Origin of the sequence: Rhodococcus sp. NPDC077669, assembly GCF_040686915.1 — a bacterium.
Classification (GTDB): domain Bacteria; phylum Actinomycetota; class Actinomycetes; order Mycobacteriales; family Mycobacteriaceae; genus Rhodococcoides; species Rhodococcoides fascians.
In genome coordinates, this window is the sequence record NZ_JBFBMD010000014.1 from 57,079 (window position 1) to 112,856 (window position 55,778).

At 65.7% G+C, this 55,778-nt stretch carries 64 protein-coding genes; 23 read left to right on the forward strand and 41 right to left on the reverse strand.

The window, feature by feature from the left end:
- Positions 1-57 precede the first annotated feature (57 nt).
- On the reverse strand, positions 58-1,386 hold the full coding sequence (locus AB0P23_RS16700; RefSeq protein WP_230592925.1) for a hypothetical protein: 1,329 nt from the start codon (positions 1,384-1,386) through the stop codon (positions 58-60).
- Positions 1,387-1,563: 177 nt separating this feature from the next.
- Here AB0P23_RS16700 and AB0P23_RS16705 point away from each other — a divergent pair, with 177 nt between their 5' ends.
- From AB0P23_RS16705 to menE, 5 genes are read left to right on the forward strand one after another with little or no spacing between them, the layout of a single operon-like run.
- On the forward strand, positions 1,564-2,736 hold the full coding sequence (locus tag AB0P23_RS16705) for an inorganic phosphate transporter (protein WP_027498304.1): 1,173 nt from the start codon (positions 1,564-1,566) through the stop codon (positions 2,734-2,736).
- Between the two features lie 5 nt (positions 2,737-2,741).
- Positions 2,742-3,029, forward strand: a complete 288-nt coding sequence (locus AB0P23_RS16710) for a hypothetical protein (RefSeq protein ID WP_027498305.1) — start codon at positions 2,742-2,744, stop codon at positions 3,027-3,029.
- A 26-nt stretch (positions 3,030-3,055) separates the two neighbouring features.
- On the forward strand, positions 3,056-3,385 hold the full coding sequence (locus AB0P23_RS16715) for a DUF3349 domain-containing protein (protein WP_027498306.1): 330 nt from the start codon (positions 3,056-3,058) through the stop codon (positions 3,383-3,385).
- A 4-nt stretch (positions 3,386-3,389) separates the two neighbouring features.
- Positions 3,390-3,704 carry a DUF3349 domain-containing protein gene (locus AB0P23_RS16720; RefSeq protein ID WP_027498307.1) on the forward strand — a complete coding sequence of 105 codons (315 nt, stop codon included), beginning with the start codon at positions 3,390-3,392 and terminating at the stop codon, positions 3,702-3,704.
- A gap of 10 nt (positions 3,705-3,714) precedes the next feature.
- On the forward strand, positions 3,715-4,851 hold the full coding sequence (gene menE, locus AB0P23_RS16725) for an o-succinylbenzoate--CoA ligase (protein WP_032399439.1): 1,137 nt from the start codon (positions 3,715-3,717) through the stop codon (positions 4,849-4,851).
- A gap of 22 nt (positions 4,852-4,873) precedes the next feature.
- On the opposite strand, the gene aztA is transcribed toward menE, so the two are convergent.
- Positions 4,874-5,524, reverse strand: coding sequence for a zinc ABC transporter ATP-binding protein AztA (aztA, locus tag AB0P23_RS16730; RefSeq protein WP_032399440.1), 651 nt, complete (start codon positions 5,522-5,524; stop codon positions 4,874-4,876).
- A gap of 53 nt (positions 5,525-5,577) precedes the next feature.
- On the opposite strand from aztA, the gene aztB reads away from it, so the two are divergent.
- From aztB to aztD, 4 genes are read left to right on the forward strand one after another with little or no spacing between them, the layout of a single operon-like run.
- Positions 5,578-6,459 (forward strand): zinc ABC transporter permease AztB, encoded by an 882-nt coding sequence (aztB, locus tag AB0P23_RS16735; protein ID WP_206498030.1) that lies wholly within the window; start codon positions 5,578-5,580, stop codon positions 6,457-6,459.
- Positions 6,441-7,664, forward strand: a complete 1,224-nt coding sequence (locus AB0P23_RS16740) for an ABC transporter (RefSeq protein ID WP_206498031.1) — start codon at positions 6,441-6,443, stop codon at positions 7,662-7,664. The genes aztB and AB0P23_RS16740 overlap by 19 nt, the downstream gene beginning before the upstream one ends.
- Positions 7,661-8,587, forward strand: a complete 927-nt coding sequence (gene aztC / locus AB0P23_RS16745; RefSeq protein ID WP_032386212.1) for a zinc ABC transporter substrate-binding protein AztC — start codon at positions 7,661-7,663, stop codon at positions 8,585-8,587. The genes AB0P23_RS16740 and aztC overlap by 4 nt, the downstream gene beginning before the upstream one ends.
- Before the next feature lie 29 nt (positions 8,588-8,616).
- On the forward strand, positions 8,617-9,810 hold the full coding sequence (gene aztD / locus AB0P23_RS16750) for a zinc metallochaperone AztD (RefSeq protein WP_179274505.1): 1,194 nt from the start codon (positions 8,617-8,619) through the stop codon (positions 9,808-9,810).
- A 47-nt stretch (positions 9,811-9,857) separates the two neighbouring features.
- Here aztD and AB0P23_RS16755 read toward each other — a convergent pair whose 3' ends face one another.
- Positions 9,858-10,238, reverse strand: a complete 381-nt coding sequence (locus tag AB0P23_RS16755; RefSeq protein ID WP_032365236.1) for a DUF4440 domain-containing protein — start codon at positions 10,236-10,238, stop codon at positions 9,858-9,860.
- 5 nt (positions 10,239-10,243) lie between these two features.
- Positions 10,244-11,800 carry an alpha/beta hydrolase gene (locus AB0P23_RS16760; RefSeq protein ID WP_206498064.1) on the reverse strand — a complete coding sequence of 519 codons (1,557 nt, stop codon included), beginning with the start codon at positions 11,798-11,800 and terminating at the stop codon, positions 10,244-10,246.
- 182 nt (positions 11,801-11,982) lie between these two features.
- On the opposite strand from AB0P23_RS16760, the gene AB0P23_RS16765 reads away from it, so the two are divergent.
- The 3 genes from AB0P23_RS16765 (at position 11,983) to AB0P23_RS16775 (ending at position 15,084) form a co-directional block, all read left to right on the forward strand.
- Positions 11,983-12,762 carry a PIG-L family deacetylase gene (locus tag AB0P23_RS16765; protein WP_027498315.1) on the forward strand — a complete coding sequence of 260 codons (780 nt, stop codon included), beginning with the start codon at positions 11,983-11,985 and terminating at the stop codon, positions 12,760-12,762.
- Between the two features lie 154 nt (positions 12,763-12,916).
- Positions 12,917-14,167: an Hsp70 family protein gene (locus tag AB0P23_RS16770; RefSeq protein ID WP_206498032.1), complete on the forward strand. Its 1,251-nt coding sequence runs from the start codon at positions 12,917-12,919 to the stop codon at positions 14,165-14,167.
- A gap of 47 nt (positions 14,168-14,214) precedes the next feature.
- Positions 14,215-15,084, forward strand: coding sequence for a 1,4-dihydroxy-2-naphthoate polyprenyltransferase (locus tag AB0P23_RS16775; RefSeq protein ID WP_032399445.1), 870 nt, complete (start codon positions 14,215-14,217; stop codon positions 15,082-15,084).
- Here the strand turns inward: AB0P23_RS16775 and AB0P23_RS16780 are convergent.
- From AB0P23_RS16780 to AB0P23_RS16800, 5 genes are all read right to left on the reverse strand, one after another.
- Positions 15,081-15,461 carry a phage holin family protein gene (locus tag AB0P23_RS16780; protein ID WP_032365232.1) on the reverse strand — a complete coding sequence of 127 codons (381 nt, stop codon included), beginning with the start codon at positions 15,459-15,461 and terminating at the stop codon, positions 15,081-15,083. The two genes, AB0P23_RS16775 and AB0P23_RS16780, sit on opposite strands and share 4 nt — an antisense overlap.
- 33 nt (positions 15,462-15,494) lie before the next feature.
- Positions 15,495-15,998 carry a Clp protease N-terminal domain-containing protein gene (locus tag AB0P23_RS16785; RefSeq protein WP_204858209.1) on the reverse strand — a complete coding sequence of 168 codons (504 nt, stop codon included), beginning with the start codon at positions 15,996-15,998 and terminating at the stop codon, positions 15,495-15,497.
- A gap of 6 nt (positions 15,999-16,004) precedes the next feature.
- A complete protein-coding gene (locus AB0P23_RS16790) occupies positions 16,005-16,220 on the reverse strand; it encodes a hypothetical protein (RefSeq protein WP_032365231.1) in 216 nt (71 codons plus the stop codon).
- A gap of 55 nt (positions 16,221-16,275) precedes the next feature.
- The gene (locus AB0P23_RS16795) at positions 16,276-16,617 is read right to left on the reverse strand and encodes a hypothetical protein (RefSeq protein WP_206498033.1); all 342 of its coding nucleotides are present in this window, start codon (positions 16,615-16,617) and stop codon (positions 16,276-16,278) included.
- 68 nt (positions 16,618-16,685) lie between these two features.
- Complete coding sequence (locus tag AB0P23_RS16800) at positions 16,686-17,186, reverse strand: MarR family transcriptional regulator (protein ID WP_052061312.1); 501 nt, start codon at positions 17,184-17,186, stop codon at positions 16,686-16,688.
- Between the two features lie 74 nt (positions 17,187-17,260).
- On the opposite strand from AB0P23_RS16800, the gene AB0P23_RS16805 reads away from it, so the two are divergent.
- The 4 genes from AB0P23_RS16805 to AB0P23_RS16820 all read left to right on the forward strand — a co-directional run bounded on the left by AB0P23_RS16805 (position 17,261) and on the right by AB0P23_RS16820 (position 22,433).
- Positions 17,261-18,169, forward strand: coding sequence for an NAD(P)/FAD-dependent oxidoreductase (locus tag AB0P23_RS16805; RefSeq protein WP_032399446.1), 909 nt, complete (start codon positions 17,261-17,263; stop codon positions 18,167-18,169).
- A 67-nt stretch (positions 18,170-18,236) separates the two neighbouring features.
- Positions 18,237-19,631 (forward strand): HNH endonuclease signature motif containing protein, encoded by a 1,395-nt coding sequence (locus tag AB0P23_RS16810; protein WP_057472747.1) that lies wholly within the window; start codon positions 18,237-18,239, stop codon positions 19,629-19,631.
- Positions 19,632-19,656: 25 nt separating this feature from the next.
- Positions 19,657-22,116, forward strand: a complete 2,460-nt coding sequence (pepN, locus tag AB0P23_RS16815) for an aminopeptidase N (protein ID WP_032399448.1) — start codon at positions 19,657-19,659, stop codon at positions 22,114-22,116.
- 5 nt (positions 22,117-22,121) lie between these two features.
- Complete coding sequence (locus AB0P23_RS16820; RefSeq protein WP_027498322.1) at positions 22,122-22,433, forward strand: hypothetical protein; 312 nt, start codon at positions 22,122-22,124, stop codon at positions 22,431-22,433.
- Positions 22,434-22,439: 6 nt separating this feature from the next.
- On the opposite strand, the gene AB0P23_RS16825 is transcribed toward AB0P23_RS16820, so the two are convergent.
- On the reverse strand, positions 22,440-23,522 hold the full coding sequence (locus tag AB0P23_RS16825) for a PLP-dependent cysteine synthase family protein (RefSeq protein ID WP_027498323.1): 1,083 nt from the start codon (positions 23,520-23,522) through the stop codon (positions 22,440-22,442).
- Positions 23,519-23,872, reverse strand: coding sequence for a DUF4229 domain-containing protein (locus tag AB0P23_RS16830; RefSeq protein WP_032399478.1), 354 nt, complete (start codon positions 23,870-23,872; stop codon positions 23,519-23,521). The genes AB0P23_RS16825 and AB0P23_RS16830 overlap by 4 nt, the downstream gene beginning before the upstream one ends.
- A gap of 199 nt (positions 23,873-24,071) precedes the next feature.
- Here AB0P23_RS16830 and AB0P23_RS16835 point away from each other — a divergent pair, with 199 nt between their 5' ends.
- Both AB0P23_RS16835 and AB0P23_RS16840 read left to right on the forward strand, forming a co-directional pair.
- Positions 24,072-24,287 carry a BldC family transcriptional regulator gene (locus AB0P23_RS16835; RefSeq protein WP_027498325.1) on the forward strand — a complete coding sequence of 72 codons (216 nt, stop codon included), beginning with the start codon at positions 24,072-24,074 and terminating at the stop codon, positions 24,285-24,287.
- A 135-nt stretch (positions 24,288-24,422) separates the two neighbouring features.
- Positions 24,423-24,620 carry a membrane protein gene (locus tag AB0P23_RS16840; protein WP_027498326.1) on the forward strand — a complete coding sequence of 66 codons (198 nt, stop codon included), beginning with the start codon at positions 24,423-24,425 and terminating at the stop codon, positions 24,618-24,620.
- A 9-nt stretch (positions 24,621-24,629) separates the two neighbouring features.
- Here AB0P23_RS16840 and AB0P23_RS16845 read toward each other — a convergent pair whose 3' ends face one another.
- The 7 genes from AB0P23_RS16845 to hemL all read right to left on the reverse strand — a co-directional run bounded on the left by AB0P23_RS16845 (position 24,630) and on the right by hemL (position 32,452).
- The gene (locus AB0P23_RS16845) at positions 24,630-25,925 is read right to left on the reverse strand and encodes a MinD/ParA family protein (protein WP_196250965.1); all 1,296 of its coding nucleotides are present in this window, start codon (positions 25,923-25,925) and stop codon (positions 24,630-24,632) included.
- 492 nt (positions 25,926-26,417) lie between these two features.
- Positions 26,418-27,401, reverse strand: coding sequence for a c-type cytochrome biogenesis protein CcsB (gene ccsB / locus AB0P23_RS16850; protein ID WP_032375566.1), 984 nt, complete (start codon positions 27,399-27,401; stop codon positions 26,418-26,420).
- Between the two features lie 3 nt (positions 27,402-27,404).
- A complete protein-coding gene (locus tag AB0P23_RS16855) occupies positions 27,405-29,024 on the reverse strand; it encodes a cytochrome c biogenesis protein ResB (protein WP_032375565.1) in 1,620 nt (539 codons plus the stop codon).
- Complete coding sequence (locus tag AB0P23_RS16860) at positions 29,021-29,830, reverse strand: cytochrome c biogenesis CcdA family protein (protein WP_032365436.1); 810 nt, start codon at positions 29,828-29,830, stop codon at positions 29,021-29,023. The genes AB0P23_RS16855 and AB0P23_RS16860 overlap by 4 nt, the downstream gene beginning before the upstream one ends.
- Before the next feature lie 5 nt (positions 29,831-29,835).
- A complete protein-coding gene (locus tag AB0P23_RS16865) occupies positions 29,836-30,426 on the reverse strand; it encodes a TlpA disulfide reductase family protein (RefSeq protein WP_032365225.1) in 591 nt (196 codons plus the stop codon).
- The gene (locus AB0P23_RS16870; protein WP_027498332.1) at positions 30,419-31,081 is read right to left on the reverse strand and encodes a histidine phosphatase family protein; all 663 of its coding nucleotides are present in this window, start codon (positions 31,079-31,081) and stop codon (positions 30,419-30,421) included. The genes AB0P23_RS16865 and AB0P23_RS16870 overlap by 8 nt, the downstream gene beginning before the upstream one ends.
- A gap of 51 nt (positions 31,082-31,132) precedes the next feature.
- Positions 31,133-32,452 carry a glutamate-1-semialdehyde 2,1-aminomutase gene (gene hemL / locus AB0P23_RS16875; protein ID WP_032365224.1) on the reverse strand — a complete coding sequence of 440 codons (1,320 nt, stop codon included), beginning with the start codon at positions 32,450-32,452 and terminating at the stop codon, positions 31,133-31,135.
- A 117-nt stretch (positions 32,453-32,569) separates the two neighbouring features.
- Between hemL and AB0P23_RS16880 the strand changes: the two genes are divergently transcribed.
- Positions 32,570-33,076, forward strand: coding sequence for a pyridoxamine 5'-phosphate oxidase family protein (locus tag AB0P23_RS16880; RefSeq protein WP_032365223.1), 507 nt, complete (start codon positions 32,570-32,572; stop codon positions 33,074-33,076).
- Here the strand turns inward: AB0P23_RS16880 and AB0P23_RS16885 are convergent.
- The 4 genes from AB0P23_RS16885 to AB0P23_RS16900 are packed head-to-tail and all read right to left on the reverse strand — an operon-like array spanning position 33,073 to position 36,847.
- Entirely contained in the window at positions 33,073-33,636 is a 564-nt protein-coding gene (locus AB0P23_RS16885) for a hypothetical protein (RefSeq protein ID WP_052061314.1), read from the reverse strand. The two genes, AB0P23_RS16880 and AB0P23_RS16885, sit on opposite strands and share 4 nt — an antisense overlap.
- Before the next feature lie 53 nt (positions 33,637-33,689).
- Positions 33,690-34,379, reverse strand: a complete 690-nt coding sequence (gene bioD, locus AB0P23_RS16890; protein WP_032375563.1) for a dethiobiotin synthase — start codon at positions 34,377-34,379, stop codon at positions 33,690-33,692.
- Positions 34,376-35,509 carry an 8-amino-7-oxononanoate synthase gene (locus AB0P23_RS16895; RefSeq protein ID WP_032375597.1) on the reverse strand — a complete coding sequence of 378 codons (1,134 nt, stop codon included), beginning with the start codon at positions 35,507-35,509 and terminating at the stop codon, positions 34,376-34,378. The genes bioD and AB0P23_RS16895 overlap by 4 nt, the downstream gene beginning before the upstream one ends.
- 39 nt (positions 35,510-35,548) lie before the next feature.
- The gene (locus tag AB0P23_RS16900; protein WP_032375596.1) at positions 35,549-36,847 is read right to left on the reverse strand and encodes an adenosylmethionine--8-amino-7-oxononanoate transaminase; all 1,299 of its coding nucleotides are present in this window, start codon (positions 36,845-36,847) and stop codon (positions 35,549-35,551) included.
- 72 nt (positions 36,848-36,919) lie between these two features.
- Here AB0P23_RS16900 and AB0P23_RS16905 point away from each other — a divergent pair, with 72 nt between their 5' ends.
- The 3 genes from AB0P23_RS16905 to AB0P23_RS16915 are packed head-to-tail and all read left to right on the forward strand — an operon-like array spanning position 36,920 to position 40,530.
- Entirely contained in the window at positions 36,920-38,266 is a 1,347-nt protein-coding gene (locus tag AB0P23_RS16905) for a serine hydrolase (RefSeq protein ID WP_052061315.1), read from the forward strand.
- A 46-nt stretch (positions 38,267-38,312) separates the two neighbouring features.
- A complete protein-coding gene (locus AB0P23_RS16910) occupies positions 38,313-38,519 on the forward strand; it encodes a hypothetical protein (RefSeq protein WP_027498338.1) in 207 nt (68 codons plus the stop codon).
- A gap of 43 nt (positions 38,520-38,562) precedes the next feature.
- Positions 38,563-40,530: an acyl-CoA dehydrogenase gene (locus AB0P23_RS16915; RefSeq protein ID WP_027498339.1), complete on the forward strand. Its 1,968-nt coding sequence runs from the start codon at positions 38,563-38,565 to the stop codon at positions 40,528-40,530.
- A 14-nt stretch (positions 40,531-40,544) separates the two neighbouring features.
- On the opposite strand, the gene AB0P23_RS16920 is transcribed toward AB0P23_RS16915, so the two are convergent.
- The 15 genes from AB0P23_RS16920 to AB0P23_RS16990 form a co-directional block, all read right to left on the reverse strand.
- Positions 40,545-41,342 carry a cyclase family protein gene (locus AB0P23_RS16920; RefSeq protein ID WP_032375561.1) on the reverse strand — a complete coding sequence of 266 codons (798 nt, stop codon included), beginning with the start codon at positions 41,340-41,342 and terminating at the stop codon, positions 40,545-40,547.
- A complete protein-coding gene (locus AB0P23_RS16925; RefSeq protein WP_032375560.1) occupies positions 41,342-42,517 on the reverse strand; it encodes a PQQ-dependent sugar dehydrogenase in 1,176 nt (391 codons plus the stop codon). The genes AB0P23_RS16920 and AB0P23_RS16925 overlap by 1 nt, the downstream gene beginning before the upstream one ends.
- 85 nt (positions 42,518-42,602) lie before the next feature.
- The gene (locus tag AB0P23_RS16930; protein ID WP_032375559.1) at positions 42,603-42,806 is read right to left on the reverse strand and encodes a heavy metal-associated domain-containing protein; all 204 of its coding nucleotides are present in this window, start codon (positions 42,804-42,806) and stop codon (positions 42,603-42,605) included.
- A gap of 21 nt (positions 42,807-42,827) precedes the next feature.
- Positions 42,828-43,109: a metal-sensitive transcriptional regulator gene (locus AB0P23_RS16935; RefSeq protein ID WP_027498342.1), complete on the reverse strand. Its 282-nt coding sequence runs from the start codon at positions 43,107-43,109 to the stop codon at positions 42,828-42,830.
- Positions 43,110-43,125: 16 nt separating this feature from the next.
- Complete coding sequence (locus AB0P23_RS16940; RefSeq protein WP_032375558.1) at positions 43,126-43,377, reverse strand: hypothetical protein; 252 nt, start codon at positions 43,375-43,377, stop codon at positions 43,126-43,128.
- Positions 43,374-43,862, reverse strand: a complete 489-nt coding sequence (locus AB0P23_RS16945) for a hypothetical protein (RefSeq protein WP_027498343.1) — start codon at positions 43,860-43,862, stop codon at positions 43,374-43,376. The genes AB0P23_RS16940 and AB0P23_RS16945 overlap by 4 nt, the downstream gene beginning before the upstream one ends.
- Positions 43,852-44,292, reverse strand: coding sequence for a hypothetical protein (locus AB0P23_RS16950; protein WP_155288584.1), 441 nt, complete (start codon positions 44,290-44,292; stop codon positions 43,852-43,854). The genes AB0P23_RS16945 and AB0P23_RS16950 overlap by 11 nt, the downstream gene beginning before the upstream one ends.
- Positions 44,293-44,327: 35 nt before the next feature.
- Entirely contained in the window at positions 44,328-44,501 is a 174-nt protein-coding gene (locus AB0P23_RS16955) for a hypothetical protein (RefSeq protein WP_155288423.1), read from the reverse strand.
- Between the two features lie 81 nt (positions 44,502-44,582).
- Entirely contained in the window at positions 44,583-45,221 is a 639-nt protein-coding gene (locus tag AB0P23_RS16960; RefSeq protein WP_230593372.1) for a hypothetical protein, read from the reverse strand.
- Complete coding sequence (gene hemB / locus AB0P23_RS16965; protein ID WP_363798377.1) at positions 45,218-46,192, reverse strand: porphobilinogen synthase; 975 nt, start codon at positions 46,190-46,192, stop codon at positions 45,218-45,220. The genes AB0P23_RS16960 and hemB overlap by 4 nt, the downstream gene beginning before the upstream one ends.
- 112 nt (positions 46,193-46,304) lie before the next feature.
- Positions 46,305-47,867, reverse strand: a complete 1,563-nt coding sequence (locus tag AB0P23_RS16970; protein WP_027498347.1) for a bifunctional uroporphyrinogen-III C-methyltransferase/uroporphyrinogen-III synthase — start codon at positions 47,865-47,867, stop codon at positions 46,305-46,307.
- A 159-nt stretch (positions 47,868-48,026) separates the two neighbouring features.
- Positions 48,027-48,986 (reverse strand): hydroxymethylbilane synthase, encoded by a 960-nt coding sequence (gene hemC / locus AB0P23_RS16975; RefSeq protein ID WP_027498348.1) that lies wholly within the window; start codon positions 48,984-48,986, stop codon positions 48,027-48,029.
- Positions 48,983-50,380, reverse strand: a complete 1,398-nt coding sequence (locus AB0P23_RS16980; RefSeq protein WP_032399451.1) for a glutamyl-tRNA reductase — start codon at positions 50,378-50,380, stop codon at positions 48,983-48,985. Before AB0P23_RS16980 ends, hemC begins: the two co-directional genes overlap by 4 nt.
- The gene (locus tag AB0P23_RS16985; RefSeq protein ID WP_027498350.1) at positions 50,377-51,189 is read right to left on the reverse strand and encodes a redox-sensing transcriptional repressor Rex; all 813 of its coding nucleotides are present in this window, start codon (positions 51,187-51,189) and stop codon (positions 50,377-50,379) included. The genes AB0P23_RS16980 and AB0P23_RS16985 overlap by 4 nt, the downstream gene beginning before the upstream one ends.
- Positions 51,190-51,344: 155 nt before the next feature.
- Positions 51,345-51,626, reverse strand: a complete 282-nt coding sequence (locus tag AB0P23_RS16990) for a glutaredoxin family protein (RefSeq protein ID WP_027498351.1) — start codon at positions 51,624-51,626, stop codon at positions 51,345-51,347.
- 204 nt (positions 51,627-51,830) lie between these two features.
- On the opposite strand from AB0P23_RS16990, the gene AB0P23_RS16995 reads away from it, so the two are divergent.
- Positions 51,831-52,766, forward strand: coding sequence for an HAD-IB family hydrolase (locus AB0P23_RS16995; protein WP_045840673.1), 936 nt, complete (start codon positions 51,831-51,833; stop codon positions 52,764-52,766).
- Positions 52,767-52,784: 18 nt separating this feature from the next.
- On the opposite strand, the gene AB0P23_RS17000 is transcribed toward AB0P23_RS16995, so the two are convergent.
- The 4 genes from AB0P23_RS17000 to AB0P23_RS17015 form a co-directional block, all read right to left on the reverse strand.
- Complete coding sequence (locus AB0P23_RS17000; RefSeq protein WP_269431362.1) at positions 52,785-53,255, reverse strand: GNAT family N-acetyltransferase; 471 nt, start codon at positions 53,253-53,255, stop codon at positions 52,785-52,787.
- 37 nt (positions 53,256-53,292) lie between these two features.
- On the reverse strand, positions 53,293-54,342 hold the full coding sequence (locus tag AB0P23_RS17005; protein WP_032399453.1) for a lysophospholipid acyltransferase family protein: 1,050 nt from the start codon (positions 54,340-54,342) through the stop codon (positions 53,293-53,295).
- Positions 54,339-55,466, reverse strand: coding sequence for an NAD-dependent epimerase/dehydratase family protein (locus AB0P23_RS17010; protein ID WP_228139283.1), 1,128 nt, complete (start codon positions 55,464-55,466; stop codon positions 54,339-54,341). The genes AB0P23_RS17005 and AB0P23_RS17010 overlap by 4 nt, the downstream gene beginning before the upstream one ends.
- Before the next feature lie 166 nt (positions 55,467-55,632).
- Positions 55,633-55,734 carry an AURKAIP1/COX24 domain-containing protein gene (locus AB0P23_RS17015; RefSeq protein WP_003402602.1) on the reverse strand — a complete coding sequence of 34 codons (102 nt, stop codon included), beginning with the start codon at positions 55,732-55,734 and terminating at the stop codon, positions 55,633-55,635.
- Between the last annotated feature and the right edge of the window lie 44 nt (positions 55,735-55,778).

Consider the following 55,778-nt stretch of genomic DNA (forward strand, 5'->3'; position numbering starts at 1 on the left):
AACCGAGTTTAACCGTGCACGAGCGGCAGACCGCAGGCAAACCCCATCTCGAGCTCGTCACAATGCCGGGAAGCGCGTGTGCAGGAGCCGATGACGCAACACAGCCGCGGCCACCCGTGCGCCTTCGTCGGTTGCGACGCGGTTGTCGGCCGAGCGGAACGCTCCAAGAGCGTCGAGTTCTGCGATCAACGTGTCCGCCAGAGTCTCGGCGTGCTCCGACTCCGGCTCCTCCCCCGCGTGGGTCCATCCCTCCGCACGCAACAGTCGAGCCGAATCGTCGGCCGTCGCCTGCGCGTCGGCGATGTCGTTGCCCAGGATCATCCGGGCCAGGAGAACCTCAGCAGCGATCGAGTCGGGGTGGTAGTCGCTGCCGACGATTCCCCCGGTGAGCACGCGCCACAATCCGTCCGAGCTCAGCTGCCGGGTGCGCGTCGTCGGTACCAGCCTGCCTGCGGACCGCCGCATCAACCGAAGTCGCATCACCAGACGCCGGAGAGCGAGAACCTTGTCGGTATCGAGTTCGCGTCCGACGAACTGCGGACGCTCGGCTACCGGAAAGACGGTGCGAGCGATCCGCGCCACCAGATCGTCCGGCAGATACCCGGCATCGGTCAGCGCCACGCCGTCGCCGATGCAGCCGATGAAGCTCTCGAGTCTGCGCACGCACCCGTACACCGGCTCGGCCGCCTCGTGCAGCGCCTCGCGCAAGCCCAGGTAGAGCTCGGCGCGTGGAGCGCTGTAACTGCTCCACAGTTCGATGCGGTGGTCGAGAAGTTGTTCGAGCAGAACGTCGTCGGTGTCGTTCTTGCCCTGATCCGAGGTCAGCACCGCGTCGGTCACGCCGCGGCGACGCGTCGCCCGTGCGGTGACTCCCAGTGGTCGGCCACCGGGCTTCGACGGCTCGAACTCACCGGCGATGGTCGCCACTTCGAGTGTCTCACCGATCTTTTCGACGATGGCCCGCTCGACCCCGGTCGGAGCGTCCTGCCACGTCACCAACTCGGTGTCGACTGCTCCGATACCGGATTGCTCGGTGGCGGCGCGATACTGCTGCAGCCAGATCGCATCGTCGGTGGCACGTACGAGCTCATCCGTCACGCCGCTGCGTGCGATCTCCGCATACGCGACGCGTCCCAGCCGCTCGAGCAGATCCCCGAGCGCACGGGCGATGTCGACGGCCCGGTCGGGGCCCTCGGCCGCGTGGCGCAGATAGATCCACAGAAATGTCTGTACGGAATGCTGTGTCGGCCCCGCAGGCGGCGACACCGCGGCCAGTCCGTCCCACCCGAGCCGGGCGTCGGCGGCAAGAGCCGGGTCGACGGAATCGAAGTACGACAGGGCGGCCGACACCGCATCATCCATACCCGATCCCTTCACGTCGTCCACTGTTCCACAATGCTTCGACCGGAGGAGACCACCGCCGTGCGCTACGCCACAGACGAAGTGGACATATAAGGCAAAAAGGTGAACTGGAGGTGAACTGGAGACGACTTCGCGGCACCCGAGAAGAACACTTCGCAAGAAATTTCCTCCAATGACCGTTCGTGTCCCACACTTTCCACCGTGAGCGCTGAATTTCTCGTACTTCTCGTGGTGGTCGTGACGGCCCTGGCCTTCGACTTCACCAACGGTTTCCACGACACCGCCAACGCCATGGCGACGTCGATCGCAACGGGGGCATTGAAGCCCAAGGTCGCGGTCACCCTGTCTGCCGTCCTCAACCTGGTCGGCGCCTTCCTGTCCGTAGAGGTCGCAGCCACCGTCGCGAAGGGGATCGTCAATCTCGGCGACACCGGCGGCCAGGCCCTGCTGACCATCATCTTCGCCGGCCTCGTCGGCGGCATTCTGTGGAACCTCGCCACCTGGCTGCTCGGCATCCCGTCGAGCAGCTCGCACGCACTGTTCGGCGGCCTCATCGGTGCCACCATGGCGGGCCTGGGAACCAGCGGCGTCGTGTGGGACGGGGTGTGGAGCAAGATCGTGTTGCCCGCCGTACTGGCCCCCATCGTCGCCGGCCTCGTCGCCACCGTCGGCACCTGGATCATCTACCGCATCACCAACGCAGTTCCCGAGAAATCCAAGGAGCGCGGATTCCGTTGGGGCCAGATCGGTTCGGCCTCACTCGTCTCCCTCGCCCACGGCACCAACGACGCCCAGAAGACGATGGGCGTGATCTTCCTGGCGCTCGTCGCCTACGGGACCGTCTCGCCGGACGCCGAAATGCCCCTGTGGGTCAAGGTCACGTGCGCCCTCGCCATCGCGTTGGGCACCTACCTCGGCGGCTGGCGCGTCATCCGCACCCTCGGTAAGGGCCTCGTCGAGATCGCATCCCCGCAGGGCATGGCAGCCGAGTCCTCATCTGCGGCAATCATTCTGACGTCGAGCCACCTCGGCCTCCCGCTCTCGACCACGCAGGTCGCGACCGGCTCGATCCTCGGATCGGGACTCGGCAAGCCCGGTGCCGCCGTGCGCTGGAACGTCGCAGGACGCATGGCCGTCGCCTGGGTCATCACCCTGCCGCTCGCCGGCGTGGTCGGCGCCGCATGCTGGCTGCTCGCCCACACGATCGGCGGTCTGCCCGGCATCCTCGTGGTCTTCGCCATCCTCGTCGGCCTGGCCACCGTCATGTACATCCGCTCGCGCCGCGAACCCGTCGATCCGGACAACGTGAACGCCGAATGGGACGGCGGACTCGTTCCTGCCGCCGCCGAAACCGACTCCCCCGCGAAGGTCTGAACATCATGGAAACCCTGAAGCACACACTCGATTCGCTCTGGCAGGTTGTTCTCGTCGGCCTGCTGCTCGGTGCCGGACTGCCCGCGATCTTCGCTTTCGGACTCAAGGCACTCTCGGTCGGTGAGCCCTCGGACGAGGCCACTGCCTCGGGCACCACACGCGTGGCCCGCCCGGCAGTGGCCACTGCCGCGGCCGTCCTCTGTTTCGCAGTGGTCGTCGTCGCCATCGTGGCCGGAATTCTCTTCATCATGAAGAACTTCCTCGACAGCACATTCGGCATCTCCGTCTTCTGACACACCCGAGAAGGGGTACAGCTCTCATGACCGACTCCACCAAGACCGCTTTCCCGGCCTCGGTGCTCGAATGGCTCCGAGCCGGATACCCCGAGGGCGTTCCGCCCAAGGACCGATTCCCGCTCGTCGCCCTTCTGCGCCGCGCCGCACTCACCGACGCACAGGTGCAGGAGATCGTTCTCGAACTGGTTTCTCCCGCCACCGGCGCACTCGACGACGGGGCCATTTCGACCGAGGAGATCGCGACGTACATCCGCGACCAGATCGACGCCGAGCCGACGGCCGAGGACATCTCCCGTGTCTCGGCACGACTGGCCGCCGGTGGCTGGCCGCTCGCGGATCCGGCTGCCCTGTAAGACCATGGCGGTCCCGTCGTTCCTCCACTCGATCGTCGAGTGGCTCCGCGGCGGGTATCCCGACGGGGTACCCGAAGCGGATTACGTTCCCCTCCTTGCCCTTCTGAATCGGCGACTGTCCGACGACGAAGTGCAGTCGGTGATGGATGCCCTCATCGCCGACGGCCAGCTACCTGCCGACAAGGCAGGAATTTCCGTCACCATCACCAAGGTCACCAACGAGCTGCCCCGAGAAGAGGACGTCAATCGGGTGCGCGCGAACCTCGCCGCCGGGGGTTGGCCTCTGGCCGACCCGTTCACGATCCGGCGCAAGGACTAATCTCGCCAGTGTGCTCGAGAGCGTTCCCATTCCAGCAGGCTCGGCCGCGGCAGACATCCTGCCGCGGCTGAGCCGTCTGCTGGCCGGCGACGGCCCGGCCGTCCTCCCCGTCCCCGCCGACGATCCACGCGAGATCCGTCGCCTGCACGACGCGTTGGCCCCCGGAACCCCCATCGACGACGACGTCGCATTGGTCGTCGCGACGTCGGGGACGACGGGAATTCCCAAGGGTGCCATGCTTTCTGCGTCCGCACTGGTCGCGTCGGCGACGGCAACAGAGGAGCGACTCGGCGGGCCCGGCTCATGGCTGCTGGCGTTGCCCGCACACCACATCGCCGGGATGCAGGTGTTGCTGCGCAGCGTGCTCGCCGGCACGTCGCCGGTGATCATGGACGTATCTGCCGGCTTCGACCCGGCCGCGTTGATCGAGGCCGTGGGACGGATGTCGGGTCCGCTGCGCTACACCTCCCTGGTGCCCGGCCAGTTGGTCAAAGCACTCGAGAACCCCGAGGCCACTGCTGCACTGGCATCACTGGACGCCGTGTTGCTCGGCGGCGCTGCCACGCCGATTCCGTTGCGCGAGAGAGCCATTGCCGCGGGCGTTCGATTGGTACGCACCTACGGCATGAGCGAAACCGCGGGCGGCTGTGTGTACGACGGAGTTCCGTTGCACAGCACCGTCGTTCGGATCGACGACGGACGAGTGGTTCTGGGCGGGCGGACTCTGGCCTCGGGCTATCGCGGATTACCCGATCACCCGGCGTTCGCCGAGCCGGGATGGTTCCGCACGGACGACGCAGGCACGATGATCGACGGGGTGCTGAGCATCACCGGTCGACTCGACGAGGCCATCTCGACGGGCGGCTTGACCGTCGTACCGCAGGTGGTCGAAGCCGCGCTGGCAACGCATCCCGCTGTCCGCGAGTGCGCTGTCGTCGGATTGCCGGATGAGCGCCTCGGCCAGAAGGTGGTGGTAGCAGTGGTTGCCTCTGCGCCGGTGACGTTGGCGGAGTTGCGCTCTCACGTCGAGCAGTCGCTCGATGCCACCGCTGCACCGCGGGAGCTGTTCCTCGTCGACGCACTGCCGACCCGAGGCCCGGGCAAACTGGACCGCGCGGGATTGCGAGCCGCGTTGGCAGCGCGGTGAGAGCACCCGACGCGCGTATCCGTCAGGACACGATTCGACCGTCCTCGAGTCGCACGACTCGGTCGGCCGCGGCCAACACCTCGGGATCGTGAGACACACACGCAATGGCAACTCCGCGCATCGTCTCCTCACGCATGACGGCTCGAATCCGTTGTCCACTGGCGGCGTCGAGACCTGTCGTGGGTTCGTCGAGCAACAGGAGATCGGCCCGGCGGGCCACACCCTGCGCCAGTAGGGTCCGCTGACGCTGCCCTCCGGACAGGTCGGCGAACGGCATGCCGGTCAGTTCCGCGATGTCGAGGCGCTCGAGAGCGTCGCGCACCGATGCCCGAGCCTCGGTGTTCATCGGACGCCACCGGCCGAGGCGTCCCCACGCACCCACTGCCACGACGTCCCATACGGTCAACGGCAACCGATCCGGCACAGCAGCGCGCTGCGGAACGAATGCAATTGCGCGAGTTGCGCTTCGGGTCCCGCCCGTCAGTGGCCGGGTGCCGGCGACCACCTCGAGCAACGTGGACTTGCCGGCACCGTTCGGCCCTGCGATGGCCGTGAGCCGACCGGGTAGCAGGTCCAGATCGACGCCTGCGAGTGCCGTGTGGCCGGAGAACTCGACGCGGACGCCCCGGAGGCGAGCGAACTGGGACGACGCGCTGACAGCTGAGGTGTTCACATTGCCACCATACGATTTTGAATATCGTTATCAATCTCATTAAGCTCCCGAATGTGCCATTTCAGACAATCGACGCGCTGTTCGAGCCGTTCGACCTCGGTTTCGTACAACGCGCCCTGTTCGGCGGAGCCCTGGTCGCCGTGCTGTGCGGGGTGGTCGGAACGTGGGTGGTGATCCGCGGCATGGCATTTCTGGGTGAGGCGCTCGCACACGGAATGCTGCCCGGTGTCGCTCTCGCGACCGTTCTCGGAGTTCCGGTGATGATCGGCGGCGCACTGAGCGCGGTCGCCATGAGCCTCGGGATCACCGCGCTGCAACGCCGCGGAACACTGTCCTACGACACGAGCATCGGGATGTTGTTCGTGTCCATGTTGGCGCTCGGCGTCATCGTCATCTCCCACTCGGGGAGCTTCGCCACCGACGCCACGTCCATACTGTTCGGCGACATTCTTGCCATCTCGCACACGGACCTCTATCTCCTGGCAGGAGCGGCCGCACTCGGAGTTGCTGTCGCGGCGCTGTTTCATCGACCGCTGGTCGCCGTTGCGCTGGACCCCCGAATTGCCTCGGTGCTCGGACTCGGGCCGCGCTCGGCTCAAGCAGTTCTCGTCGCACTCGTGACGCTGGCAGTCGTCGCGTCGTACCAAGCCGTCGGCTCGCTGCTGGTCGTCGGACTCCTGCTCGCCCCTGCCGTCGCCGCCGGGCAGTGGACCACCCGCATTCCCACTCGAATGCTGGTGGCGGCCGCCCTCGGCGTGCTGTCCGTATTCGGCGGCCTACTGATCTCCTGGCACGCGGCCACCGCCGCCGGTGCCTCCGTGGCGGCGACCGCGATCGCGGTGTCCGGCCTGTCGTACGCGATACGCAGTGCCGTCACCGCCATCCGTCCTCGCCCCACTTCACCCGAAAGGAACACGTGCGCACCCGCATCCTGACCACCACAATCGCCGTCGGTGCCCTCGTTCTCGCATCGACGGCCTGTTCCTCGGAGACGAACCTGCCACGCACGGACGAACCCGCAGGCGAAGGCCACGGGGCAATAGCCGGTGCCGCCGAACTCGCCGAACCGCGGCTCGGGCTCACGTCCGTGGACCCGACGGGGCGGGTGTCCCATCGCGATCTGCTCGACGACACCGTCACCGATCTCGGGACCATCGGAGCCCCGCAGGCTCTGCACACCGACGGCCGCTACCTGTTCGTGCAGACCGACGCGGGCGTCGAGATCGTCGACAGCGGGGTCTGGACCTGGGACCACGTCGACCATTTTCACTACTACCGCAGCGAGCCTCGACTGCTCGGCACGGTCGGCGGCTCAGGTTCGGCAACCGTTGCCACGTCCAACCTTTCGACTTCGGGAGGTACCGGACTGTTCTTTGCCGACTCCGGCGAGGCTGTGCTGCTCGACACCGAGGCCCTGTCGAAAGGCACAGTCGTGGAACGATTCCGAAAGGTCACCACGCCCGGTGCCGGAACGGTCGTTCCCGTCGGCACTTTCGCGCTCGTGACCGAGGGCTCCGGTCCGTCGACCTCGGTCGTCGGGTACACCGCCGACGGCGAACGCACCGGGCCGGTCGAGCCGTGCCCGCAGGCCCGCGGCACGATCACCACCAGGGTCGGTGCCGTGATCGAGTGCGCAGACGGCGCACTGCTCGCCTCGGCCACCGGTGACGAATTGGCGGTCGAGAGAATCCCCTACCCGGCCGGCGCTACCGCCGCGGCAGCGACGTCGTTCGACAACCGCGAGGGCCGCCCCACGGTCGCAGGTTCTGCCGGTGCAGAGGGCATTTGGATGCTGGATACCCGCGAACGGTCGTGGTCCCTACTCCCGGCACCGGCACCCCTGGTGCACGTCACCGCCGTGGACGATGCGGACGAGCACGTGCTGGCCCTCACCGAGGATGGCCGAGTCCTGATACTCGACGGCAACAACGGTGCAATTCTGGCCGAAACCGAACCGCTGGTGGCCGAATCACTCGAGGCCGGCGCGTCCCCGACTCTCGTCGCCGACGATCAGCGCGCCTATCTCAGCGCCCCGACCGAACGACGGCTGTACGAAATCGACTACGCCGACGGTGCCCGCATAGCGCGGACCTTCGACACCGCGACCGAACCGGCCTTCACCGCGGAGACCGGACGATGACGAGCGGACGCGTCGGCCGTTTCTCATCGGCAGTGGCGGTGGCCGCAGCAATCGGACTGTGCCTGAGCGGCTGCTCCGCCGACGGTGACGACCGCCCGGTGGTGATCGTGTCGACGAACATCCTCGGCGACGTCGTGCAGCAGCTCGTCGGCGACGAGGCAGACGTGGTGACGCTGATGAAGCCGAACGCCGACCCGCATTCCTTCGAGATCTCGGCGCAGGAAGGTGCCCGCCTACGCACGGCAGACCTGATCGTCTCCAATGGTCTCGGCCTCGAGGAAGGTCTACAGCAACACCTCGACGAGGCAACGGCGGAGAACGTGCCCACCTTCGTCGCGGGCGACGCCATCGACGTCCTCGAGTACACGGAAGGGGACGCCGCAGGCAGTCCCGATTCGCACTTCTGGACCGATCCCGCGCGCATGACAGCCGTCGTCGACGCCCTCGAGCCGGCGCTCGCCGAGCTGGACGGTGTCGATTCTGCCGAAATCAGCGACCGCACAGCAGGTTACCGGCTGCAGTTGAAGGGGCTCGACGACGACATGAGCGCCACCTTCGCTGCGATCCCGGATCAGCGCCGCGCACTCGTCACCAATCACCATGTATTCGGTTATCTCGCAAACCGTTTCGATTTCACGGTGATCGGGGCAGCCATTCCCGGCGGCACCACCCTGGCGGCACCGTCTGCTTCCGATCTGGCCGAACTCGTCGGAGCCATCGAAAAGACCGGTGTTCCTGCGATATTCGCGGAATCGTCATCTCCGGATCGTCTCGTCCAGGCCTTGGCGAGTGAGGCCGACATTCGCGTCACTGTGATCGAACTGTTCACCGAATCCCTCACCGCACCCGACGGCGGTGCCCCCGACTACCTCACCATGATGCGCGTCAACACCGAGCGCATCTCCGATGGACTCACCAGCTGACCGATTCGTCACACAGAAAAGGAACAATCATGCGTATCAACGATTTTCGAAGGGCGAGCGTCACCGCGCTCGCCCTCGGTGCGGTAGCGACCCTGGCGGCCTGCTCCTCCGGCACCACCCCCGCCGCCGAATCCACATCGATTGCGGCCGGGCCACGGGTCGCAGTGTCCTACGAAGGCGGCCTTCGGGTGCTCGACGCCGAGACGTTCGAGACCGTCGCTGATTTCGACTCCGAGGAGTACACGCGCCTCAACCTCGCCGGCGACGACCGCAACGTCATGGTCACCACGAGCGAGGGCTTCCGTGTGCTCGACACCGCGGCCGGGACGACCGAGCAACCGCAACTGACCGACACCGTCTTCGAAGCCGAGAAGCCCGGTCACGTCGTACGACACGGCGGCAAGACCATCCTGTACGCCGACGGCACCAGCGACACCACGATCTTCGACACCGCAGCGCTCGAATCCGCAGACGGGCTCCCGGAGACCGAGAGCATCCCCGGTGTCGACGCGCACCACGGCGTCTCGATCGTCCTCGAAGACGGCACGTTTCTCACCACGGTCGGGAACTCGAACGGCCGCACCGGCATCGAGGTTCGTGACGCATCGGGAGCGGTCGTCGCCAAAAACGATCAGTGCCCCGGCGTCCACGGAGAGGGAACAGCGGAAGGCGAGATCGTCGTCTTCGGTTGCGAGAACGGCGCTCTGATCTACGACAAGGGCCAGATAACCAAGCTCGACGCTCCGGACCAGCCCTACGGACGGACGGGCAACGCGTATGTGAGCGAGACCAGCCCCCTCATCGTCGGAGACTACAAGGACGACCCGGACGCAGAGGGCTCACTCCTGCACGCGGTCACCGTCATCGACCCCGCGGCCAAGACCCTCGACGTCGTGAAGCTCCCCGACGGTGCCGAATACACCTGGCGCGGAGTCGCCCGAGGCCCCGGCGACCTGGCCTACATCATCGGATCGGACGGCGCAGTCCACGTATTCGACCCGACGACAAAGACATTCACCGCCTCGTACCCCGTCATCGACGCCTGGGAAGGTCCCGCGAAATACCAGGACGCCCACCCCGGCATCTCCATCGCGGGTGACACCGCCTACGTCACCGAACCGGCCGGCAACAGCATCCACGCCGTCGACCTCACCTCCGGAAACGTCACCGAGAGCAAGCAACTCGATGTCACGCCCAACGAATTCGTCGTCGTGACTGCCTGACCCTGCAACCGGGGACGCAGAAATCCACTCTGCGTCCCCGGGTTCGGCTACCCCGTCCGATCCGGCGGACCGTCGACCACAGGTGTGCCTTGGTGATGCACCAGTTCCCATCCATCGGAGGTGCGTCGCCAGATCGACGATCGACGGGCTCGACGTCCCGACCGTCGTGACGTCCACTGCACCAGAACGACACCCACGTCCAGTATCCGTCCGGAGAGATCGTGGACCTCGATGATGCCGTCGTCCGCACTTTCTCCGCCCAACAGCTCGAGTATCGACTGCTTGGTCCACACCACCCCCGATGCTCCGATCTCGACGAAATCGTCCGCGAGCAGCGCCACGAATCTGCTTCTGTCAGCCCGAGTCTCGGCCCGCTGCAGCTGCCGCTCCAGCTCCAACACCTGGCCGACCTCGTCGTTCTCCGGCACCGATGTCAACCCGCCATTTTCTCGTACAGCCGCTCGACGTCGGCGTCGGACCATCCCGCCGGTTCGAGAATGTCGGCCCACATGCGCACTGCGTCGGCTCCGTAGCTGTGGCCGTGCCCGTCGTCGACGTCGGTGGAGAACACCTGGTCGAAGGTCAATTGCCAGAACGTCACGAACGGGAACCACTGCACTCCCGGATCGACGTCGGTGCCGCGGGGTTCCCGCAGCCAGTCGGGCCTGCCGAGGATCAGATCGGGTGACCACCACACGATCGGGTCGGATGCGTGCTGCCAGTAAACGATTCGCGGCTCTTCCCACGGACCACCGATGTCGAGATCCCCGGACGAACTCGCGAATCGCACGTGCTCTCCGCCGTCGATGACAGGCAGGATCTCGCGGGAACCGGCGTCGCGTCCGCTCGTGATACGCGCCCACTGAGGCGTGAAATTGGGGTTGCCGACCCACAGAGCGCCGTCGATACGAGCGATCATGTCCTGCGCACCGCTGAATGCATCCTGCCCGCCGTAGGCACCGAGGCTCTCGCCGAACAACACCAACTTGGGTCGTGAATCTTCCGGGAGTTCGCTCCACACCGCGTAGATCGCCTCGAAGAGGGCTCGTCCGGCATCCTGCGGGGTCTGCCGGTCGGCCAGAAATGCCATCGGGCTCGGCAGGAACGAGTACTGCATCGACGCAATCGCCGAATTTCCGTCGTACAGATACTCGAGAGGGCCGGCGACGGATTCGTTGACCCAGCCACGTCCGGTGGTGGTCGCGACACCGAGCACGGCCCGTGAGAATGCGCCGGTAAGTTCGAGTTCGGCCACCACCCGCTCTGCCACACCCTCGACCGTTTCGGCCGACTCGACACCGGCGTACACGCGGATCGGTTGCACTGCAGGCCTTCCGGTGAAGTCACTGATCTCGTCGGGCGATGCCCCGGAGACCACGAAGCGTCGCCCCTCCTGCCCCAGCGAATCCCAGTCCTCGTTCGACGCATCGGACCCCGACAGTTCTGCTGCATCAGGCTTTTCCACACCCTCGTGGTTGCCGCGGTCGGCGGTCGACGCCGACTTCTCCGCGCCGGCCACGATCCCCCGGATCAGGGCACCATTGACGGCGAACACCACCAGCAGGGCAACCACGATCACGCTGGCGATCCTCGCCAACGGCCTCGGTACGTACTGCTTCGCCCATCGCGTCAGTGCCCGAGTCGCTCTGCGCAGCAGGCGGGCGAGAGCAAGCACCGCCACCGCTACCACCAACGAGAGCACCAGCACCGCGATGTACAGGGGTCTGCCGGGGTCCTCCACACCGACCAGCCTGCGGACGATCTGCTGCCACCACGATCCCAAGATCAGGAACAGCGGAATCACCACCACCGCAGCCGCGGCCAACGCCCACCACCCACGTCGACGCCACTGCTCCGACCAGTTCGGTGACACTCCGCAGCGCCGGACCACCCAGGCAACGAGGCACCCCACGCCGTACCCGATCGCGACGCTGATCCCCGTGGCCACCGCCTGCAGGTACCACACACGAGGTAGCAGAGACGGAGTCATCGACAGCGCGAAGAACACCAGAGCGAAGAAGATCCCCACCGGATGTAGTGCGCGACAGTACCGATCCGCTCGCGAATCCCGCCAATACGAACGTATCGAGGCCGACCGCCGTGTGGTCACCCATAGATCGTATTGGCCCGCCGACTGGGCCGCACCCACTTCGACGTGCAAGCATTCACGCCATGAGTGTTCTGGTCTGCTTCCACGCGCATCCCGACGACGAAGTGTTCGGCACGGGCGGCGTCATGCGGCTCGCGGCCGACGCCGGCCACCGCGTCGTACTCGTGACGGCCACCGACGGTGCCGTCGGCGAATATCCCGACGGCATCCTCGCCGACGGAGAGACGTTGGCCGCGCGCCGACACATCGAATTGGACCGTTCGGCTGCCGTCCTGGGGGTCGCGCGCGTCGTTCGCCTGCACTATGCCGATTCCGGAATGGCCGGCACACCGGAGAACGGCAACCCGGAGGCGTTCTGCAATGTCGACGTCGACACCGCGGCTGGGCGATTGGCCGACGTGTTGCGCGAGGAGCAGGCCGACGTCGTCACCATCTACGACCCGAACGGTGGATACGGCCACCCCGACCACATTCAGGTGCACGTCGTCGGCAAGCGCGCCGCCGAGATCGCCGAGACGCCGTACGTGTACGAGACGACCACCAACCGTGACCACATGCGCAGGTTGATGGAAGCCAATCCCCACTGGAGCGAAGAGGCGTCACCACCGGACATGGAGTCGTTCGGACTGCCGGAAACCGAAATCACCACTGTCGTGGACGTGTCGAGCGTCATCGCGGCCAAGCGGGCCGCGATGGAAGCGCACGAAACGCAGGTCGGCGATTTCGGGCCGTTTCTCGCAATGCCGATCGAGCAACTGACCACTGCGTTCGGTCTCGAATGGTTCCGCAAATTGCGGGGCACCGGCGGGGTCGGACTGACAGAGACATCGCTGCCGCTCTGACACCACCGGGTCGCCGGTCGTGAGGTCCGTCGTATTGGGGTCGGAGGCGGCCCGTCGAACACCCTCGACCTGACGTTCGGATTGTTTTGGACCTCTAATCAAACCTCGAGACGGTACAGTGTCCACGTCGTCGTACAGGAGAGGCCGGTTGGAGATGCGTTCGTCGGTAGGTGTGTCCCTGGGAACGTGCGGCATCCGCACGTCTCGGACGACCGAAGACGGCACGTGGACAGACGCCGCTCCCTTCGACGACTGGCAGCTCTCCCCCTCCCCCGAGGACGTCGCGCGGGTCGTTCGCGGAATCGTCGACCGCCCGGACGCGCCGCAATCACTGGGCATTGCATACCGGACCGCCGACGAGCGTGATCGCATCACGAAGGCTCTGGCCGAGGAATACGTCTCGGACGTACATCTGATCGACGAGACCGACGCTGCCCTCGAGTACCTGCGTCCCGGCCTGGCCAGCCAGCACCGCACCATCGCCCTGTTCGACGCAGGCGAGACCGGTGTCGACATAGACATCGTCGACGTCGAATCCGGCCGCTCCTACGGCTCGACTCGTACGACAGCAATCAGCGGAGCCTCGTTCGATGCGGTGGTTCGGGAACACATACTGGGCCTCGGCATCGTGCGGGAGCCGCACACACACGACGAGGACACTGCTCTGACGGCATTCTGCCGTGGCATCAAAGAGGCACTGTCCACGCACGAGACCACGAGCACGCCCGACGGCGAGCACATTCTTCTCGAGCGCCACATCTTCGAGCTGTCGATTGCCCGGGCCACCGAACAGGCTGCCACCACGGTCCGCCAACTGGGGCTCGAAGCCGAGTTCTATCCCGACGCGGTCATCGCCATCGGCGGTACGAGCAATGTCCCTCTGGTCCGCACGACACTCGAACGGTTTCTGCAGCTGCCGATCATCGTCCCCGAGCAACCAGAACTCGTCGTTGCAGGTGGGGCGGCCGTGCACGCTGCGCGCGTCGACGTCGACCGCATTGCACCGGTCGTCTCGCACCGACCGGCGCTGGCGCGGCTCGGATTGATCGCGCTACCGATTGTGGGCGTCATCGCCGCCGTCGGACTGTTCTCGGGCCTGAGTTCCGAGAGCAAAGATCAACCGCTGAGCACCCCTGCCAGCGTGGACGAGGGCATCCGGCAGACCACGACACCCTCGGCTGCACGGACCACCACCGCCACACCGTCACCGACCCCGGACATCCCGGCCCCGCCGCCGACGTCCGCTGCACCACCTCCAGCCGCCGACAGCGCGCCGTACGTGCAGTATCAACCGCACTACAACCCGCCGCCACCGCCGCCCGCTCCGACGGTGCCGCTCCCGCAGATCCCCGGAGTCCAGATGCCTGTCATCCCGCTGCCGGTACTGCCGCGCCTGCCGTTCTGACCGGCCGCGTCCGCACCCTCCCGGCAGATACGGAAAGATCGTCGCTCATGGCCACCACAGCACAATGGATCGAAGGGGCGCGACCCCGAACGCTCCCCAACGCTATCGCCCCCGTCCTCGTCGGCACCGGTGCAGCCGTGTCCCTGGACGCAGGCGTGTGGTGGAAGGCACTACTGGCACTGATCGTCTCGTTGGCGCTGATCGTGGGCGTCAACTTCGCCAACGACTACTCCGACGGAATCCGCGGCACGGACGACGACCGAGTCGGCCCACTCCGACTCGTCGGCTCCAAGGCCGCCTCGGCAGGAGCCGTCAAACGGGCAGCCATCGGCTGCTTCGCGGTCGGTGCCGTCGCAGGTCTTGTCCTGGCCGCCACGAGCGCTTGGTGGTTGGTGATCGTCGGCCTGATCTGCATAGCCGGTGCCTGGTACTACACAGGCGGCTCGAAGCCCTACGGCTACAGCGGATTCGGCGAGATTGCCGTATTCGTGTTCTTCGGACTCGTCGCCGTGCTCGGCACCCAATACGTGCAGGCCGAGCAGATCGACTGGGCGGGCGTGCTCGCCGCGGTAGCCGTCGGATCTTTCTCCAGTGCCGTACTCGTCGCGAACAACCTTCGGGACATTCCTACCGATACCGAATCCGGAAAGCGAACACTCGCAGTGCGATTGGGCGATACCCGCACGCGCTATCTGCACCTGGCACTGTTGGTCGTCCCGTTCGCCATGACCGTCGCGCTGACCGCCCGAACCCCGTGGGCCCTGGTTGCCCTGCTCGCGCTACCCCTCGCTGCGCGCGCCAATTCGCCGGTTCGCGGCGGTGCTCACGGCTTCGAATTGATACCGGCGCTGCGTGATTCGGGACTGGCAATGCTCGTCTGGGGTGCCGCTACCGGTGTGGCGCTGGCGTTCGCCTAACGCTTCTCGGGCACGAATGCGCCCAGCAGAAAGTTCACGATCGAGATGATGATCGCGCCCCAGAACGCGGCCGCGAAACCGACGATCTCGAGGCCGTAACCGGTCTGCGACGACAGCCACCCCGTCAACATCAGCATCAACGCGTTGATGACGAGAGTGAACAGCCCGAGGGTGAGAATCAGCAGCGGCAGTGACAACAGCTTCACCATCGGCCTGATGAACGCGTTGACGATCGTCAACACGGCCGCAATACCGAGCAGGACCACGATGTCCCACCCGTCACCGCGGCCCGAGCTGGTCACGGTGATGCCGTCGACGAATTCCTTCGCAACCCAGATGGCGACGGCATTGATCACGAGCCGAATCAGAAAGTTCATGGCGCCCATCGTAGAGTTCGGGCCCGCTCGGAGCTACGACGTGCGAACCAGCAGGACGGCGTCGCGCAGATCGTTCAGGCTGCAGCGAACACTCACGAGCTCGGTGAACGATGGATCGGCACCTGCGATCACACCGAGAAGCATGTGCTCGACACCGATCTCCCTGTCCCGCAATCGGACGGCCTCCTTCAAGGCCAGCTTCAGCGCTTCCTTGGCCGACGGCGCGAACGGCAGGTGAGAATCGTTCGAATGGTCGACATCGCCGAACCCCACCGCAGTCTCGACGGTGTCGATCACGTCGTGAAGGTCGATGCCGATGGACCGTAGGGCCCGGGCGTCCCTCGACAGCACGTCCTCGAGCGCGTTGTCGAGGGTGAACCCCGCCTCGGCCAGCGCAGACCCGAGCGGTTCGTCGGCCTTGTCGAGCGCACCGAGGAACAGATGAATGGGTTCGACCCGCTCCGAGTGCAACGCCCGGGCGTGCAGCCGGGCACTGATGACGACCGCCCTGGCCTGAGTGGTGAATCGCTCGAACATGGTTGTCTACCTTCCCTTTCCGCCGTGCTTCTTGTGAACGGCCTGTCTGCTGACACCCAGCGAATCCGCTATCGCCTGCCACGCCCATCCCTGATTCCGCGCATTGCGAACCTGGACGGCTTCCAGACGTTCGAGTAGACGGCGAAGTGCGGCTACGGCACGCAACCCCTCCCCCGGATCGGAACTGGCGGCCGCGGCGGCCAATGCAGTGGCTTCTGTCATGAATGTCAATGTAGGTTGACAGAGAGGGGGTTGTCAACCTTTATTGACACGCAAGTCAGTGGTCCACAGTGATATCGACGGACACTCGCCCACGGTCGTCACGGGTCGCCGTCGCGAGGCCGGAGTACCGGACGCCGCCGAGGTCGACATCGACACGACCGCCGCCGTCCACGAAATTTCGCCACCAATTCTTCTTGTCCGGCATCGCCACCCTGACCTTCAGGTGCTCGCCCTTCCGGCTGATCGCAAGCGGCAATGTGATCCTCTTGCCGGACTTCCGGCCGGTGTAGGTCGAAATGCCCATCGAGCGTCCGAGCACCCTGTCGAGCACCGGTGCCTTCATCACGACCATGAAGACCTTGTTGAACCCTGCCGCCGACTTCTGAAATGTGTTCATCGTGTCCGCCTTACGAATCGCCCCGCACGTGTTGGCGAGCGTAGCCGTGACACAGGCCGACGGGAACGTCACCGAGACGGCAGACCGGACTCCATCGACTCGGCGAGCGTGGTCAGGGCCTCGAGAACACGGTTTCGACGTGCACCCAACACATCGAACAATCGTCCGTGCGCTTCGAGCTCTCGGGGAAATACATCATCCACGATGCGCCTCCCCTGATCGGTCAGGGTGATCGACGCAGACCGTCGGTCTTCGGCGCTGGGCACGCGCTGCAGAAAGCCGCGGCGTTCGAGCTTTCCGAGCGTCTTGCTCACACCTGCGCGGGTCATGCCGAGCAGCTCCGCCAACCGCGCTGCCGTCACCGGTTCGATCGCGTAACGCAGGGGCACCATCAATTCCACCTCGGCGACGGATACATCGGCCGCGGCGTATATCGGTTCGACGGCCACGTCGAGCAGCGCGACGATGCGCTTGATCTCGGCCACCACCTGCATCGGCGAGGTGTCCAGCTCCGGGTTGAACTCGGCCCACCGTGCACAGGTCAGCTCACGAAGCGAGGCATCGGTCATCGGCACCACCAATATCGTTAACTAGTTGACAGTTCTGCTACGTTCACAACATATCCCACCACCGAGGAGGCATCTTGACGTACGACACCGTGGTAATCGGTGGCGGCCCAGCCGGACTCAGTGCCGCGACACTTCTGGCTCGCGCCCGCCGAAAAGTGATCGTTGTCGACGCCGAAGAACCACGCAACGCGCCTGCCGACCATGTTCACAACTTCCTCTCGCGCGATGGTTCCACACCCGAGGAGTTGCATCGGGCTGGATGCGAGGAAGTCCTCCGATACGGCGGAGAAATTCTGCGCGGCAAAGTAATTGAACTCGACGAGGGATTCGAGGTCCGCCTCGAGGGCGGCGAGTCCCGGCACTCGCGGTCGGTCTTGGTGGCCACCGGGCTTCGAGACGAACTGCCCGATATCCCCGGCGTTCACGAACAGTGGGGCTCGGGAGTGCTGCATTGTCCGTACTGCCACGGCTACGAAGTTCGGGATCAGCCGATAGCCGTGGTCGGCGGATCCAACCGACCGTTCACGATCCACCAGGCGTCGCTGATTCGCCAATGGTCGGACGACGTCGTCTTCTTCACCAACGGCATCGAACTGAGTGAAAACGAACGCCTTCGACTCGACGCGCGGTCCGTCGGAATCGTCGACGTACCGGTTGCTCGAATCGTTGTGCAGGACGGTCGCGTCATAGGCATCGAGCTGACGAACGGGACCGTCGTTCCTCGAACAGTCGTGTTCGTCGGGCCGACGTTCGTTCCGAACGACGCGCTCCTGCGATCGATCGGATGCACTCGCCTCGACAACGGCTGGGTGGCCACCGACCCGACCGGGCTCACCAGCGTCGACGGCCTGTGGGCTGCGGGGAACGTCTCGGATTCCCCCGCCCAGCTCATCAATTCGGCAGCAGCAGGATCGAAGGCTGCAATCGCCATCAATCACTACCTACTCGAACTCGATGTGACCCGAGCCGTCAGCGCGGTCTGACGCCTCCTGCCAGCGCCGAAGAATGTGTCGGTGCCCTGTTCTACACTTGCCGCAGTGGATCGAATACGTGTTCGATCTTCAGTCGCTGGGGGGTGACATGGGGCTACGGAAAGCGGCGTGGGTGACGGGGGACCATTCTCCGCTCGCCGACGTTCTGGGAGCGCGACGGACGATCAACGCTGCCGTCGCTTCGGAACTTGCTCTGCTGGACGAGTATGTCCGCAGCCGAACGGCCGGCGCGTCACCGTGGGACACCGGGGTCACCGAGAAAGATCTGTTCAACTCGGCAGTCTGTGAACTGGCGGCGGCTCTGTCGTCCACGTTTGCCGCCATCAACAACAAGGTGCAGATGTGGCGTCAACTGCGCCCTCTCGTGCGTCAGGGCTTCATCGACGGTGCCCTCGATCTGGAGCGAGTCAGAACGATCCACGATCATCTACTTCATGCCCGTCCGGAGACGGCCGTTGCCCTGGAGACCGAGATTCTCAAGGCCGCCCGGGAGATGGCACCGGGAGCTCTGGGCCGCGAAATCGATCGACTGCTCATCGAGGCCGACGCCGACTGGGACCGTGCGGTACGCAAGCGTGCCGCACGCACCGAGAAGCGAATCCGCCTTCGTCGCCGGGCACGAGGACTGTCGAGCCTGACCACACTGATGACCGACGGCGAAGCCGACGAACAACTTGCGCGGATCGACGCCGAGGTCATACGCCTGCACCCGGAGGATCCGCGGTCGGACGACCAACGACGGGCCGACGCTCAGACCGCCTTGATGCGCGGGGAGACACTGCTGTGCGAGTGCGCGACATGCCTGACGCCGCGCGACGGCGACAGGGCCCCCGAGCACGATGATCCGGACACAGCGGACAACGAACCATCGGACACCGACTGCGCCGCAACCGACGGAACACGCAGCGGCAGTTCCACTTCCGCTGCACCGGGGGACGAGCCGCCGACGAGCCAATCACCGAACACGATCCCACCGGACGCACCGCCACCCAGGCTTCCCACGCCCGGCTCTGTGAATACCAGAGCTACCCGATCGCGGCCGGGTGGGGGAACGCTGATCGAACGGTGGCGTGCCACCGTCGGGGACGACCCCATCGGGATCCACGCCTTGTACCCCGACGGCCATGGGGGCATGAAACTCCCGCCGCCAGGCGCGCTGAGCTATACGCCCAGTCGAGCTCTCGCGGCGAAGGTTCGAGCCGAGAACCCGTACTGCCTGCATCCTGGCTGCAACGTGCCCTCGGAACGATGCGACCTCGACCACATCGTCGAATTCGACCGACACCGCCCCGAGAAGGGCGGCTGGACCATCCTCACGAACATCGGTCCGCGCTGTCGGCTCCACCACAACCTCAAAACGCGCAAACTTTGGCGCACCGAACTGCTTCCGGATGGAGTGCTACATATCGTCGATCCACTCGGACGTCACTACTTCACCCCACCCGCCCTGTGAAAAACAATCACCTAGGGTTGGTTCGGTGAGCACCGCGAATCTGACCCGAACCGAAACTCGCAGGCGATCGCGCCACATAGACGGGGTGAAGTATCTCGTCGATCTGAACCTCCTGCGCGCCGAGGACACGGACGTCGACACCTTCGAGTCGGTGACGACCATCGAATTCGATGCGACGACGGCGGCGACATGGGTCGATTTCATCGGTGCGTCCGTGGACGAGGTCACCGTCAACGGCACCGATGCGCAGGTCGATTACGACGGAGCTCGCATTCAACTGGTCGGACTCGCCGACCACAACGTCGTTCGAATACGTGCACGCGGCCGGTACAGCAGGTCGGGTGAAGGACTCCACCGCTTCGTCGACCCCGTCGACGACAACGTCTACCTGTACACCCAGTACGAACCTGCCGATGCTCGACGGGTGTTCGCGAATTTCGAGCAACCCGATCTGAAGGCCTCGTTCACGCTGAGGGTCACAGCAACCCCGGCATGGACGGTCCTGTCCAACCGCGCGGGAGTCACCGACGGCACAGTCACCACGTTCGCCCCGACGCTGCCCATATCGACGTACATCACCGCGGTTGCGGCCGGGCCGTACCACGGCGTCGAATCGTCCTGGACTCGAGGCGATCTGACTGTCCCGCTCGGCGCGTACTGCCGCGCATCCCTCGCCGAGTATTTCGACGCCGAGGACATCTTCGACATCACCGAGCGTGGCCTCGACTTCTTCCACGACAAGTTCGACTATCCGTACCCGTTCGGTAAGTACGACCAGATTTTCGTCCCCGAATACAACCTCGGTGCGATGGAGAACCCCGGGCTCGTCACGTTCACCGAATCGTACGTATTCCGTTCGGCGGCAACCGAAGCCCAGTACGAGGCTCGGGCGAACACGATTCTGCACGAGATGGCGCACATGTGGTTCGGCGACCTCGTCACGATGCAATGGTGGGACGATCTGTGGCTCAAGGAGTCGTTCGCCGACTACATGGGTGCGTACGCGTCGGCCGAAGCCACCCGATTCACCGATGCCTGGGTCAGTTTCGCGAACCGCCGAAAGGCGTGGGCCTATTTGCAGGATCAGCTTCCCACCACTCACCCGATCGTCGCCGACATCACCGATCTCGAGGCAGCCAAGCTCAACTTCGACGGCATCACCTACGCGAAGGGCGCGAGCGTGCTCAAGCAGTTGGGGGCGTTCGTCGGTGCCGACGCCTTTTTCGCAGCGTCCCGCAACTACTTTCGTACGCATGCCTTCGGTAATACGACCCTGACGGATCTCTTGAGCGAGATGTCCACCGCCAGCGGGCGAGACCTCGAGACCTGGGCGGGCGCGTGGCTGCAGACCACCGGCGTGTCCACACTGACTTATACCGGCGACGCCGTCGAGCAGTCGGATCCGCGTCCGCACCGCATCGCGGTCGGGCTCTACGATCCGAACGAGGCCGGAAATCTCACGAGGACCCACCGCTACGAACTCGACATCACCGACTCGCGAACGCCCGTCGACTTCCCCGATTCTGCACTGGTTCTGCTCAACGACGACGATCTGACCTACGCCAAGATCCGATTCGACGAGCGCTCCACCGCCACCGTGCGGACCTCACTCGATCGCATCGTCGATCCCCTTGCACGAGGGCTGGTGTGGTCGGCACTGTGGAACTCCACCCGGGACGCCGAGCTCTCTGCGATCGAATACCTGGACATCGCAACCAGATTCGCGCCAACCGAACCCAAGATCGGGTTGCTCTCCGCAGTCACGGCCAACGTCGCGTACACACTCGCGCACTACCTCCCCGAAGACCGACGGGACGAGCCCACCCGGCATTGGCTCGAAGCGTCGTGGCGGCAGCTGCAGTCGAGCGAACCCGGAAGCGACGCGCAGTTGGTGTGGGCGCGGGCGGTCGCATCGGCTGCGCAACTCGACGACTTCCTGGCCGACGATCTACGCTCCCTGCTCGATGGCACCGCGACCATTGCCGGGCTAAGGCTGGACCCCGATCAGCGCTGGGCATTCTGGCTGGCACTCGCCGCCACCGGACACGCAACTATCGCAGAGCTGGATACCGAACTCGGTTCGGACGACACACTTTCGGGGCGCACTGCCCACACCGCGGCGGCGACGGCGATCCCTGACGCCACAGTCAAAGCGAGCGCGTGGACTTCCATCACCGAGCGCGACGACGTGTCCAACGATGTTCTCGACGCCTACATCACCGGGTTCGGGGCGGGTCACCGACCGGACCTCACTCAACCGTACGAGGACCGGTATTTCGAGTCCATCTCCTCGTTGTGGACCTCACGCAGCATCGAGATCGCACGGAGGATAGTTGTTCGCCTCTTTCCTCAGCAATCGTCGACCGACAGTGCAGACGTGTGGCTCGCCGAGCACGAGTGGGCACCGGCTGCGTTGCGGCGCTTGGTAATCGAGCAGAGAGATCACCTGAACCGGAGTTTGCGCGTGCAAGCTCGGCTAGGGTGACGATCATGTCCGACCATGATGCTCGACGTTCGTTCGCCACATCCGCTCTCGCCGCAGGCGGCTTGCTCGGCGGCTTCGCCGTTGCTCGCCGGTCGCACAATCGCCAACTCGGCGGAGCAGTGCTCGCTGCAGTCGGCGTTGTCTGCACCACGCAATGGCAGAAGTCGTCGGGCTCGGCTCGTGCCGGCGCACTGCTCGGGACGTACCTCGTGGCGTTCGGTGCGTCGCATCCGCTCGCGAAGAAGATCGGTGCGTGGCCGGCCGTCGGGACGGTCGCCGCTGTCACTGCGGTGACGTCGATGGTCGTGACCTGGTAGATCTGCTCAGAACACCCCGGTACGGATGAACTGCTCGAGCGCGGCGGTCGGTTCGTCGAGATCCATCCCCTGGCCCGCGACCCAGGTGTCGTCGAAATAGGTTTGCGAGTAACGGTCTCCGCCGTCGCACAACAACGTCACCACACTGCCGGTGCGTCCCGCGGCAATCATCTCGGAGATCAATCCGAAGGCACCCCAGATGTTGGTGCCGGTGGATCCTCCCACTCGTTTACCGATCGCAGCCGAAGTGAATCTCGCGGCCGCCACCGACGCAGCGTCGGGCACCGCGATCATTCGATCGATCACCTGGCCGACGAAGGACGGTTCCACCCGCGGTCGCCCGATGCCTTCGATACGTGAGGACTTACCGGTCTCGAAACTCGCGTCACCGGTTTCGTAGCCTCCGATGAAGGCCGAATTCTCTGGGTCCACGACAGCCAAACGCGTTGCGTGTCTGCGGTATCGGATGTAGCGACCGATGGTGGCGCTCGTTCCGCCCGTTCCCGCGCCTACGACCACCCAATCGGGGATGGGACATTTCTCGAGCCGAAGCTGATCGTAGATGGACTCGGCGATGTTGTTGTTCCCTCGCCAATCGGTGGCCCGTTCGGCGTGGGTGAACTGGTCCATGTAGTGGCAGTCGGGTTCGGCTGCGAGCCGGTGCGCCTCGGTGTACATCTCGCCGGGGTGGTCGACGAAGTGGCATCGCCCACCGTGCGATTCGATGAGGGCGATCTTGGCGGGACTTGTACTTCTGGGCATGACTGCGACGAACTTCAATCCCAGCAGGCCGGCGAAATATGCCTCACTGACCGCCGTGGAGCCGGAAGACGCCTCGACGACCGTGGTTCGCGCGGTGACCCAGCCGTTGCAGATCGCGTACAGAAATAGCGATCGCGCCAGCCGGTGTTTGAGGCTGCCGGTGATGTGAGTGGATTCGTCCTTGAGGTACAGCGAGATTCCCCATGCGGCAGGCAGTGGATAGCTCAGCAGGTGTGTGTCGGCACTGCGCTGAGAATCGGCTTCGATCAACCGGACTGCGTTGTCGACCCACTCACGCGATCCGGAGCGGTCCACCGATGTGGTCACTTGCGGCCGTCTTCACCGCGCAGCTTGGACTGCAGGTCCGCGCGAGCGGTGCGTCGGTGTTCGTCGACCGCAGCGATGGACTCGTTGACGCGGATGCGCATCTGCTTGAACAGAAGCAGGGACAACGGCAGCGAGATGAGGACGCCGAAGATCGCGGCGACGAGGATCGGAACCTCGATGCCGAAGAGTAAACCGACACCGATGATGATCGCGGCAATGACGATGACGAGCGCCAGACGCGCGAACGTGTACACGGCGAGATCGACGGCAAGGGACTTCTTCGCAGAACGGCCGGGCGTGGGGTTTCCGCTGGTCGGGTCGCTTCGGTCGGCATTCGTCGCATCACTCACGAGCTCAAGGTTACCGGGCCGTGCAGGGCTTCCCACCCACCCCTGGCGTGACCGATTTGTCCATTACCTCCCCTTTACCAACCTTGTATCAGTCGAGTACCTAGGGGTCCGAGTGCAACCATGGGGCTCACAACACCGCAGACCGATATCTCCGGTTCGACGCAAATGCACAGAACCGCACCGTAGGAGGACACGACAGATGAGCGCACCCACGTTCCACAAAGCTCAGGACTCACTTCTCACACCGGGTCAGGTAGCAGCGCTTTTTCACGTCGACCCCAAGACCGTGACTCGCTGGGCACACGCCGGACGTCTTGGATCGCTCCGCACCCCCGGCGGACACCGCCGCTTCCGCGAAACCGAGGTCATGCAGCTGCTGACTTCTCTGACGACCGAAGCCGGCGTACAGCACTGAGACAGGCCATTCGGCGCAGTTTCGGCAACGACCTCCGCACCCGTACGAACTCATCGAACATTCTCAGGAATCTTCGACGCTCGACGGGTGCGGAGGTCGTTGCATGACGGCTACCCTCGTAGTAGGAGGTGCGTCGTGATCTATCTATTGGCGTTGATCGGTTTGGTGGCAGTGATTGTGCTGCTGTGGAAGGCATTCGGACCCAGCACGCAACCTGAACCCCCGCGGACTGTCGGGCCCGATGACGATCCGGAATTTCTCTGGAAAATCAACCGGGACGCTCGTCGCGGAGGCAAGGACGGGACCGACGCCGGCACTGAAGTCGGCGAATAAAGTTTCCGATCAGCTGCGGCGAGAAGTAGTGGGCGAGGCCGGAAAGCCTGCTGCCACCGCCGCAGCTACTTCGAGGAGTGCCTTTCGCGTGCGTCCACGAAGCCTGCCCAATTCGATCTCAGCCCCCTCCTCCAGATGCGGGTCGAACGGAATCGTCCGAACCTGAGCGCACCGCTGCTCGAAATGTTCGACCACCTTCTGCAAGTCGACTTTTCCCGCCCTCGGTCTTACCGCGTTGACCACCGCCACCGACGTGGCCACCAGCTCTCGATAGCCATGAGCATCCAGCCAATCCAATGTCGCCGACGCGCTCCGCGCCCCGTCCACAGACCCTGAGCTGACGACGACCAGAGTGTTCGCGCCCTCGAGAATGCTCTCCATCGCCGAATGCATCAATCCGGTGCCGCAGTCGGTGATGACGATGCTGTAGAACTTCTCGAGCAGTGTCACCGTTCGGTCGTAGTCTTCACCGCTGAATGCCTCGGACGCCGCCGGATCCGAATCGGAGGCCAGCACCTCCAGCCGATGGACGTTCTGTGAGGTGTAGGCCCGAACGTCGCTGTAGCGCTCCAAGGAATCCATGTCTCGCAACAGATTTCGGACCGTCGCCGTCGTTTCCGACGGTACTTTCTGCCCCAGCGTTCCGCGGTCGGGGTTCGCGTCGATCGCAATCACGCGGTCACCGCGGATGTCTGCGAACGTCGAGCCCAACGTGGCCGTTGTCGTCGTCTTTCCGACCCCACCCTTCAACGAGAGCACCGCGACGCGGTAGCACCCCACCAATGGTCGATCAACCTGCGCGGTCAATTCGAGGCGTCGCTGTTGCGCCGGACTGTTCCCCACATCGATCCGACCACCGGACATCAGATACAGCGCACGACGCCACCCGGCCACCGGAGCGACACTTGCCGACCTGATCAGCAACGAATCGCCGAGGTCGGCCGCCGACATCGGCTGCGACAGCGGTCGATGATCCGGCTGAACGACAGCAGCCACGGCAGGAACCACAACAGGAACATGGCCGGGCAACATCGGTTGCGGCCACGAACCGGGTTGCGGAGCCCACTGCCCATACCCCTGACCCTGCCCATTTCCCTGCCCCTGCCCATGCGTCGGCCAGCCGTTCTGGGCCTGCCACTGATTCTGGGCTGCCCACTCGTTGTTCGGCTGCCAATATTGCTGGGGCACAACAGCATTCTGGGGAAACACCATCCCGTTCTGCGGCTGGACAGGGTGCTGACCCTGTTGCCCAGGCGGCTGCGGCTCGCGCATGGGCCGAGTCGGCGGACCAAGGGGCATGGCCATGTCGGACGAAACAGGTGACACAACCGGTGGACCCGATGCTTCGGGCATCGTCGGCATCTCGTCGGTCGGTGGCGTCACCTCGACGGGTGGAGTCGACATTGCCGCGACAACAGGAGTCGGGCTCGGAGCATCCGCGGGCGGCATGGAGATGGGGGTGGATCGGAACGGTTCACGCTCCCCCGAAACCCGAGACTCCCCCACAACCCGAGAAGACCCCGCAGGCTCAGCAGACCCCGCAACCCCCGAAACTTCCCCAACCCCGGCAGACCCGACAACCGGGGTCTCGGTCACCACCGGCTCCGGCGTGTTCGGGGTTTCGTCGTCGTCCATCGGTCGGACGGGTTGCCAATTGTTTCCGTGCCGATCGGCCATGACCGATTTCCCCCCAGTGTGCGTCCCGCGTCGAGTGCCGGCTCGGATGTCTCCCCCATCGAGCCGGATCGGACGCTACCAGCTGCACGTCGGCAGCGGAGCGTGTGGAACGCGCAGAGGTCAGTTCAGTCCTGCGTAGCTGTGCAGACCGGAGACGACCATGTTGATGATGAAGAGGTTGAACAGCATGGCAGTGAATCCACCGACGTTGATCCACGCGGCGCGGGTGTTTCGCCAGCCGGAGGTGGCGCGGGCGTGCAAGTAAGCGGCGTAGATGATCCACGTGATGAAGGACATCGTTTCTTTGGGGTCCCAGCCCCAGAAACGTCCCCATGCGGCCTCGGCCCAGATCGCGCCGAGGATGACGCCGGCTCCGAACAGCGGGAAGGCGACGATGGTCGTCTTGTAGGCGAGTCGGTCGAGGGCTTGGGCGTCGGGGAGCTTGGAAGCGAAGCGGCCCCAGAATCCCACGCTCTCCTCGCCGAGGGGCTGTTTGATGCGCAGCAGGAACAGCAGGCTCGCGACTCCGGAGACCAGCAGGATGCCGCTGCCGACGCTGACGATGGTGACGTGGATGGGCAGCCAGTAGGAGCGCAGCGCCGGGACGACGGGTGCGGCGTCTGCGTAGAGCTTGGTGGCGGCGAAGAACATCAGCACGATGATGGGTGCGAGGACGAACACCAGCATCGGGCGCATCGTCTTCTTGCGCAGCACCACCACGGAGGTCAGTGCTGCGGCAGCGGTTGCCATGGTGACGAACTCGTACATGTTGCCCAGCGGGAATCGGTGGGTGGCGAATCCGCGGAGCACGACCGAGGCGATGTGGAGGACGAGGGCCGGTGCGAGCAGCGCGAAGCCCATACCTGCGAGGCGTTCGGACAGCGGGCGCTTGGGTGCCTCGATGACGCGTCCCGGGCCGGAGGACGCAGCCACCGACGACGCGGTCACCGGGGCTCCGGCACCGACGAGCTCCTTGGCCTGAGCGGCCGTCGCCTTGGCGGAGGCGTACTGAGCGATGAGCAGGACGAATGCGAGCACGTAGATGGTGAAGGCTGATTCGAACGACCAGTCGCTGTACTGCGAGAGTGTCTCGTTGATCGGCATCGGTCAGTTCTCCTGTTTCGAGGTGTCGCCGAGCAGGCGGGTGCACAGGCGGTCGAACTCTTCGCCCCACCCCGCCTGATCGGTGCGTGCAAGTCCGCCGAGTTCTACTACAGTACGTCGTGAGTCGCCGTCGGCGGTGAGTCGGACCCAGATTCTGCGGCGTTTGATCACCAGTGAGACGAGCAGTCCGCCCATCATCGTCAGCGCGAACACCAGGACCCAGGTCTGAGCCGGGTCGTGCGAGACCTGCAGGTTGACGAATTCCTTCGCCCCGTCGAATCTGACGACGGTGCCGTCGCTGAGTGTGGCCGATTCCCCGGGCATGAGGTTGACGCGGTCCTGCTTGACGAGCCTGCCCTGGGCGATCATTTCCTGGTCGAGCGAGAAGATGGACTGCGGGAGTCCGGTGTCGAGTCCGGTGTCGCCTTTGTAGATGTCGATGGCGACCGCGGGGTCGTTCATCGCCGGGAAGCTCGACGACAGCAGACTGCCGTGGAACGACGCCGTCGGGGCGAACAGTCCTTCGATGGCGATCTGGTTCTTACGCCGGTCCAGCGCGTCGGGGTAGAGGCCACCGGGTGGGTCGACTCGCAGTACCCCGCTGGAGAGGAATGTGGTGGCGTCCGTCGGCTGCCATTGGATGGTGTCGGTGCGGGTCTCGCCGTTCGGGAACGTCACCGTGAACGTGGGCGCGTAGCCGTGGCCCTGCAGGTAGACGCGGTCGCCCGCGACCCGCAGCGGATGGTTGACCTGCAGTCGGTCGTCCTGCCAGTCGTTGTTCGCCAGATCTTCGCCGGCCTGGTACTGGATGTTCGAGGTGAACATTTCCGCCTGGCCGTTGTCGAGGTAGTCCGCCTGAAAATCCTTGACTCGCAAGCACAACGGCTCGAGGTCGGTGCCGTCGACGAGGTTGCCCGCCCGGAACGAGTCGTAGTTGGCAGGCGTGGAGGTACAGAATCCGGGGCCGTCGTCGGCGATGACGATGCGGTTTCCCTCGTAGCCGAGCAGCTTGCCCATGGCGATCGCGGCCAACAGTCCGACGAGCGAGAGGTGGAACACGAGGTTGCCGAGTTCGCGAACGTAGCCCTTCTCCGCCGAGAGCGTCACTGCCCCGCTGCCCTCGGACCGTTGCGCGACGCGCCACCCACGCAGCTGAGTACGGACCTGGGCTGCGATCTCCTCGGGTGCGCCGTCGACGTCGTACCGGGTGTGGTGCGGCAAGCGCGAGAGGTTCCGCGGCGCACGAACGGGCTTGGTACGCAACTGTTTTGCGTGCTCGATGCACCGCGGCAGGATGCAGCCGATCAGGGAGACGAACAGCAGTGCGTAGATCGCGGTGAACCAGAAGCTGCCGAACACGTCGAACAGTTCGAGCTTGTCCATGATGGGGCCGAGGGTCGGACGGTCGGCGATGTATTGGTCGACCTTGCCCGCGTTGAGGCTGCGTTGCGGTACCAGGGCTCCGGGCACGGCGGCGAAGGCCAGCAGGAACAGCAGCACCAGCGCGGTCCGCATACTGGTGAGCCCGCGCCAGGTGTTGCGCACCACGGCCACGGCCTTACCGATTACGGATTGCTTGTGCGGCGGCGACGCTTCTGTCCGCTCCTCGGTCTCGGCGGTCATATCGGCAACACCACATCGGAGACGAAGGCGTCGCGCACCCAGCCGACGAATTGATCCCAGGCACCGGTGACCAGTGCAATTCCTACCGCTATCAACATGATTCCGCCGAACACCTGTATCTGTCGTGCGTGTGTACGTAGCCAGCCGACGCCTCGCAGTGCGCTGACCGATCCGAACGCGAGGATCACGAACGGCAATCCCAGACCGAGGCAGTACGCCACGATGAGGGTGACTCCGCGGGCAGCCGTGGCACCGTCGGTGCCTGCGGCGAGCGAGATGACGCCGGCGAGGGTGGGCCCGAGGCACGGGGTCCAGCCGAGTGCGAACACTCCCCCGAGCAAGGGCGCTCCGGCGAGGGAGCCGATCTGCTTCGGCTCGAACCGCACATCGCGCTGCAGCGCGGGAATCAGTCCGACGAACACCAGGCCCATGGCGATGGTGACGACGCCGCCGATTCGCATGAGCAGTTCGCGGTTGATCGCCAGCACCGAAATTGCGCCGAACACCGACGCGGTGGCGAGAACGAACACCACGGTGAATCCGAGGACGAACAGCCCCGCGGCTCCCGCGACGCGCAGCCGACCGCTGCGCACCTTCGTCTTGACGGCCGCTTCGTCGGCGCTGACCGCCGGTGCGTCGGCTCCGACGACCCCGGCGAGGTACGACAGATATCCCGGAACCAGCGGTACGACGCACGGTGACGCGAAGGAGACGAGCCCGGCCAGGACGCAGGCTCCGAGGGCCAGGATCAGCGGCCCGGAGGCCGCAGCTTCCTGGAAACTCGCGCCGACGCCGGCTAGGTACATCTCGCTCACGGCTGCACAGGCTCCTCGGCTGCCACGCGCTCGACGACGGGCTGCAGGTCCTCGACGAGCAGTTCACGCAGGAACACTGCGGCCACGCGGTGCTGTCGATCGAGCACGATGGTCGTCGGAATGACAGAGGTCGGAACGCCACCGAGCGCGGTCAGGGTGCGCATCGGCGGGTCGTAGATCGAGGAGTACGTGACGTTGTTGCTGACGACGAAATCCTGTGCTGCGGTCTGTGATTCGTCGCGCACGTTGATGCCGAGGAATTCGACGCCGGAGGCCTTGGTGGCCTCGTAGACCTTCTCGAGGTCGTCCGCTTCTCCGCGGCACGGTCCGCACCACTGACCCCAGACGTTGAGGACGACGACGTCACCCTCGTAGTCCGACAGCGAGGTCGTCTTGCCCTCGGTCATCAGGTCGGGCCCGGAGAGTTCGCCGAGTGCGCCGCGGTCGGACGGCGGATCGTAGAAGATTTCGGTCTTTCCGCCGGGCGAGACGAACTGGAAGGTTCCGCCCTGAGCAACCGCGTCGGTGCCGGTCGAACAGCCGGCGACGAGGGCCACAGCGGCAATCGCAAGCAGTAACCTACGCACCGGTGATCCTCGGGTCGGATGCTCCTGCTGGCTCGGAGTAGACGAGATCGACGAGCTGATCGCCCTCGTAGACCAGTGACGTCAGCGACGCGAGTCCACACTGGCGATTGCGCGGGTCGTGCCAGAGCCGGTCGCCCTGGAGGAACCGGCGCAGCGTCCAGACCGGGAGTTGGTGGCTCACGCAGACGGCCTCGTGCCCGACGGCTGCGACTCTGGCCGCGTTGACGGCGGCGAGCATGCGGTGCGCGATCTGCAGATACGGCTCGCCCCAGGACGGGGTGAACGGGTCGCGCAGCTTCCACCAGTGCCGAGGCCTACGCAAGGCTCCATCGCCGACGGCAACGCGCAGCCCCTCGAACTCGTTGCCCGCCTCGATAAGGTTCTCGTCCTCGGACACCGTCAGGCCGTGGGCTGCCGCGATCGGGGCAGCAGTCTCCTGGGCGCGTTGCAACGGCGACGCGACGACGTGCGTGATGTCGTGACCGGCGAGCGCATCTGCGACGGCCTTGGCCTGGGACTGGCCGGTGACCGACAGCTTGAAGCCGGGCAACCGCCCGTAGAGGATGCCCTTGGGGTTGTGCACCTCGCCGTGCCGGAGGACGTGCACGATGGTGCGCGTCGTCGAGTGCGGATGTGTTGCGGGGGCCTCGGTCACGTCGGGGTCCTGTTTCTCGCTAGTCGGGTGGTGATCACTTCTGAGTGGACGTCACAGTGGTGCTACAGCGGCTGCCGCAGCCTTCGCGGCGGCCGGGGCCGCGTCGGCGATGATCTCGAAAGCTCGGTCGTCGAGCGCAGCCGAGACGAACCATGCCTCGAATGCGCTCGGCGGCGGGTACACCCCGCGAGAGAGGAACGCGTGGAAGAACGCCGGGTAGCGCCACGTCTGGGCAGCCTTGGCCTGCGCGTAGTCGGTGACGGGTCCATCGGCGAAGAACACACTCACCATAGTGCCCGCGAACTGCACGTGGTGGTGGACGCCTTCGGCGGTGAGAGCATCGCCGAGCAGTGTTCCGAGTCGCTGTGAGTTGGTCTGCAGCTTCTCGTAGACGGCGGCGTCGGCCAGTTGCAGGCTCGTCAGGCCGGCAGCGACGGCGACGGGGTTTCCGCTGAGGGTGCCCGCCTGATACACCGGCCCGGCCGGTGCGAGGTAGGCCATGACGTCCGCGCGGCCACCGAATGCTGCGGCCGGCAGCCCGCCGGACATGACCTTGCCGAAGGTGTAGAGGTCGCCGGCGACACCGTCGATGCCGTACCAGCCCGCGGCGCTGACACGGAATCCGGTCATCACCTCGTCCATGATCAGCAATGCGCCGCGCTCGGTCGCAAGTCGGCGTAGTCCCTCGTTGAAGCCGGTGACCGGCGGGATCGCGCCCATGTTGCCCGCGGCCGCTTCGGTGATGATGCACGCGATCTCGCCGGGATTGGCGTCGAACGCGGCGGTGACGGCGTCGAGGTCGTTGTAGGGAACGACGATGGTGTCCGATGCCTGAGCGCCGGTCACTCCGGGTGACGTCGGCAGTCCGAAGGTGGCCAGTCCCGAGCCCGCGTCGGCCAGCAGGGCGTCGACGTGGCCGTGGTAGCAGCCGGAGAATTTGAGGATCTTGGTGCGGCCGGTGAAGCCGCGCGCCAGACGCACCGCGCTCATCGTGGCCTCTGTGCCCGAATTCACAAGGCGAACCTGGTCGACGGGGCCGACGCGGCGCACGATTTCCTCGGCGAGTTCGATTTCGCGCTCGGTGGGTGCGCCGAACGACAGTCCGGTTGCGGCCGCCTTCTGGACTGCCTCGACGATGGCCGGATGCGCGTGTCCGTGGATCATCGGACCCCAGGACGAGATGAGGTCGACGTAGGACTTCCCGTCCGCGTCGGTCATCGTGTATCCGCTGGCCTGCGTGATGAAGCGTGGAGTGCCGCCGACCGATGCGAACGCACGCACCGGAGAGTTGACGCCACCTGGAATCACTGTGCTCGCGCGGGCGAAGAGTTGGGCCGATACGGGGGCGTCGTTGCCGTCAGGAACAGTCACGACTTCCAGTGTCCCAGGTTCTGCGAAATCACCAACTACAGGGCGTAATAATCACCGAAACGGGGAGTCGGCCTGGTTTCGGCGATTGAAGACCCCCGCCCCGGGTATTTACTTTCGATGACAAACACCGATGGCGTCACCAAGGTCGCCGAATTGATGTCCGAAGCCGGACTGTGCATGTTCACCACCGTGGGCCGGGACGGCCACCTCATCTCGCGTCCGATGGCATTGCAGGAAGCGGAGTTCGACGGGGACCTGTGGTTTTTCGCAGCGCAGGACTCCAGAAAGGTACGCGACATCGCCGCCGACCCGACGGTCAACGTCTCGTTCCAATCCGGTCAGGGCTGGGTGTCACTGTCCGGTACTGCTGCGGTCGTCGAGAACAAGGCCAAGGCGGAGGAGCTATGGAATTCTCGGGCGGCCGCGTGGTTCGAGAAGAACCCCGATTCGCGTGAGGTCGCTCTGATCCACGTGGCCGCCGAAGGTGCCGAGTACTGGTCCACCCCGGGCTCGAAGGTGTCGACCCTGCTGGCCTACGCCAAAGCGAAGGTCACCCACGAGCGTCCGAACCTGGGCGAGAACGACGTGGTCGAACTCGAACTGCCCAATACCTCGACGAGCTAGTTGCGCTCGTGCCGGGCCGCCGTCGGGGGCAGGTCCGGATTACCGGTCACGCCATGCTGTCCTGCCTCGGACCGGTCGGCACTCGCGTTCCGATCGACAGTCGCATTCCGATCGGCACTCGCGTTCCGATCGACAGTCGCGTTGTGCTGCGCACCGAAGTCCCGATCCGCGCCCGCGTCGCGGCCGACGTTGTGGTCACCGGTCACCTTGCGGTCGCCCTTCACATCCGGATCGATGTGGTTCGCGCGCTCGAACTGTGAGTTCACTTCGTCGCGTGATGCCGCCGCGACTCCCTGGTGAGACTGGGCCTGCTGAGCAAGTTTCTCTGCCTCGGCAGCTTTGACGTCCGCCTCCGCCTGGGCGCGGCGTGCCTTGGCCTCGCTCTCGCGGGCCTGCAGTTCACGCTCCTCGACGACGGTCGCTTGATCGGCCGCCTTCTCGCGAAGGTGGTTCGCTTCCAGCCTCTTTCGCTCTTTGCCCTTGCGTGCCACAACCAGGGCGACGGCAACGACCAACACTACGACTACTACTGCAACGATGATCCACACTGCGGTGCTCATGATGGAACTCCCGATCTGTTCCGACTGCCGAAGTGGCAGACGTTCCGAGCCGGTTACCCGAGTAATGAGCCGGCAAACTCGCCGAACATCGTCCAGGCGAGCGCGCCGAAGTCCTGTGCGTCCAGCGCGGCGGCCCCGTTCGGCACACATGCCAGCAGCTCGACGCCCGTCACGAGCGGCAACTCCTCCACGTTGACCCGCGCCGCCAGATCGGGTTCGGCCGGCCACGATCCGATCACCAGGCCCGCACATGTCACACCCGCTGCGCGCACCGCGGCGACGGTCAGCGCGCTGTGGTTGAGCGTCCCCAGCTCTGCCCCTGCCACGATCAGGACCGATGCGCCGACGGCGCCGGCGACATCGAGTGCGGTGAACCCGCCGGCACCCAGGCGCACCGCTACCCCGCCCGCACCCTCGACCACGACGAGATCGTGGGCCTCGTCGAGCCCTCGCACCGCGTCGACGACGTGGTCGAGTTCGAGCATCGACCGACCCGAACGGCGTGCTGCGACATCGGGCGCGAGTGGCTCGGGGTATCGCGCCAGCTCGATTCCGCGGACTCTCGAAAGACGTTCCACCACATCGATATCCGACTCGCCCAGGCAGTCGTCACCGACTCCGGTCTGTGCCGGTTTGCACACCGCCACCGTCCGTCCATGTGCCCGGGTGGCGGCCGCGAGCGCCGCGGTCACCACGGTCTTGCCGACGCCGGTCGACGTTCCGGTGACGAGAAGAACCGTCATCCCGACACCGCCGCACGCAATACCGTCGAGAGAACGGACGTGGCACGGTCGATATCGATGTCGCTGAGGTCGGCACGCGCGGTCAAACGCAGCCGAGATGCGTTCGCGGGAACCGACGGCGGCCGAAAGCACCCGACGCGCACGCCCAGGTCAAGACACTCCCCGGCCGCGCGGACGGCACGCACGGCGTCGCCGAGTACTACCGGAACCACCGCCGACGCCGTCGGCGAAACACCGGCGGCCGCCGCCAATTGCCCTGCCCGCCGACCGATCGCAGCGACCCGATCGGGTTCGCTGCGCAGCACCGCCAGCGCTGCCGATGCCGCGCCGACCGCGGCCGGGGCGAGCGCGGTATCGAAGACGAAGCTGCGCGCACTGTGCAGTACCTGGTGCCGTACCGCCGCCGGCCCGAGCACCACCCCGCCCTGCGATCCGAGCGCCTTGGACAGCGTCGCGGTGATCACCAGGTCCGGCAGTCCCGCCACACCGGCGTCGTGCACGGCACCGCGCCCACCGTCACCTCGGACGCCCAGCCCGTGGGCTTCGTCGACGATCAGCACAGCGTTCCATCTCCGGCAGGCCGCGTACAGCTCGTGCAGCGGCGCGAGGTCGCCGTCGGCGCTGAAGATCGAGTCGGTCACCACGAGCGCGCGAGATTCCGTTCGTTCGCGGAGCAACTGCTCGACGTGCTCGACGTCGCGATGCCGCGCCACGGCCACCCGCGCCCGAGACAGACGGCAGGCATCGATCAACGACGCGTGCGACGCAGCGTCCGAGATCACGACGGAGTCGCGGTCGGCGAGCGCGGTGACGACTCCGAGATTGGCGGTGTAGCCGGACGAGAAGACCAGTCCGGTCTCGGCGCCGACGAAGTCGGCAAGGTGCTGCTCGAGCTGTTCGTGGGCGGTGGTCGTGCCGGTGACCAGTCGAGATCCGGTGGACCCGGCACCCCACCGACGCGTGGCCGCGCAGGCCGCGTCGACGACGTGCGGATGTCGAGACAGGCCGAGGTAGTCGTTCGAGGCCAGGTCGAGTGTCGAATCCTCGGGACTGCGAGCGTCGACGACGCGCTCGAGCCCGGCCGCGCGACGGTCGTATGCGGCGGCGTCGAGCCAATCGAGTGCACTCATGTCCACGACCATACTTGAACAGTGTTCAAGTATGGGTGTTCAAGTATGGTCTCGCGCCACCGCCACCATGGCGTCGGCGATGGCTGCCACATCGGCCTCGGTACAGACATACGGCGGCATCGCATAGACCAACCTGCCGAACGGCCGCAGCCACACACCTGCGTCCACGGCGACGGCCGTCGCACGTGCCATGTCGACCGCGCCGGTCAGTTCGATCACCCCGATTCCGCCGAGCACGCGCACGTCGGCCACGCCCGGGAGCGACCGGGCCGGCTCGAGCCGTTCGGTCAGCACGTCTGCGACGGCGGCGACCTCGGCGCGCCAGTCGCGCGAGAGCAGCAGCTCCACCGACGCCACCGCGATCGCGCAGGCCAGTGGATTGCCCATGAACGTGGGCCCGTGCATCAGACCGCCCGCCTCACTGCTCGACACCGTCTCGGCCACCTCGGTGGTGCACAGCGTCGCCGCCAGCGTCATGTAGCCGCCGGTCAACGCCTTGCCGACACACATGATGTCGGGTGCGATGCCCGCGTGATCGGCGGCGAAAAGCTCACCGGTGCGGCCGAACCCGGTGGCGATCTCGTCGAAGATCAACAGCACGCCGTACTCGTCCGCGAGTCGGCGCAGTTCGACCAGCAGACGTGCGTCGTGGAAGCGCATTCCGCCGGCACCCTGCACGATCGGCTCGACGATGATCGCGGCTACGTCGTTCGCATTCGCCGCGAGCACCTGCCCGAACTCGGCGACGTAGGCGGCGATACCCGCCGCATCGGACGCGGCGGGTGGCGCGGGCGCGAACACCTGCTGCGCCAGCACACCGGTCCACAACCTGTGCATCCCGCCGTCCGGATCGCAGACACTCATCGGCGCGAACGTGTCCCCGTGATAGCCGCCCCGCCACGTCAGCAACTTCGTACGCCCGCTCTCACCCCGCCCACGCCAGTACTGCAATGCAATCTTCACCGCGACTTCGACGGACACGGACCCGGAATCTGCGAGGAACACCTTGTCCAGCCCGGCCGGCGTGATCGAGACCAGCAGCTCCGCCAATCGCGCCGCCGGCGCATGAGTGAGGCCTCCGAACATCACGTGACTCATGCGGTCGAGCTGGTCTCGAGCTGCCGCGTCCAGCACCGGATGCCGGTAGCCGTGCACCGCCGCCCACCACGAACTCATGCCGTCGACGAGTTGGCGGCCGTCGGCCAACGTCAGTCGAACCCCGGACGCGCTGTCGACGACCAACGGTGTCGTCGTCGACGGAAACCCGCTGTAGGGATGCCAGAGATGCTCGGAATCTATTCGACGGACGTCGTCTGAAGTCAGCACGCCAGAGCACACTGCCACAGCACCCGACCGGCCGTACCGAGACTGGGCGGGTGGCGAAATGTCCGAATCCTTTAGCATTGCGACATGACGACGCGCACCGTGACGAGACTGGCAGGGGTGGTCGTGGCCGTAACTCTGACGCTGTCCGCCTGCGGGGGACCGTCCGAAACGCCGACGCCCACGACCACCACGGCACCGGCGTTCGCGATCGACACCTCGACGCCGCTGGGCGCGGTCAACGACCGAATTCTGCAGTGGATCAACGCCGACGCCGCCCCGGATCCCGCGGCGGTGGACGCCGTCACCGGCCCGGAGCTGGCGGCAGCACTCGAGCCGATGGGCGGGCTCGTCACCCCTCTCGAGCAGTTGCGCGCCGGTGCGCCGAACGTGGCGACGGGTTTCGAGGCCGGACCGGACAGCGCCGTTCTTCGCTTCACCACCGCCGGCATTCCGGCCACGATCACCACCTCCCTCGGTGCCGACGGCACGCTCGACGGCATTCTGGCCAGTCCGGAAACTCCGAAGATCTCGTCCTTCGACGAGCTCGATGCCGCCCTGTCGAAGGTGGCTCCGAATTACTCCTACAGTGCGTCTCGTCTGAACGGCGGTGAGTGCGAGTCGGTGTACTCGGTCAATGCCGACGCGATGCTCCCGCTGGGATCGGTGTTCAAGCTGTACGTTCTCGGGGCGCTGACCGACGAGATCGAGGCGGGCAGCGTGCAATGGGACGAGCAGCTCACCATCCGCGACGAGAACAAGAGTGCGCCATCGGGTGAGCTGCAGAATCGCCGCGACGGCACGACGGTGTCGGTGCGCGAGGCCGCGGAGAAGATGATCTCGCTGTCCGACAACACCGCCACGGACCTGCTGATGGAACGCCTCGGTCGGGACCGCGTCGAGGCTCAGCTCGCCACGATGGGTCATCACGATCCCGCGGCGATGACGCCGATGATGGACACCCGACAGTTCTTCGTCATCGGGTTCGGGAATCCGAATCTTCGTTCCGAATGGGCGGACGCAGATGCCGACGCTCGCGAGCAGCTCCTGAAGCAAGCCGATTCCCGGCCGCTGGACATCGACTTCGAGAATTTTCTCGACAACCCGGCATCGGCCGACGGCGTGGAGTGGTTCGCCAACGCACAGGACGTGTGTGCGGCCGTGGGGTACCTGGCGACCGGCCCGTCGGCGGAGGAGAATCGACGGATCCTGGCCATCACCCCGGGTGTGCAGCTCGATCCCGCTCGCTGGCCGTACTCCGGCTTCAAAGGCGGAAACGCTCCTGGCGACCTCGCCGCGGCGTTCCTGACAACCGACGCCTCGGGGCAGGACTGGATCGTCACCGAGCAGTTCCGGGCGGACGGTGCCATCGACCTGATCCCGTCCAGCTACGCGTTCCTGGTTGCGCAGGAAGCTTTTGCTCTCTTGAAGTGAGTGGGATTTGTAACACCGGTGTTACCGCTGGATTACACTCGTGCCCGTGGAGGCACAACACGAACCGGCTCAGCAGGCGTGGCCGACGGGCTTCAAAGAGTTCCTGGTCTGCGAGTTCACCGACTTCAGTCCCCTGGTGACCAGGGCCATGGAGGACAACTGCGCGTCGCTGTTCCACGACGGTCCCTACGGCAGATCCGGCTTCTGGCGGACCTTCCGGGCCGTGTTCCGAGAATTCGTCTGGCCGGTCTGAAGTTCCGGGCCTCACGGGCCGCGGCAAAAGGTTACCGTCGAGTATGGCAACCACAACGGATCACCTTCGGAACACTCTGGACGGCCGCTGGCGTGATGTGAAGAACGAGGCGCGCAAGCAACTCGCGCGCGACGAGTTCCGCCCGCATTACACACCGAACACCGTCATCGCCCGCACCAAGGCGCTCGAGCAGCTCAAGCTTCTCGCCGCGGCCGGGGCTGCCGACAACGGATTCAAGAAGGAACACGGCGGTACCGGAGACGTCGGTGCCGCGGTGACGATGATCGAAATGCTCGCGATGAGCGACCTGTCGTTGATGGTCAAGGCCGGGGTCCAGTGGGGACTGTTCGGCGGTGCCATCGAGAACCTGGGTACCGAGCGTCACCACGAGGCGTACGTACCGAAGATCATCAACCTCGAGTTGCTGGGTTGCTTCGCCATGACGGAGACCGGACACGGCAGTGACGTGCAGTCTCTCGAGACGACGGCGACGTACGACCCGAAGACCGACGAGTTCGTGATCAACTCACCCACTCCGTCCTCCCGCAAGGACTACATCGGTGGTGCCGCCGAGACTGCGACCGTCGCTGCCGTCTTCGCGCAGCTGATCACCGCAGGGCCGGGCGAGGAGCCCGAGGGCCACGGCGTGCACTGCTTCTTCGTGCCGCTCCGGGACGAGAACGGCGACGACCTCCCCGGCGTGACGACCTCGGATTGTCAGTACAAGGGCGGACTCCCCGGCGTGGACAACGGCCGACTGATGTTCGACCATGTCCGCATTCCGCGGGACAACCTGCTCAACAAGTATGCCGACGTCTCTGCTGACGGCACGTACACCTCCCCCATCGAGAATCCGTCCAGGCGGTTCTTCACGATGCTCGGCACGTTGATCCGCGGGCGCGTCACAGTCGGTGGCAGCGCTGCGGCCGCAGCTCGTGTCGCCCTCGACATCGCGACGCGATATGCGTTGCAGCGCAGGCAGTTCGCTGCCCCCGGTTCCGATCAGGAAGTGCTGATCATGGACTACCTGGTGCATCAGCGTCGACTCTTCCCGCTCATCGCCAAGTCGTACGCACTGCAGTTCGCGCAGAACGAGCTGGTGTCGAAGATGCACGAGCTGCAGACTGCGGACAACCCGGATGCCGAGGAGCAGCGCGAGCTCGAGTCGCGTGCCGCCGGCCTCAAAGCCGCCAACACCTGGCACGCCACTGCCGCGATCCAGGAAGCACGCGAGGCATGTGGCGGCGCTGGCTACCTGGCCGAGAACCGGCTGATCTCACTCAAGGCCGACACCGATGTGTTCACCACCTTCGAGGGCGACAACCACGTGCTCACGCAGTTGGTGGCCAAGGAACTGCTCACCGCGTACGCCGACGACGTGAAGTCGATGAGCCCGGTCGAGTGGGTCAAGTTCGCAGCCGACATGGTCGGCGATCGCGTCGTCAAACGCACTGCGGCGCAGGCGATCATGCAGACCATTCTCGATCGGCGTCAGGACAACGAAGAGGAGGGGTCGCTGTTCAACCGCGGCACCCAGGTCAAGATGTTCGAGGATCGTGAGGAGTATCTGCTGTCCACGGTCGCGCGCCGTCTGCAGTCGAAGTCGAAGGAGAGCAGTTCGTTCGACGCGTTCAACGCGGTACAGGACCACGTTCTGCACGCTGCGAGCGCCCACATCGACCGCATCATCTTCGAGGCCTTCATCGCCGGTATCGAGTCGTGTGAGGATGCGACCACCAAGGACCTGCTCGAGGAGGTCTGCGATCTCTACGCCCTGTCGGTGATCGAGGACGACAAGGCCTGGTTCATCGAGCATCGCTACCTGTCCACCGAGCGCTCCAAGGCAGTGACTCGCGCGATCAACGAGCGGTGCCGCACCCTGCGTCCGCATGCGGAGTTGCTGGTCGACGGCTTCGGTGTGCCCGAGGCTCTCGTCGGTGCAGCAATGCTCGGCGAGCCCGGAGCGGGTACCGAGGAAGAACCGGCCGGAAACCCCAGCCACGCGCACTGACGCGTAATCGGGGTTCAGCCGGGAGAGATCGCGAAGACCCGGCAGGGACCACCGGTCGCGCCCGCGTGCTTCGGTGCGCCGACGACGACCGTGGCCCCTGTCGGGGGCACGGCATCCAGATTCGCCAGTGCCTCCACTCCGTATCGGCCTGCGCCGAGTACCGCTGTGTGCGCTGGATAGTCGCGGTCGTTCATCCGATCGAGACTGAGCGTGTCGACCCCGATTCCGACGACGTTGCGCTCGCGCACCAGCATCCGTGCCGCGTCACCGCCGAACCCGGGTGCGGCACGTTCGGCGAGCCGGCCCTGCCATCGACTGTGCATGACCACCAGCGCGCGATCGGGTATGCGTCCGTGCTCGAGCTCCCATCGAGCGATGTCCTCGGTCGTCACGACCGATTCCGGATCCGACGCGGCCCGCGCGGAGATGTCCAGCACGACCAGCGGGGCGATCAGGTCTTCCAGCGGCAGGATGTCGGCCGTCGCACCGCCGCGCACTCGGTGTGCGGGGGCATCGATGTGCGTGCCCGTGTGCTCGTAGTACGAGAGCTTGTTGACGAGGAAGCCACCCAACTCGTAGGCGGCGACCGGGTGCATCGAGAACGGTTCGTTACCCGGCCACACCGGAAACGTCGGACTCAACGTGTGCGTCAGATCGATCAGTCGACCCGCGGGGATCGCCGGTACGACCGCCGGTGCGGCGTGTGCAGCACCGCCGGCCGCAACCGTCAGGGCAGCTGCCCCCAACGACCCGAACAGCGCCCTACGTCCGATTCTGCGGTGAACAGTTTCGACGACCTCGGGGCCGCACATCAGTCGGCAGCGGGGGTGACGAGCAGAACCTTGTCGTCGGATCCGTTGTCGGTGGTCAGCAGGAAGGCTCCGTCGCTTCCGAAGCTGGTGAGCGAGCGCAGCCGACCGTAGGTACCCACCAGGGCGTCGGCTTCGTCGACGTAGTCCGTGCCGTCCTCGGACAGCTTGAGGAACACGAGCTTCTCGCCCTGCTGACTCGACACCACTGCGGAACCGTTCCAGGAACCCCATCCCGCGCCGTTGGCGAACGTCAGGCCGGGCGTCGCGATAGTGGGGCTACCCGAACTCCACACCGCCGCGCGGGCCCCGGGCACCCGGGTGGGATCGGTCATCGGCACCGACTCGTCGTAGACGAACGGCAGCCGATCCGGCCGGTAGCCGTAGTTGCCGCCGGGGACCAGTAGGTTGAGTTCGTCGTCCCTGGTGGTTCCCTGCTCCACCTCGTAGATGTCTTGAGTGCCGGGCCGTATCGCGAGCCCCTGTACGTTCCGATGACCGAGCGTGAAGACACGTCCGGGTGCATCGGCCGCCGCCGAGCCATCGGCGTTGATGTGCAACACCTTGCCGCCCAACGAGTTTCGATCCTGCGGCACCGACGGCGACGCGGTGTCTCCGGTTCCGATGTACAGGGTGCCGTCGGGGTGGGCCAAGATGCGGCAGCCGCCGTGGCGACCACCGTCGGCGACGGGGATGTCGTCGACGAGTGTGCCGGTGCGCGTCAACTCGGTCCATGCGGAGTCGACGGTCCACGACACCACGGCGATATGGTTGTCGGTGCCCCCGCCCGCACTACCGGTGCCCGCACTGCCGGCACCTGTTCCCTGACCCTGCACGCCCTGGCAGGTGTAGATGGTTCTGGATGTGGCGAAGTCCGTCGCCAGTGCGATGCCCATCAGGCCTGTCTCGCCCGACGCGTAGAGATCGCCGAGATCCGCTTCGAGCTCGCGGGTGGCACCGCCGACGTCACGAATGACGAATCGCCCCGCTCGCTCGCCGGTCAGCACCGTCCCGTCGGGGGCAACCACGGCATCCCACGGTTTCGCGAGCCCGTCGAGCACGGTGGTGACCGTCAGGTCGGGCAGTGGATCGGCCTGTGCCGTCGCGCCCGTCGAGCATGCCAGCGTCAGGAAGACGCTGGCGGCGAGTACACCGGAACTGGACACCAGCTTGTTCATCCACACTCCTGACGACGATCGGCCACCAGCCCGATATGACCGGTATCACACGATCATAAACACACCGAGGAGATGGCCGACGCAGTCAGGACGCGATTCGGTAGCCGGCTTCTTCGATCGCGGCGTCGACGGCAGCAGCGTCGAGTTCCGCGTTGCTGCTGATCACGACGGCTCCGGTGTCGACGTCCACATCGACGCCCGTGACGCCCGGAACCTCGGACACTTCTTCTTTCACCGACGCTGCGCAATGCGCGCACGTCATACCTTCGACGGAGTAGGTCGTCTGCATTTTGTTGCCTCCTGTGCCTGGTCAGGAACGTACGAGACGCGCAATGGCCTCGGACGCCTCTTTGACTTTCGCGTCTGCTTCGGGTCCGCCCTGCCGCGCGGCGTCGACGACGCACCCGGCGAGGTGGGCGTCGAGCAGCTTCAGCGAGACGGACTGCAACGCCTTCGTCACCGCAGATACCTGGGTGAGGACGTCGATGCAGTACCGGTCGTCGGCGACCATGCGTGAAATGCCGGCCACCTGCCCCTCGATGCGACGCAGTCTTTTCAGCAGGTCGTCCTGTTCGGCGCTGTAGCTGCTCATGCCGTCGATCATACCCCTACCCGGTATGGGAAGGTTCGTCCGTCAGCAGGCGACGGACGCCATCGATGGCAACCAGTCCCCCGACGATCACCGCCAGGGCGGCGACCGCAATCCACGACCCCGAGTAGTACGTGCCCGTGTACGCCGGAGACACGTCGGGAACGGCGGCGAATTCGGTGGTGCGTACGCCTGCCTTCCAGCACACCACCGCGCAGATCACCGCGACCACTGCGAGGACCAGTTCCACCCAGCCGACGGACTTCCTCACACGTACTCCTGCTTCGCCGTCTCGAGTGCGGCGCGTAGACCGTCGTCATCCTTCGCCCACGCTTGCACCAGACCGCCACCGACCAGTCGCAACCCGATGCCGTGCCGTTTGCGCGGCACCCCCGAGAGCTCACCGAGAACGCGTGCGGTTTCCCACTTCTTCGGCTCGTATTCGCCGTCCTCGTACTCGGCAGGCGGGAAGATCTCCGTGATCTCGGCGACGTCGACGGTTTCGGTCCCCTGGCGCAGCTGCCGAGTGGTCAGCTCGACGCTGACATGCATGCGGGCCGCGCGGAGCTGTACGTAGGTCAGTCCGACGAGAATGAGCGAGAACAGCGCCAGGGCGAACCAGTGAATCACCGGTCCCGACGCCAGCTCGACTGCGAGCACCACCAGACAGAACGCGGGGCCCCACAGCAGGGCGCGCCAACGGCCACCGGGCTCGTGGAACAGAACGGGGTCGGTGCCGCCGAGATCATTGCTCACGAACGAACCACTCTCGCGCCGACGGGCGATACACCAGCACCGATGCAACGACCAGTGCGATCGTGATGATCAGCAACACGAATGGGAAGACGAGCGCGGCGAAGGTCAAGAGCAGCGCGGTGGCCCCGGACAGCGCCACCAACGCCCGTCGGAACCGTCGGGCGCCACCTCGGACGGGGCCCGACATCAGCCCCACTGCCAGGCCGACCACGCCGAAGATGACACCGAGCCCTCGGAACACGGTCAGAAAAGAGTCGATCTGTTCGTCGCTCGCACCGCCGTCGGTGAACGACGCGCGGATCTGATCGACGGGCAACGTGAGCGCGATCATGCAGACGACGATCAGCATCACTGCCGACGCCAACCACAACCAGTACGCGGTGGAGACCACCCGGGGACGAACCATCGATTCGTCAATGTCAGCACTCACGCTCGACATACTGCCACCGCGCGGTGGCACGGAGTTCAGCCGGCAGAGATTCCCAGCGCCATGATGGCGATGGCCGCCGACACGGCGAGCAGCAGACCGAGCAATGCCCACCCGGGCCTGCCGTTCTCGGCGGGACACGCGTTGCTCTCGGCCGCCGCGATCGACTCCGGGAGGGCACGACTGGGCGGCACCGGAATGTTCTCTGCCATGTTCGATCCGATCACTCGATACGTTTATCGAAAGTGATGGTAGTCACACCGACAGGCTCGGCGCGCGGAACACGCTCGAAATCAGCGCTTCCGCGAGGACAGGAAGTACTCGTTGGATTCCTTGCGGTGCATCAGGTAGATCGCACCCGCAGCGAGCACACCCTGGCCGATGCTCAGCACGCTCATGACGATGTTCATCGCACCGGTACTCGATGCGATCGCGAACAGGTCGAGAATCGTGGTGAACACGGTGATCGAGCCGATGATGGTCAGCAGCATGCGCGCCCACATCTTGCCGGCGCGCATCCGCTTCACCCAGAACAGGAACAACGCACCGAATCCCGCGACGACGAACAGCGTCACGACGAGCATCACCGTCACCATGGACTGCGTGGATTCGACGGTCATGTCCGCCGCCGCACCCTGTGCTGCGAGGTCGTCGAGCAAAGACTGCGCGAATTCCGCGCGTGCGCCGAACAGCGTCCACACCGAGTACAGCGCCGAGATCGCACCAATCAGTGCAACTCCCCACCACAGGTGCCGGGCAGTCTCCACATCCACCGGTGCCGGGCGAGCGGCCGGCTCGAGCTCGGGACCGGACTGAGGGAAGCCGTGTTCGAGCTCCCAGCGCTGCCAGTCCGGTTGCAACGGAGGATTGTTCGGCATGTTGCTGTCAGGATTGCTACCGTCCGCGTTGTTGCTCGGAGGAAAATCGTTCACAGCCAGCCCGCCACTTCGGTTGCCCAGTAGGTCAGTACGACATCTGCACCGGCGCGCCTGATGCCGACGAGCGATTCGAGGACCGCGGCATCCCGGTCGATCCACCCGTTCTGGGCAGCGGCGGTGATCATGGCATACTCCCCCGAAATCTGGTACGCCGCAACCGGAACCGGTGACATCTCGGCCACGTCGCGGAGAATGTCCAGAGACGACATCGCCGGCTTGACCATCACCATGTCGGCACCCTCGGCAAGATCGAGCTCGACCTCGTGGGTCGCCTCACGGCGGTTGGCCGCGTCCTGCTGATACGTCCGACGGTCACCCTGCAGCGACGAGCCGACCGCTTCACGAAACGGTCCGTAGAACGCAGACGCGTACTTCGCCGAATACGCCAGCTGCCCCACCTCGAAGTGACCGGCCGCATCGAGTCCAGCCCGAATGGCACCGACCTGGCCGTCCATCATGCCGCTCGGCCCGAGCAGGTGCGCTCCGGATTCCGCCTGCGCGACGGCCATGTCGACGTACCGCAGCAACGTCGCGTCGTTGTCGATCGAGCCGTTCTCGCTCAGCACACCGCAGTGGCCGTGCGAGGTGAACTCGTCGAGGCAGGTGTCGGCCATGATGACCGTCGAGTCACCGAGATCGGCTTTCAGACGGGCCAGGCCCCGGTTGAGGATTCCGTCGGGATCCGTTGCCCCCGAACCGTTCTCGTCCTTGTCCTCGACCTTGGGGACACCGAACAACATCACGCCGCCGACACCGGCTGCGACTGCTTCCTCGGCGGCCCTGCTCAGCGAGTCCAGCGTGTGCTGGAACACTCCGGGCATCGAGCTGATCGCGCGGGGCTCGGAGATGCCGTCGGCGACGAACATCGGCAACACCAGATGCCGTGGCTGCAGCGACGTTTCGGCCACGAGGCGGCGCAGTGCCGGAGTGCGGCGAAGGCGTCGGGGACGGTCGGTGGGGAACAAGCGAACCTGCCTCACTTGGTTCGTCGTGCGCGTTGTGTGTGGCCGGAGCTACGCACAACGCGCACGAGGCGCATTCAGCGCCTGCGTGACTTCTTACCGCCTGCGTGACTTCTTACCGCCTGCGTGACTTCTTGCGCGGTGGCGGCAGTGCACCCTCGGCCCGCAGCCGAGCCGCGTGTTCTGCCAGTGCCTCGACCAGCGGTCCGACCTGAGCCGACTCCGGCTGCACGTCCACGCGCAGACCGAACTCGACGGCCGTCTCGGCGGTCTTCGGGCCGATGCACGCGACGAGCGTGCGAGCATGCGGCTTACCTGCGATGCCGACCAGGTTCCGCACGGTGGAGCTCGAGGTGAAGCACACCGCGTCGAATCCACCGGTCTTGATCATCTCGCGGGTCTCGGCGGGGGGCGGCGCTGCCCGGACGGTGCGGTAGGCCGTGACGTCGTCGATCTCCCAGCCGCGTTCGCGCAGCCCTTCGGCGAGCGTCTCGGTAGCAATGTCGGCGCGCGGCAACAGAACTCGATTGACCGGGTCGAAGACCTCGTCGTACGGCGGGAAGTCCTCGAGCAGTCCGAGCGAGCTCTGCTCCCCCGACGGAACGAGTTCGGGATTGATGCCGAACGAGCGCACCTTGGCCGCGGTTGCCTCACCGACACAGGCGATCTTGACGCCGGAGAACGCACGCGCGTCCAGGCCGAATTCCTCGAACTTCTCCCACACCGCGCGAACGGCGTTGGTCGAGGTGAACACGACCCACTGGTAGCGGCCGTCGACCAGGCCCTTGACGGACCGTTCCATCTGAGCCGGGCTGCGCGGGGGCTCGACGGCGATGGTCGGAACTTCGATGGGGATGGCCCCGTGGGTGACGAGGCGATCGCTCATCTCGCCGGCCTGGTCCTTGGTGCGCGGCACCAGCACGGTCCAGCCGTACAGTGCGCGAGACTCCCACCAGGACATCTTGTTTCGTCCGGAGACGACCTTGCCGACGGTGACCACCAGAGATCCGACGAGCTCGGATCCCGCGTCGTTGAGGGTGGCCAGTGTGGCCTCGACGGTGCGCTGCTGACGGGTGGTGCCGCGCACGGTGATGGCTGCAGGTGTCTGCGGTGCCAGGCCGTGCTCGACGAGGGCACTGGCGGTTTCGGCCAGGTGCCCCGCCGTGGCGTGCAACACCAGCGGGCCGGGAGCAGCCGCGAGTGCAGCCCAGTCGACCTCGCCGCGAACGTCCGCTTCGGTGTGGCCGGAGCCGAGTGCCATGCCTGCGTAACTGGGTACCGCGGAGCCCGAAGGCAGACCGGGCAGCACCTCGAACGGCACGTGAGTGCGGGCCACGGCACTGACCTCGGCGATCACCGAGTCGGTGGTCAGCGGATCTCCCGAGACCAGACGCACCACATCGTGGCCGTTCTTGGCTTCGGCGAGAAGGGTTTTGGCGACCTCGGCGGGCTCACCCAGTGCCGGGCGCACCTCGACCCCGTTCTCACCCGTCTCGGCGTCGCGAGGGACGTCGGCACCGACGAGAGCGGTGACACCCTTGTCGACGTCGGGATCGGTGAAAGCGAGCTCGGCCGCTCCGAGCACTTCCCGTGCCCGGACCGTGAGCAGAGCCGGGTCACCGGGCCCGGATCCCACGAACAGGATCCGTCCGTTGGTGTTCTTGCGGACTGGGCTCATCGGTTGTTCTCCAGTGCTGTCTTGTATGGGTACTGCAGTTCTATCGGGGTTGCGGTGCCCCGTTTGGGAATCAGCCGGGCAGTGGCGATCGACTCTCTTCGCACTACGGGACGGGTCGCCGCGCGTTTGGCGCGTCCGCGAACGGGTGCCGTTATTGCCCTAGACATGAGATCCGCCCTGTGCTGGTTCGGTGACCGAAACGAGTTCGCGTGCACCGAGATCGAGTAGTTCGCGGGCCAGTTCGCGGCCCAGTTCCTCGGCCCGGTCGGGTGACCCGACGATCGACGCGCGAATGGTGTCGCTGCCGTCGATGGCCGCGACGCAGCCGCGAAGCGACAACTCGTCGAAGATGCGGCCGTCCTCGTCGATGGACTCGACGACCTCGGCGATGGCACCCACCGGCGCGGTGCAGCCGGCTTCGAGTTCGGCGAGCAGTCCGCGTTCGGCGGCCACTGCGGCCCGCGAATGTGCATCGTCCAGTGTGGCGATGGAGGCGGCGAGATCGGTGTCGCCACTGCGACATTCGACGGCCAGTGCACCCTGTGCGGGAGCCGGCAGCAACTGCACCGGATCCAGCGCTTCGGTGACGACGTCCAACCTGCCGATACGGGCCAGTCCTGCCCGCGCGACGATGACGGCGTCGAGCTCACCCGAGGCCACCTTGCCGATGCGGGTGTCGAGGTTGCCGCGCAGGGGTCGAACGTCCAATCCCTGTCCGAGAGCACGCAATTGAGCAATTCGGCGGGGTGCGGAGGTACCCACCTTCGCGTCGGCGGGCAGCTCACCGAGCACGAGCCCGTCGCGGGCCACCAGTGCATCGCGGGGATCTTCACGCGCCGGAATGGCAGCGATGGTGAAGCGCTCGTCGGCGGCGGTCGGCAGATCCTTGTACGAGTGCACGGCGATGTCGACGGTGCCGTCGGCCAGGGCCTCACGCAACGCCGCGGTGAACACTCCGACGCCGATGGTCTGCACCGGTGCTGCCGACAAATCGCCTGCGGTCTTGACGATCACCAGTTCGGCTTCGACTCCCGCCGCTGCGAGAGCCACCCGAACCGTATCGGCCTGAGTGGTCGCGAGAAGGCTTCCGCGAGTACCGATCTTGACGACGCCGGTCATTCCTGATCCCCCTCGGCGGTGGTTCCGGGGCGAAGATCGGTACGGCTCGCCGTGAAGTCGTCGACCAACTCCAGGGAGCCGATTTCCATGGGAGTCGCCACGGCCTCGGCCGAACCGGGGCTGAGCTCGAACAATTCGCGCAGCGCCGCAGCATAGGAATCTCCGCCGGGAGTGCTGGCGAGCTGCTTGACGCGCACCGTCGGTGAATGCAGCAACTTGTCGACGACGCGGCGCACGGTGCGGGCCACTTCGTCACGCTGCGGGGAGTCGAGCCCGGGCAGCCGCGACTCGAGCCGCAGCAGTTCCCCCTCGACCACCTCGGCGGCGCGCTGGCGCAGCGCTGTGACGGTGGGCGTGACCTCGGCAAGTCGTTGTCCCGCAAGGTAACCCGAGAGTTCGTTGGAAACGATCTCGCGTGCGGCCGACGCGTCGTTCGCGGCAGCTCCGGCAGCGGGGTCGCGCTGCAGGGATTCCATGTCGAAGACGGTGATGCCCGGCAGACCGGAGACGGCCGGGTCGACGTCGCGCGGCAGTCCCAGGTCGCAGATCACGAGCGGCCGGTCTGCGTCGCGGCGGGCGAGTGCGAGGTGGGCGTCGGCGATGGAGACGACGGCCCCCACCGCACCGGTGCAGGTGACGAGGATGTCGGCGGCGGCCACTGCGTCGGCCAGGTTCTCGAGCGCGACCGAGGAGGCGGTGATTCCGTTCGAGACGGCGTTCTCGGCCAGGTGGTCGGCTCGTTCGCGGGTGCGGTTGACGACGGTCAGCGAGTCGATTCCGGCGCGGCCCAGGTGTGCGACGGCGAGTCCGCCCATCGCTCCTGCGCCGAGGACCACCGCGGTGCGGCCGCGGAGCGAGCCGCCGAACACGTCTGCGGCGCGGTCGAGAGCGACGGACACCACCGAGGCTCCGGCGGCATCGATGCCGGTTTCGCTGTGCACGCGCTTGCCGACTCGCAGAGCCTGCTGCGCGAGTTCGTGCATGACGCGGCCCGATGCCTGCTGACCGTCCGAGGCGGCGTAGGCCGATCGAATCTGGCCGAGGATCTGCTGCTCTCCGATGACCATCGAGTCCAGGCCACTGGCCACGGCGAACAGGTGCTCGACGGCTGCCTCGCTGTACCGAACGTAGGCGTGCTTGGTCAGGTCGGCGATTTCGAGGCCGGAGTGCTCACCGAGAACTTCGCCGACGGCGGTCAGTGCGCCGTGGAACGCGTCGACGACCGCGTAGATCTCGACGCGGTTGCACGTGGAGACCACCATGACCTCGGAGATGTTTCCGCTGGCCATCAGTTTGTCGGTCAGTTTCGGGCGATCGGTGTCCGTGATGGCGACACGCTCGAGGACTGCGACGGGAGCGCTACGGTGCGATATCCCGACGAGAAGGACACTCACGGTGCAATCACCGATCCGTTTCTTGTCGAACTGTTGACTGGGCTTGGATTACCGGCGATGCGCGGGCCGTGACTGCGGCCCAGACGCGAGGTGGAAGGCAGTGGTGACGCCGACACGGGCGTCGGCACCGGGGCCGTCACGATCGTCGGCCCGGACACGTTGCGGGAGCTGTTGAAGGACAGAACCTGCATCTCGACGGCCAGGTCGACTCGGCGTACCTCGACGTGGTCGGGGACGTCGAGCACCATCGGCGAGAAGCTCAAGATGCACTCGACTCCGCCCGAAACGAACCGGCCCGCCACCTGGTGGACGGCCTCGTCGGGAGTGGCGATGACACCGATGGTCGCCTCGAGTTCGCGGCAGGCGTCTTCGAGCTCGTCGATATGCCGAACGGTGAGTCCCTCGACCTCGGTGCCGACTCGCGCGGGGTCGTTGTCGAACAGGCCGACCATGGTGAATCCGCGACGTGCGAAACCGCCGTATCCGGCGAGGGCCTGACCGAGGTTGCCCACACCGGCCAGTACGACGCGGTGGCCACGGTCGAGCCCGAGAGCACTGTCGATCTTGGCGCGCAGGCGCGCGACGTCGTAACCGACTCCGCGCACACCGTTGGGTCCGAGGAACGAGAGATCTTTGCGCAATTTCGCAGATCCGACGCCTGCTGCGGTGGCAAGCTCTTCACTCGAGACGATGAGAACGCCTTCGTCTGCAAGGATCGAGAGGACCCGCAGGTATGTCGCCAGACGAGTGACCGTAGCCTGAGGGATGACCCGCTCTACGCCGCTGGGCGACGGGCGCTCTTCGGTCACGTCTGGGGCTCCTCGTCCGAACGGCGTCGATGCCGGTCTTCACGCTGATCCTGCGTTCGTGTCTATTTCACGAATGCTGTTCACACCACGGTAACTGCTTGTGAACGAATGAACAAAGTTGCGCATACCGGCCCTCACCTGCACACGGAGAGCAATCACACGTTCTTAGGGTGCCCTGCCCGGCCCAGATCGGCCCGCAATCGGGGCACGTCGACCTCCCAGTAACTGTGCTCGACACCGTCGAGTAGCACCACGGGCACTCGGTCGCCGTACTCCGCGCGCAGGTCAGGCGATTCGGCCGCGGCCTCGTCCACGTCGATGACCGTCACGGCGACGCCGAATTCGGCGCACACTTCGTGGAGCACCGCGGACGCGTGGGTGCAGGAATGGCAGCCTGCGCGGGTGAGAAGTGCCACGCCGGACGGAGTCGTTTCCATCCGTCCACTCTGACATGCCGGTAACAGAGACGAAGGTCACAGCTGCGCGGTGCGTCGGGAACTGTTCATCGTCGGTAGGTGCCGTCGTGCGACGCTCGTGTCGGACACACGCATTAGGCTGCGAGTGACGTACTGGCGAGGGAGGTGGACGTGGTGACTGACGGGGGCACAGACCTGCCGATCGAGGACACGCCCGATGTCGACATGGTCGACACGAACGATCCGGACGGGGACAAGCAGCGCAAGCGGCGTATTCGCCGGATTCGCAATCCGTTCGGCCCGTCCGATGCGGAGGTCCGCGCCAACGTCGCGGGTGAAGCGAGCGCCGATGCCGCTCTCGCCCTGCAGGTCGAGTCCGAGGGAGCGGTTCCCCGCGATCTGACCGCAGCCGCCTTCTTCGACGTGGACAACACCATGGTCCAGGGCGCGTCGATCATCCACTTCGCGCGCGGACTCGCCGCCCGAAAGTACTTCACCACGGGCGACGTGGCCCAATTCGCTTGGCAGCAAGTCAAATTCAGGGTCAGCGGCAAGGAGAACAGCGAGGACGTGGCCAGTGGCCGCGAGAAGGCGCTCTCGTTCATCACCGGTCGTCCCACTGCCGAACTGAGCCGGCTCGGCGAGGAAATCTACGACGAGATGATCGCCGACAAGATCTGGGCGGGCACCCGTGCCCTCGCCCAGATGCACCTCGACGCAGGTCAGCAGGTGTGGCTGGTCACCGCCACTCCCCTCGAACTGGCGCAGATCATCGCCAAGCGGCTGGGCCTGACGGGCGCGCTGGGAACTGTCGCCGAGAGTAAGGACGGCGTCTTCACCGGCCGTCTCGTCGGCGACATCCTGCACGGCATCGGCAAAGCTCATGCGGTGCGGTCGTTGGCCGTACGTGAAGGCCTCAACCTCAAGCGGTGCACCGCGTATTCGGACAGCCACAACGACGTGCCGATGCTCTCTCTCGTCGGTACCGCGGTCGCGATCAACCCCGATCCGGACCTGCGTGAGCTGGCGAAGAACCGCGGCTGGGAAATTCGCGACTATCGCACCGGACGCAAGGCCGCCAAGATCGGTGTTCCCACTGCGCTGGCCCTGGGCGCGGTGGGCGGCGGTCTCGCCGCGGTGATCGGTCGCCGCAAGGCCTGACCTCGCCCGTCCGTCGGGTCAGAGCGTCAGTTGCATCAGGGTCAGGTCCAGCCAGCGCCCGAACTTGACCCCCACCTCCGGCATCTGTCCGACGCGAACGAATCCGAACTTCTCGTGCAGTGCGATGGACGTGGTGTTCTCGGATTCGATGAACCCCACCAACACGTGGATGTCGCCGCCTCGGGCGCGGTCGATCAATTCGCTCAGCAAGGCACTGGCCAGGCCGCGGCGATAGAAGTCGCGGTGGATGTACACCGAATGTTCCACCGAGTGCCGGTAGCCGCTCTTGACTCGCCACTGTCCGTACGACGCGTAGCCGGCGACCCGCCCGTCGACCTCCGCGGTGAGTACCGGGTACCCGGCAGCGATCCGTCCCTCGAACCACGCTGTGCGATCGGCGAGGTCCACCTGTTCCTCGTCCCAGATGGCGGTGGTGTTGGCGACCGCATCGTTGTGGATGTCGAGAATGTCGGGGAGGTCTTCTACCATGGTGTCGCGAATATGCACTGGCAGAGGATAACCCGAGCTATCCGAGAAAGACGTTGCGTCTCTTGGCAAGCAGTCGGTACAGCGTGTGCTGAATGGTTTCGCGCACGTGGTCGGTCAGCTCGAAGAGCACCATCGGATCCTCGAACGCGGTGGCGTCGTAGGAGTCGGTGTGAATGGGCTTGCCGAACTCGATGTACCACTTCGACGGCAACGGAATCAGGCCCAGCGGCCCGAGGTGCGGGAAGAACGGTGTCACCGGGAAGTACGGCATCCCCATCAGTCGTGCCAGCGGGGCGATGTCGCCGATCTTCGGGTAGATCTCCTCTGACCCGACGATGGAGCACGGAATGATCGGCGCACCCGTTCGCAGTGCAGCCGAGACGAACCCGCCGCGGCCGAACCGCTGCAACTTGTACCGCTCACTGAACGGTTTGCCGATGCCCTTGAAGCCCTCCGGGAACACGGCGGCAACTTCCCCGGTGCGCAGCAGCCGCTCCGCGTCGGGATTGCACGCCAGCGTATGCCCGGCCTTGCGGGCGATCGTGCCGACGCCGGGCATCTCGAATGCCATGTCGGCAGCCAACATTCGCAACGGCCGGTGGGCAGGGTGATGATCGCGCACGGCAACCGACGTCATCAGCGCATCGACCGGTACGACTCCGGCGTGGTTGGCCACGACGAGCGCACCTCCCTCGGCGGGGATGTTCTCGATGCCCTTGACCTCGACGCGGAACCATTTGTCGAACAGCGGACGCAGCAGCGGCAGCCACACGGCATCGGCGAAGTGCGGGTCGTAGCCGAACTCGTCGACGCTGTAGTCGCCGGCCAGGCGTCGACGCACGAACTCGGCGACCGAGGAGATCTGGTCGACGATCGCGGTCTTGGTGTCGTCGATCATCGACAGCACGGGTGCCGCTTCTGCGGAGATCGTGGCCGCAGAAGCGGCGGGGGTCGGGTCCACCAGCGGCGTCGGCTCACGTGGATCGGCGTAGGCCGATGGGTGCCGCTCGCGTGAACCCTGCGCTGCGCGGGCGGACCGGGCGGACGCGCCGCCGTGCAAGGGAATGACTTTGGCCACGTCGCTCACCTGTCCGCTCCGGATTCTCGCGCCGTGTCGGCACTGCCGAGCGAGGCCAGTACGCGCGCCGCGGACGCCCCCGTGTCGACGGCCCCGAGCAGCCGATTCTCGATCGCGTCGACCCATTCGGTTCGGACGACCGGCCGAAGAGCCGCGCCGCGCACGAAGTCGTCGAACGCCTGGACTGTGGTCCACCGAGGCTCGAACCCGAGCACGGACCGCATCCGTGTGGTGTCCAGCCCGCAGCCGAAATGGAAGTAATCGAGTTGCTCGGTCGTGAATTCGCGCATCATTCCGCCCATGAGCGCCCGCCCCACGCTCTTGAACAGTGGAAACGGCACCGGAACCTGCACGCGACCGGCACGTCGAATCGCCTGCGACAGCATGATGGTGCCGTCGGCACCGATGTTGAACGTGCCCGCCGGCCCGCCGATGGTCGCGCGTTCGAGGGCCGCAAGGGCGTCCTCCTCGTGCAACAACTGCATGCGCGCGTCGCGTCCGACGATGCTCGGGATCAGCGGTGACGTCATGTACCGGGAGATGGTGCCGTTGAGCCGCGGGCCGATCAGTGGGGCCATACGCAGGATCGATACCGCGATATCCGGGCGACGACGACCGAGTCCGCGAATGTAGCCCTCGATGTCGATGGTGTCCTTGGCGTACGCGCCGCTCGGTGGGCGTCGGGCACTCATCTCCTCGGTGAATTTCACCGGATCCTTGGCGCTGCATCCGTACACCGAGGACGACGACCGCAGGACCACCTTCTCCACGGTCGGCGACTTCTGGCACACCGCGAACAGCTGCATGGCTCCGATGACGTTGAGGTCTTTCATCGTCGCGCGGCCGCCGGATTTCGGGGGCTTGGCGACCGTGGCCGCATGCACCACGGTATCGACGCCGGCGTTACGAATCACCTTGCCGATCAACGGGTTTCGAATGTCGGCACGAACGAATTCCGCGCGACCCATACGTCGCAGCAGATCTTTGCTCGGAGATTTCTCGTCGACGGCGATGACACGTTCGATGCGAGGATTCTGAGCGAGCCGGGTCACGAGGTATCCGCCGAGGAATCGACTGGCACCGGTCACGAGCACCACCCGGGGCGCGGCAACACCACGATCGCTCGGACTCACTGCGCCTCCCCAACTTCGGCTCCCGTGCCGAGCCTACTGGATCGACAGGTTTCCGCGAGGTCTGAAAGGAAAGGAGGCCTGGAAGGAGAGATGCAACTCGCCTTCGAACGAGCAGAGCCCGCCACCGATGGTGACGGGCTCGGCCGTGAAGCAGATGACGGCAGGCTTATTTGCCGAGTTTCCTGCGCTGCACGCGGGTACGACGAAGCAGCTTGCGGTGCTTCTTCTTCGACATGCGCTTGCGACGCTTCTTGATCACTGAACCCATGCGGGTGTCCTCACGTTCTTCTCTAGCGTTTTCGCGCACGCCGT

Excerpts from the sequence above, each read along its gene's own strand:
- AB0P23_RS16710 (WP_027498305.1), top strand. The coding sequence starts at position 2,742 with ATGGAAACCCTGAAGCACACACTCGATTCGCTCTGGCAGGTTGTTCTC.
- AB0P23_RS16715 (WP_027498306.1), top strand. The coding sequence starts at position 3,056 with ATGACCGACTCCACCAAGACCGCTTTCCCGGCCTCGGTGCTCGAATGG.
- AB0P23_RS16720 (WP_027498307.1), top strand. The coding sequence starts at position 3,390 with ATGGCGGTCCCGTCGTTCCTCCACTCGATCGTCGAGTGGCTCCGCGGC.
- aztC (WP_032386212.1), top strand. The coding sequence starts at position 7,661 with ATGACGAGCGGACGCGTCGGCCGTTTCTCATCGGCAGTGGCGGTGGCC.
- aztD (WP_179274505.1), top strand. The coding sequence starts at position 8,617 with ATGCGTATCAACGATTTTCGAAGGGCGAGCGTCACCGCGCTCGCCCTC.
- AB0P23_RS16760 (WP_206498064.1), bottom strand. The coding sequence starts at position 11,800 with ATGACTCCGTCTCTGCTACCTCGTGTGTGGTACCTGCAGGCGGTGGCC.
- AB0P23_RS16765 (WP_027498315.1), top strand. The coding sequence starts at position 11,983 with ATGAGTGTTCTGGTCTGCTTCCACGCGCATCCCGACGACGAAGTGTTC.
- AB0P23_RS16770 (WP_206498032.1), top strand. The coding sequence starts at position 12,917 with ATGCGTTCGTCGGTAGGTGTGTCCCTGGGAACGTGCGGCATCCGCACG.
- AB0P23_RS16775 (WP_032399445.1), top strand. The coding sequence starts at position 14,215 with ATGGCCACCACAGCACAATGGATCGAAGGGGCGCGACCCCGAACGCTC.
- AB0P23_RS16780 (WP_032365232.1), bottom strand. The coding sequence starts at position 15,461 with ATGAACTTTCTGATTCGGCTCGTGATCAATGCCGTCGCCATCTGGGTT.
- AB0P23_RS16785 (WP_204858209.1), bottom strand. The coding sequence starts at position 15,998 with ATGTTCGAGCGATTCACCACTCAGGCCAGGGCGGTCGTCATCAGTGCC.
- AB0P23_RS16790 (WP_032365231.1), bottom strand. The coding sequence starts at position 16,220 with ATGACAGAAGCCACTGCATTGGCCGCCGCGGCCGCCAGTTCCGATCCG.
- AB0P23_RS16795 (WP_206498033.1), bottom strand. The coding sequence starts at position 16,617 with ATGAACACATTTCAGAAGTCGGCGGCAGGGTTCAACAAGGTCTTCATG.
- AB0P23_RS16800 (WP_052061312.1), bottom strand. The coding sequence starts at position 17,186 with ATGACCGATGCCTCGCTTCGTGAGCTGACCTGTGCACGGTGGGCCGAG.
- AB0P23_RS16820 (WP_027498322.1), top strand. The coding sequence starts at position 22,122 with ATGTCCGACCATGATGCTCGACGTTCGTTCGCCACATCCGCTCTCGCC.
- AB0P23_RS16835 (WP_027498325.1), top strand. The coding sequence starts at position 24,072 with ATGAGCGCACCCACGTTCCACAAAGCTCAGGACTCACTTCTCACACCG.
- AB0P23_RS16845 (WP_196250965.1), bottom strand. The coding sequence starts at position 25,925 with ATGGCCATGCCCCTTGGTCCGCCGACTCGGCCCATGCGCGAGCCGCAG.
- ccsB (WP_032375566.1), bottom strand. The coding sequence starts at position 27,401 with ATGCCGATCAACGAGACACTCTCGCAGTACAGCGACTGGTCGTTCGAA.
- AB0P23_RS16855 (WP_032375565.1), bottom strand. The coding sequence starts at position 29,024 with ATGACCGCCGAGACCGAGGAGCGGACAGAAGCGTCGCCGCCGCACAAG.
- AB0P23_RS16860 (WP_032365436.1), bottom strand. The coding sequence starts at position 29,830 with ATGTACCTAGCCGGCGTCGGCGCGAGTTTCCAGGAAGCTGCGGCCTCC.
- AB0P23_RS16880 (WP_032365223.1), top strand. The coding sequence starts at position 32,570 with ATGACAAACACCGATGGCGTCACCAAGGTCGCCGAATTGATGTCCGAA.
- AB0P23_RS16885 (WP_052061314.1), bottom strand. The coding sequence starts at position 33,636 with ATGAGCACCGCAGTGTGGATCATCGTTGCAGTAGTAGTCGTAGTGTTG.
- bioD (WP_032375563.1), bottom strand. The coding sequence starts at position 34,379 with ATGACGGTTCTTCTCGTCACCGGAACGTCGACCGGCGTCGGCAAGACC.
- AB0P23_RS16895 (WP_032375597.1), bottom strand. The coding sequence starts at position 35,509 with ATGAGTGCACTCGATTGGCTCGACGCCGCCGCATACGACCGTCGCGCG.
- AB0P23_RS16905 (WP_052061315.1), top strand. The coding sequence starts at position 36,920 with ATGACGACGCGCACCGTGACGAGACTGGCAGGGGTGGTCGTGGCCGTA.
- AB0P23_RS16915 (WP_027498339.1), top strand. The coding sequence starts at position 38,563 with ATGGCAACCACAACGGATCACCTTCGGAACACTCTGGACGGCCGCTGG.
- AB0P23_RS16920 (WP_032375561.1), bottom strand. The coding sequence starts at position 41,342 with ATGTGCGGCCCCGAGGTCGTCGAAACTGTTCACCGCAGAATCGGACGT.
- AB0P23_RS16925 (WP_032375560.1), bottom strand. The coding sequence starts at position 42,517 with ATGAACAAGCTGGTGTCCAGTTCCGGTGTACTCGCCGCCAGCGTCTTC.
- AB0P23_RS16930 (WP_032375559.1), bottom strand. The coding sequence starts at position 42,806 with ATGCAGACGACCTACTCCGTCGAAGGTATGACGTGCGCGCATTGCGCA.
- AB0P23_RS16935 (WP_027498342.1), bottom strand. The coding sequence starts at position 43,109 with ATGAGCAGCTACAGCGCCGAACAGGACGACCTGCTGAAAAGACTGCGT.
- AB0P23_RS16955 (WP_155288423.1), bottom strand. The coding sequence starts at position 44,501 with ATGGCAGAGAACATTCCGGTGCCGCCCAGTCGTGCCCTCCCGGAGTCG.
- AB0P23_RS16970 (WP_027498347.1), bottom strand. The coding sequence starts at position 47,867 with ATGAGCCCAGTCCGCAAGAACACCAACGGACGGATCCTGTTCGTGGGA.
- hemC (WP_027498348.1), bottom strand. The coding sequence starts at position 48,986 with ATGACCGGCGTCGTCAAGATCGGTACTCGCGGAAGCCTTCTCGCGACC.
- AB0P23_RS16990 (WP_027498351.1), bottom strand. The coding sequence starts at position 51,626 with ATGGAAACGACTCCGTCCGGCGTGGCACTTCTCACCCGCGCAGGCTGC.
- AB0P23_RS16995 (WP_045840673.1), top strand. The coding sequence starts at position 51,831 with ATGGTCGACACGAACGATCCGGACGGGGACAAGCAGCGCAAGCGGCGT.
- AB0P23_RS17000 (WP_269431362.1), bottom strand. The coding sequence starts at position 53,255 with ATGGTAGAAGACCTCCCCGACATTCTCGACATCCACAACGATGCGGTC.
- AB0P23_RS17015 (WP_003402602.1), bottom strand. The coding sequence starts at position 55,734 with ATGGGTTCAGTGATCAAGAAGCGTCGCAAGCGCATGTCGAAGAAGAAG.